General features: G+C 72.0%; 62 protein-coding genes. 22 read left to right on the forward strand and 40 right to left on the reverse strand.

The genetic code is table 11. The features are described from left to right. Nucleotides 1–300: 300 nt before the first annotated feature. Nucleotides 301–756 carry an Lrp/AsnC family transcriptional regulator gene (locus ACFT41_RS02430; protein WP_377586118.1) on the reverse strand — a complete coding sequence of 152 codons (456 nt, stop codon included), beginning with the start codon at nt 754–756 and terminating at the stop codon, nt 301–303. 59 nt (nt 757–815) lie between these two features. Between ACFT41_RS02430 and ddaH the strand changes: the two genes are divergently transcribed. Then, nucleotides 816–1,649, forward strand: a complete 834-nt coding sequence (ddaH, locus tag ACFT41_RS02435; protein WP_377586116.1) for a dimethylargininase — start codon at nt 816–818, stop codon at nt 1,647–1,649. 73 nt (nt 1,650–1,722) lie between these two features. Here ddaH and ACFT41_RS02440 read toward each other — a convergent pair whose 3' ends face one another. Then, the gene (locus ACFT41_RS02440; protein WP_377586114.1) at nt 1,723–2,928 is read right to left on the reverse strand and encodes an ABC transporter substrate-binding protein; all 1,206 of its coding nucleotides are present in this window, start codon (nt 2,926–2,928) and stop codon (nt 1,723–1,725) included. A 78-nt stretch (nt 2,929–3,006) separates the two neighbouring features. Continuing rightward, nucleotides 3,007–3,804: an alpha/beta hydrolase family protein gene (locus tag ACFT41_RS02445; protein WP_377586130.1), complete on the reverse strand. Its 798-nt coding sequence runs from the start codon at nt 3,802–3,804 to the stop codon at nt 3,007–3,009. A gap of 127 nt (nt 3,805–3,931) precedes the next feature. Between ACFT41_RS02445 and ACFT41_RS02450 the strand changes: the two genes are divergently transcribed. Next, nucleotides 3,932–4,534, forward strand: a complete 603-nt coding sequence (locus ACFT41_RS02450) for a bacterial proteasome activator family protein (protein ID WP_377586112.1) — start codon at nt 3,932–3,934, stop codon at nt 4,532–4,534. A 35-nt stretch (nt 4,535–4,569) separates the two neighbouring features. Here ACFT41_RS02450 and ACFT41_RS02455 read toward each other — a convergent pair whose 3' ends face one another. The 3 genes from ACFT41_RS02455 to ACFT41_RS02465 form a co-directional block, all read right to left on the reverse strand. Next, nucleotides 4,570–5,382, reverse strand: coding sequence for an HAD family hydrolase (locus tag ACFT41_RS02455; protein WP_377586110.1), 813 nt, complete (start codon nt 5,380–5,382; stop codon nt 4,570–4,572). After that, the gene (locus ACFT41_RS02460) at nt 5,382–6,203 is read right to left on the reverse strand and encodes an HAD family hydrolase (RefSeq protein ID WP_377586108.1); all 822 of its coding nucleotides are present in this window, start codon (nt 6,201–6,203) and stop codon (nt 5,382–5,384) included. The genes ACFT41_RS02455 and ACFT41_RS02460 overlap by 1 nt, the downstream gene beginning before the upstream one ends. A 240-nt stretch (nt 6,204–6,443) precedes the next feature. Further along, nucleotides 6,444–7,130, reverse strand: coding sequence for a hypothetical protein (locus ACFT41_RS02465; protein ID WP_377586106.1), 687 nt, complete (start codon nt 7,128–7,130; stop codon nt 6,444–6,446). A 189-nt stretch (nt 7,131–7,319) separates the two neighbouring features. Here ACFT41_RS02465 and ACFT41_RS02470 point away from each other — a divergent pair, with 189 nt between their 5' ends. The 3 genes from ACFT41_RS02470 to ACFT41_RS02480 all read left to right on the forward strand — a co-directional run bounded on the left by ACFT41_RS02470 (nt 7,320) and on the right by ACFT41_RS02480 (nt 9,106). Next, nucleotides 7,320–7,751, forward strand: coding sequence for an OsmC family protein (locus tag ACFT41_RS02470; RefSeq protein WP_377586104.1), 432 nt, complete (start codon nt 7,320–7,322; stop codon nt 7,749–7,751). A gap of 122 nt (nt 7,752–7,873) precedes the next feature. Further along, nucleotides 7,874–8,221: a metallopeptidase family protein gene (locus tag ACFT41_RS02475; RefSeq protein WP_377586128.1), complete on the forward strand. Its 348-nt coding sequence runs from the start codon at nt 7,874–7,876 to the stop codon at nt 8,219–8,221. Between the two features lie 162 nt (nt 8,222–8,383). Further along, entirely contained in the window at nt 8,384–9,106 is a 723-nt protein-coding gene (locus ACFT41_RS02480) for an AIM24 family protein (RefSeq protein WP_377586102.1), read from the forward strand. Nucleotides 9,107–9,170: 64 nt separating this feature from the next. Here ACFT41_RS02480 and pheA read toward each other — a convergent pair whose 3' ends face one another. The 5 genes from pheA to ACFT41_RS02505 all read right to left on the reverse strand — a co-directional run bounded on the left by pheA (nt 9,171) and on the right by ACFT41_RS02505 (nt 12,752). After that, on the reverse strand, nt 9,171–10,127 hold the full coding sequence (gene pheA, locus ACFT41_RS02485) for a prephenate dehydratase (protein WP_377586100.1): 957 nt from the start codon (nt 10,125–10,127) through the stop codon (nt 9,171–9,173). Nucleotides 10,128–10,161: 34 nt separating this feature from the next. Beyond that, nucleotides 10,162–10,761 carry a hypothetical protein gene (locus ACFT41_RS02490; RefSeq protein ID WP_377586098.1) on the reverse strand — a complete coding sequence of 200 codons (600 nt, stop codon included), beginning with the start codon at nt 10,759–10,761 and terminating at the stop codon, nt 10,162–10,164. A 114-nt stretch (nt 10,762–10,875) separates the two neighbouring features. Beyond that, nucleotides 10,876–11,259 (reverse strand): ACT domain-containing protein, encoded by a 384-nt coding sequence (locus ACFT41_RS02495; protein ID WP_377586096.1) that lies wholly within the window; start codon nt 11,257–11,259, stop codon nt 10,876–10,878. Nucleotides 11,260–11,373: 114 nt separating this feature from the next. Beyond that, a complete protein-coding gene (locus tag ACFT41_RS02500) occupies nt 11,374–11,832 on the reverse strand; it encodes a hypothetical protein (protein WP_377586094.1) in 459 nt (152 codons plus the stop codon). A 179-nt stretch (nt 11,833–12,011) separates the two neighbouring features. Next, nucleotides 12,012–12,752, reverse strand: coding sequence for a hypothetical protein (locus ACFT41_RS02505; protein ID WP_377586092.1), 741 nt, complete (start codon nt 12,750–12,752; stop codon nt 12,012–12,014). A 164-nt stretch (nt 12,753–12,916) separates the two neighbouring features. Between ACFT41_RS02505 and ACFT41_RS02510 the strand changes: the two genes are divergently transcribed. Next, a complete protein-coding gene (locus ACFT41_RS02510) occupies nt 12,917–14,113 on the forward strand; it encodes an arginine deiminase (RefSeq protein ID WP_377586090.1) in 1,197 nt (398 codons plus the stop codon). A 57-nt stretch (nt 14,114–14,170) separates the two neighbouring features. Here ACFT41_RS02510 and ACFT41_RS02515 read toward each other — a convergent pair whose 3' ends face one another. From ACFT41_RS02515 to ACFT41_RS02570, 12 genes are all read right to left on the reverse strand, one after another. Further along, nucleotides 14,171–15,061 carry a DUF5926 family protein gene (locus ACFT41_RS02515; protein ID WP_377586088.1) on the reverse strand — a complete coding sequence of 297 codons (891 nt, stop codon included), beginning with the start codon at nt 15,059–15,061 and terminating at the stop codon, nt 14,171–14,173. Between the two features lie 171 nt (nt 15,062–15,232). Continuing rightward, nucleotides 15,233–15,649: an ATP-binding protein gene (locus ACFT41_RS02520; RefSeq protein WP_377586126.1), complete on the reverse strand. Its 417-nt coding sequence runs from the start codon at nt 15,647–15,649 to the stop codon at nt 15,233–15,235. A gap of 201 nt (nt 15,650–15,850) precedes the next feature. After that, complete coding sequence (locus ACFT41_RS02525; RefSeq protein ID WP_377586086.1) at nt 15,851–17,305, reverse strand: ATP-binding protein; 1,455 nt, start codon at nt 17,303–17,305, stop codon at nt 15,851–15,853. Between the two features lie 116 nt (nt 17,306–17,421). Next, on the reverse strand, nt 17,422–18,213 hold the full coding sequence (locus ACFT41_RS02530) for a glycerophosphodiester phosphodiesterase (RefSeq protein ID WP_377586084.1): 792 nt from the start codon (nt 18,211–18,213) through the stop codon (nt 17,422–17,424). 18 nt (nt 18,214–18,231) lie between these two features. Continuing rightward, complete coding sequence (locus ACFT41_RS02535; RefSeq protein WP_377586082.1) at nt 18,232–18,567, reverse strand: rhodanese-like domain-containing protein; 336 nt, start codon at nt 18,565–18,567, stop codon at nt 18,232–18,234. 78 nt (nt 18,568–18,645) lie between these two features. Next, nucleotides 18,646–19,584, reverse strand: coding sequence for an LCP family protein (locus ACFT41_RS02540; protein WP_377586124.1), 939 nt, complete (start codon nt 19,582–19,584; stop codon nt 18,646–18,648). Nucleotides 19,585–19,774: 190 nt separating this feature from the next. Next, on the reverse strand, nt 19,775–21,001 hold the full coding sequence (locus ACFT41_RS02545; protein WP_377586080.1) for an LCP family protein: 1,227 nt from the start codon (nt 20,999–21,001) through the stop codon (nt 19,775–19,777). Between the two features lie 243 nt (nt 21,002–21,244). Next, nucleotides 21,245–22,474, reverse strand: coding sequence for an LCP family protein (locus ACFT41_RS02550; RefSeq protein WP_377586078.1), 1,230 nt, complete (start codon nt 22,472–22,474; stop codon nt 21,245–21,247). A gap of 77 nt (nt 22,475–22,551) precedes the next feature. Continuing rightward, nucleotides 22,552–23,529 carry an NAD-dependent epimerase/dehydratase family protein gene (locus ACFT41_RS02555; RefSeq protein WP_377586076.1) on the reverse strand — a complete coding sequence of 326 codons (978 nt, stop codon included), beginning with the start codon at nt 23,527–23,529 and terminating at the stop codon, nt 22,552–22,554. 114 nt (nt 23,530–23,643) lie between these two features. Continuing rightward, nucleotides 23,644–25,317, reverse strand: a complete 1,674-nt coding sequence (locus ACFT41_RS02560) for a cation acetate symporter (protein WP_377586074.1) — start codon at nt 25,315–25,317, stop codon at nt 23,644–23,646. Beyond that, a complete protein-coding gene (locus ACFT41_RS02565; protein WP_377586072.1) occupies nt 25,295–25,693 on the reverse strand; it encodes a DUF485 domain-containing protein in 399 nt (132 codons plus the stop codon). The genes ACFT41_RS02560 and ACFT41_RS02565 overlap by 23 nt, the downstream gene beginning before the upstream one ends. A gap of 174 nt (nt 25,694–25,867) precedes the next feature. Continuing rightward, nucleotides 25,868–26,398, reverse strand: coding sequence for a flavin reductase family protein (locus tag ACFT41_RS02570; protein WP_377586070.1), 531 nt, complete (start codon nt 26,396–26,398; stop codon nt 25,868–25,870). A gap of 75 nt (nt 26,399–26,473) precedes the next feature. Between ACFT41_RS02570 and ACFT41_RS02575 the strand changes: the two genes are divergently transcribed. Then, nucleotides 26,474–26,728 (forward strand): hypothetical protein, encoded by a 255-nt coding sequence (locus ACFT41_RS02575; RefSeq protein ID WP_377586068.1) that lies wholly within the window; start codon nt 26,474–26,476, stop codon nt 26,726–26,728. A 7-nt stretch (nt 26,729–26,735) separates the two neighbouring features. On the opposite strand, the gene ACFT41_RS02580 is transcribed toward ACFT41_RS02575, so the two are convergent. The 10 genes from ACFT41_RS02580 to ACFT41_RS02625 all read right to left on the reverse strand — a co-directional run bounded on the left by ACFT41_RS02580 (nt 26,736) and on the right by ACFT41_RS02625 (nt 37,062). Then, nucleotides 26,736–28,490: an ABC transporter permease gene (locus ACFT41_RS02580; protein ID WP_377586122.1), complete on the reverse strand. Its 1,755-nt coding sequence runs from the start codon at nt 28,488–28,490 to the stop codon at nt 26,736–26,738. A gap of 38 nt (nt 28,491–28,528) precedes the next feature. After that, the gene (locus ACFT41_RS02585) at nt 28,529–29,293 is read right to left on the reverse strand and encodes an ABC transporter ATP-binding protein (RefSeq protein WP_377586066.1); all 765 of its coding nucleotides are present in this window, start codon (nt 29,291–29,293) and stop codon (nt 28,529–28,531) included. 121 nt (nt 29,294–29,414) lie between these two features. Beyond that, nucleotides 29,415–31,073: a cation acetate symporter gene (locus ACFT41_RS02590; RefSeq protein ID WP_377586064.1), complete on the reverse strand. Its 1,659-nt coding sequence runs from the start codon at nt 31,071–31,073 to the stop codon at nt 29,415–29,417. Nucleotide 31,074: 1 nt separating this feature from the next. Then, nucleotides 31,075–31,485 carry a hypothetical protein gene (locus ACFT41_RS02595; RefSeq protein ID WP_377586062.1) on the reverse strand — a complete coding sequence of 137 codons (411 nt, stop codon included), beginning with the start codon at nt 31,483–31,485 and terminating at the stop codon, nt 31,075–31,077. A 101-nt stretch (nt 31,486–31,586) separates the two neighbouring features. Continuing rightward, nucleotides 31,587–31,943, reverse strand: coding sequence for a ribbon-helix-helix domain-containing protein (locus tag ACFT41_RS02600; RefSeq protein ID WP_377586060.1), 357 nt, complete (start codon nt 31,941–31,943; stop codon nt 31,587–31,589). Continuing rightward, nucleotides 31,940–32,221 (reverse strand): hypothetical protein, encoded by a 282-nt coding sequence (locus ACFT41_RS02605; protein WP_377586058.1) that lies wholly within the window; start codon nt 32,219–32,221, stop codon nt 31,940–31,942. Before ACFT41_RS02605 ends, ACFT41_RS02600 begins: the two co-directional genes overlap by 4 nt. Nucleotides 32,222–32,338: 117 nt before the next feature. Beyond that, nucleotides 32,339–33,100, reverse strand: a complete 762-nt coding sequence (locus tag ACFT41_RS02610) for a LytR/AlgR family response regulator transcription factor (protein WP_377586056.1) — start codon at nt 33,098–33,100, stop codon at nt 32,339–32,341. Beyond that, on the reverse strand, nt 33,097–34,320 hold the full coding sequence (locus ACFT41_RS02615) for a sensor histidine kinase (protein WP_377586054.1): 1,224 nt from the start codon (nt 34,318–34,320) through the stop codon (nt 33,097–33,099). The genes ACFT41_RS02610 and ACFT41_RS02615 overlap by 4 nt, the downstream gene beginning before the upstream one ends. 43 nt (nt 34,321–34,363) lie before the next feature. Then, on the reverse strand, nt 34,364–35,935 hold the full coding sequence (locus ACFT41_RS02620; RefSeq protein ID WP_377586052.1) for a sugar transferase: 1,572 nt from the start codon (nt 35,933–35,935) through the stop codon (nt 34,364–34,366). Between the two features lie 266 nt (nt 35,936–36,201). After that, the gene (locus ACFT41_RS02625) at nt 36,202–37,062 is read right to left on the reverse strand and encodes an Fpg/Nei family DNA glycosylase (RefSeq protein ID WP_377586050.1); all 861 of its coding nucleotides are present in this window, start codon (nt 37,060–37,062) and stop codon (nt 36,202–36,204) included. A 24-nt stretch (nt 37,063–37,086) separates the two neighbouring features. Here ACFT41_RS02625 and ACFT41_RS02630 point away from each other — a divergent pair, with 24 nt between their 5' ends. Next, entirely contained in the window at nt 37,087–38,256 is a 1,170-nt protein-coding gene (locus ACFT41_RS02630) for a glycosyltransferase family 4 protein (RefSeq protein ID WP_377586048.1), read from the forward strand. An 11-nt stretch (nt 38,257–38,267) separates the two neighbouring features. Here the strand turns inward: ACFT41_RS02630 and ACFT41_RS02635 are convergent, their stop codons facing one another. Then, nucleotides 38,268–38,585, reverse strand: a complete 318-nt coding sequence (locus tag ACFT41_RS02635; protein ID WP_377586046.1) for a helix-turn-helix domain-containing protein — start codon at nt 38,583–38,585, stop codon at nt 38,268–38,270. Between the two features lie 65 nt (nt 38,586–38,650). Between ACFT41_RS02635 and map the strand changes: the two genes are divergently transcribed. Further along, nucleotides 38,651–39,433, forward strand: a complete 783-nt coding sequence (gene map, locus ACFT41_RS02640; protein WP_377586044.1) for a type I methionyl aminopeptidase — start codon at nt 38,651–38,653, stop codon at nt 39,431–39,433. Between the two features lie 11 nt (nt 39,434–39,444). Beyond that, complete coding sequence (locus ACFT41_RS02645; protein WP_377586042.1) at nt 39,445–39,636, forward strand: hypothetical protein; 192 nt, start codon at nt 39,445–39,447, stop codon at nt 39,634–39,636. A gap of 122 nt (nt 39,637–39,758) precedes the next feature. Here the strand turns inward: ACFT41_RS02645 and ACFT41_RS02650 are convergent, their stop codons facing one another. The 4 genes from ACFT41_RS02650 to ACFT41_RS02665 are packed head-to-tail and all read right to left on the reverse strand — an operon-like array spanning nt 39,759 to nt 41,641. Continuing rightward, the gene (locus ACFT41_RS02650; protein WP_377586040.1) at nt 39,759–40,061 is read right to left on the reverse strand and encodes a hypothetical protein; all 303 of its coding nucleotides are present in this window, start codon (nt 40,059–40,061) and stop codon (nt 39,759–39,761) included. Nucleotides 40,062–40,063: 2 nt separating this feature from the next. After that, nucleotides 40,064–41,266, reverse strand: a complete 1,203-nt coding sequence (locus ACFT41_RS02655) for a helix-turn-helix domain-containing protein (protein ID WP_377586038.1) — start codon at nt 41,264–41,266, stop codon at nt 40,064–40,066. Beyond that, nucleotides 41,253–41,423 (reverse strand): hypothetical protein, encoded by a 171-nt coding sequence (locus ACFT41_RS02660; protein ID WP_377586036.1) that lies wholly within the window; start codon nt 41,421–41,423, stop codon nt 41,253–41,255. The genes ACFT41_RS02655 and ACFT41_RS02660 overlap by 14 nt, the downstream gene beginning before the upstream one ends. Next, a complete protein-coding gene (locus ACFT41_RS02665) occupies nt 41,420–41,641 on the reverse strand; it encodes a hypothetical protein (RefSeq protein ID WP_377586034.1) in 222 nt (73 codons plus the stop codon). The genes ACFT41_RS02660 and ACFT41_RS02665 overlap by 4 nt, the downstream gene beginning before the upstream one ends. Nucleotides 41,642–41,771: 130 nt before the next feature. Here ACFT41_RS02665 and ACFT41_RS02670 point away from each other — a divergent pair, with 130 nt between their 5' ends. From ACFT41_RS02670 to ACFT41_RS02680, 3 genes are all read left to right on the forward strand, one after another. Continuing rightward, on the forward strand, nt 41,772–42,599 hold the full coding sequence (locus tag ACFT41_RS02670) for a helix-turn-helix domain-containing protein (protein WP_377586032.1): 828 nt from the start codon (nt 41,772–41,774) through the stop codon (nt 42,597–42,599). Nucleotides 42,600–42,607: 8 nt separating this feature from the next. Next, entirely contained in the window at nt 42,608–42,802 is a 195-nt protein-coding gene (locus tag ACFT41_RS02675) for a DUF397 domain-containing protein (RefSeq protein WP_377586030.1), read from the forward strand. A 76-nt stretch (nt 42,803–42,878) separates the two neighbouring features. Then, nucleotides 42,879–43,046, forward strand: coding sequence for a DUF397 domain-containing protein (locus ACFT41_RS02680; protein WP_377586120.1), 168 nt, complete (start codon nt 42,879–42,881; stop codon nt 43,044–43,046). Nucleotides 43,047–43,232: 186 nt separating this feature from the next. Here the strand turns inward: ACFT41_RS02680 and ACFT41_RS02685 are convergent, their stop codons facing one another. Both ACFT41_RS02685 and ACFT41_RS02690 read right to left on the reverse strand, forming a co-directional pair. Then, on the reverse strand, nt 43,233–43,640 hold the full coding sequence (locus ACFT41_RS02685) for a hypothetical protein (RefSeq protein WP_377586028.1): 408 nt from the start codon (nt 43,638–43,640) through the stop codon (nt 43,233–43,235). Between the two features lie 189 nt (nt 43,641–43,829). After that, nucleotides 43,830–44,213, reverse strand: a complete 384-nt coding sequence (locus ACFT41_RS02690) for a hypothetical protein (RefSeq protein WP_377586026.1) — start codon at nt 44,211–44,213, stop codon at nt 43,830–43,832. Between the two features lie 154 nt (nt 44,214–44,367). On the opposite strand from ACFT41_RS02690, the gene ACFT41_RS02695 reads away from it, so the two are divergent. The 9 genes from ACFT41_RS02695 to ACFT41_RS02735 all read left to right on the forward strand — a co-directional run bounded on the left by ACFT41_RS02695 (nt 44,368) and on the right by ACFT41_RS02735 (nt 55,029). Then, entirely contained in the window at nt 44,368–44,724 is a 357-nt protein-coding gene (locus ACFT41_RS02695; RefSeq protein ID WP_377586024.1) for a hypothetical protein, read from the forward strand. Between the two features lie 143 nt (nt 44,725–44,867). Beyond that, nucleotides 44,868–45,506 (forward strand): ABC transporter ATP-binding protein, encoded by a 639-nt coding sequence (locus ACFT41_RS02700; RefSeq protein ID WP_377586022.1) that lies wholly within the window; start codon nt 44,868–44,870, stop codon nt 45,504–45,506. Nucleotides 45,507–45,526: 20 nt separating this feature from the next. Next, a complete protein-coding gene (locus ACFT41_RS02705; protein ID WP_377586020.1) occupies nt 45,527–47,719 on the forward strand; it encodes an FtsX-like permease family protein in 2,193 nt (730 codons plus the stop codon). Nucleotides 47,720–47,982: 263 nt separating this feature from the next. After that, entirely contained in the window at nt 47,983–48,567 is a 585-nt protein-coding gene (locus tag ACFT41_RS02710; protein WP_377586018.1) for a DUF6879 family protein, read from the forward strand. 27 nt (nt 48,568–48,594) lie between these two features. After that, on the forward strand, nt 48,595–50,769 hold the full coding sequence (locus ACFT41_RS02715; protein WP_377586016.1) for an ATP-binding protein: 2,175 nt from the start codon (nt 48,595–48,597) through the stop codon (nt 50,767–50,769). A gap of 224 nt (nt 50,770–50,993) precedes the next feature. Next, nucleotides 50,994–51,737 (forward strand): maleylpyruvate isomerase family mycothiol-dependent enzyme, encoded by a 744-nt coding sequence (locus ACFT41_RS02720; protein WP_377586014.1) that lies wholly within the window; start codon nt 50,994–50,996, stop codon nt 51,735–51,737. Nucleotides 51,738–51,856: 119 nt separating this feature from the next. Beyond that, on the forward strand, nt 51,857–52,105 hold the full coding sequence (locus ACFT41_RS02725; protein WP_377586012.1) for a hypothetical protein: 249 nt from the start codon (nt 51,857–51,859) through the stop codon (nt 52,103–52,105). 177 nt (nt 52,106–52,282) lie between these two features. Then, nucleotides 52,283–52,972 (forward strand): hypothetical protein, encoded by a 690-nt coding sequence (locus ACFT41_RS02730; RefSeq protein ID WP_377586010.1) that lies wholly within the window; start codon nt 52,283–52,285, stop codon nt 52,970–52,972. Nucleotides 52,973–53,328: 356 nt separating this feature from the next. Further along, complete coding sequence (locus ACFT41_RS02735; RefSeq protein ID WP_377586008.1) at nt 53,329–55,029, forward strand: cellulose binding domain-containing protein; 1,701 nt, start codon at nt 53,329–53,331, stop codon at nt 55,027–55,029. The last annotated feature ends 325 nt before the right edge of the window (nt 55,030–55,354 follow it).

Raw genomic sequence — 55,354 nt, forward strand, 5'->3', positions numbered from 1 at the left:
CCCGGGTGAGCGCCGAGGTGATCGTGGTGGGGTTCGCCTGGGTGCCGGTCGGGCCGGCGGTGCCCGCCGGGGTGGCCGTGCAGGCGGTCATCGCGTCACCGGCGGTGGGGGGGGGGGGGGTCGCGGGGGGTCGGGGCCCCCCCCCCCCGGCTCGATGGGTCAGGCGCCGCCGGCCAGCAGGGTCACGGCGACCGGCGTGCCGACGGCGGCGGTGACGGTTTCCCGGGTCATGCCCGCTTCGACGCCGCGGGCCCGGCTCCGGTTCCCGCGCCGGCCAGGGTCGGCTCCGGCCGGCGTCCCTCAGGTGGCGGGGCCGACGCCGGGGGACTCGGCGAGGCGGGAGAGCACGATGGTGCTGCGGGTGGAGGTGACGAACGACTCGGCGCGCAGCCGTTCGAGGGCCTCCTCCAGGTGCGAGATGTCCGCCGCGCGTAGGTGCACCAGCGCGTCCGCCTCCCCGGAGACCGTGTACGCCCCGACGACCTCGGGGTGCCGGCGCACGGCCACCCCGATCTGGGCCGGGGTGGTCCGCCCGGCGCAGAACAGCTCGACGAACGCCTCCGTGGTCCAGCCGACGGCGGCCGGGTCCACGACGGCCGTGAATCCCCGGATCACCCCGGCGGCGCGCAGCCGGTCCACCCGGCGCTTGACGGCCGGGGCGGAGAGCGAGACCCGGGTGCCGATGTCGGCGTACGAGGCGCGGGCATCCGCCACCAGCAACGCAATGATTCGCTGGTCCACCGCGTCTATCTGCAACGTTCCGCCCTCAGGAAGCAATGGTTGTGGCTGTTACCAAGGTTCCAGGCTACCTACTCTTGGTTTTCGTGAACCAGCACCGGATCCCCCGAAAGCGGACATATCTCATGTGTTCGCCCGAGCGTTTCGCCGTCGCGTACGCGATCAACCCGTGGATGGACGTCACCACGCCCGTCGACGTGGAGCTGGCGGTCAAGCAGTGGGACCGGCTGCGCGAGACGCTGCTCGGGCTCGGCCACGACGTGCACCTGCTCGCTCCCGAGGTCGGCCTGCCCGACATGGTGTTCGCGGCCAACGGCGCGTTCGTGGTCGACGGGACGGTCTACGGCGCCCGGTTCAAGCACGAGCAGCGGGCCGCCGAGGCCGCCGCGCACCGCGCCTTCTACGAGGAGCGGGGCTGGCACTTCATCGCCCCGAACGAGACCAACGAGGGCGAGGGCGACTTCGCGTACCTGCCGGACGCGTACGGCGGGCTGGTCCTCGCCGGCCACGGCTTCCGCACCGAGCTGCCGGCGCACGCCGAGGCGCAGGAGGCACTGGGCCGGCCGGTGGTGTCGCTGCACCTGGTCGACCCCCGCTTCTACCACCTCGACGTGGCGCTGGCCTCGATCGACGACGGGAACATCGTCTACTACCCGGGTGCCTTCTCGGCGGCCAGCCAGCGGGTCCTCGCCCAGCTCTTCCCCGATGCGGTCGTGGCGGACGACGCCGACGCCCTGGCCTTCGGCCTGAACCTGGTCAGCGACGGCGCGAACGTGGTCCTGAACAGCGAGGCGTCCCGGCTCGCCGGCAAGCTGAAGGCGGCCGGCTACACCCCCGTGCCGGTCGAGCTGACCGAGGTGCGCAAGGGCGGCGGCAGCGTGAAGTGCTGCATCGCGGAGCTGCGCGGCTGACGGGGCGACCTACCCGGGCGCGCGGGCCGGTCTCGCCTGGGGGAGACCGGCCCGCGCGGTGTCGGGCGGGCGTTCAGCCGAGCGTGGCCAGCTCGTTGATCAGGACGTTGGAGAGCACCTGACCGTCGCGCTGCACCTTGCGCAGGTACCACTTCTGCTGCGGTGTTCGCGGCTGGTTGAACTGCCACGCCCCGCGCGGGCTGTCGATCTGGCCGATCTTGCCCAGCGCCAGGTTGACCTGCTGCGAGGTCGGGTCGCCCCCGGCCAGCCGGATCGCCTTGTCCAGCACCTGCGCCGCATCGTACGAGGCCATCGCGTAGGTGGTCGGTGACCCGCCGTGCGTCTTGCGGTACGCCGAGGCGAAGGTGCGGTTGGCGGTGTTGTTCAGGTCGGCGGAGTAGTTGAGCGCGGTCACGATGTTGCGGGACTCCACCTCCTGCACCTCGTCGAGCACGGTGCCCTCGGTGAGGAATCCGGGCGCGTAGATCGGGCCCGTCCACCCCTCGCGGTACAGCTGCTTGATGAACTGCACCGCCGCCGGCCCGGCGAAGTGGCAGAAGATCGCGTTCGGCTGGCGGGCCAGCGCCGTGCGGATGTCGGCGGCGTACGCGGTGGTGCCCGGCGTGCTGTTGGTGTCGGTCCAGATCACCGGGTCGGCGATCCGGGGGTCGTTCGTCCCGGCCGTGCTGAACTGGGCCTGGAGGCCCTGGATCACGTCCCGCGAGCCGAGGTTGTCGGGGGCGATGATGGCGACCCGACTGCCCGTGGGCAGCCGCTGCGCCATGTACGGGCCGATCGCCCGCCCCGGCTCGTCCAGCACGTACGAGGTGCGCCAGATGTAGACGACGCTCTGGAGGCTCTTCGGCGAGGCGTTGGAGCCGATCAGTGGCACCCGGGCCTTCTCCACGGTGTCCCGGATGCCCACCATGACGGCCGAGTTGACCACGCCGGTGAGCGCCAGCACACCCTGCTTGAGCAGGCTGTCGACGGCCGCCTTGCCGGTCTTGGCGGTCTCGCCCTCGTCGGCGGTCACCACCGTCACCGGATGCCCGCCGAGCTGCTGGCCGTTGAGGGTGAGGTAGAGCTGGAAGCCGTTGACGATCTCGTCGCCGATGGCCTTGAAGCCACCGGTCTGCGGTGCGATGAGACCGATTTTGATCGGCTTGCCGGCGGGGGTCGCCGGCCCTTTGTCGCCGTCCGTGGCGCAGGCGGCGGTCAGGCCCGTGGTACCGAGGGCGGCCAACAGTTGGAGTGCCCGCCTGCGGTTCATCTGGGACACCGAGTTCCTTCCGGGAGCTGAGCAGGGCCGATACCGTCCCCTCGGCGTTCTACCGGTTCGGCGACGCTGCGTCAATGTTCAGTGATCAAAGTGCAAGGTTCGCAGCCCACGGGCCACCTCCGGCCACGCGGCGGACTCCGGGTCGATGAGCCCGAAATGCTCGCATTCGGGAAGCTCCACCAGCCGCACCGGACTCCCTGCGGCCCGCGCGGCGGCGACGTAGGACCGGCTCACCCCCACCGGCACCTGCCGGTCCAGCAGGCCGTGCAGGATCACCGTCCGTGTCGAAATGGGCACCAACAGGCGAGGGTCGGCGGCGGCGTACCGCTGCGGGTGCTCCGCCGGCCCGCCGCCGAGCAGCGCGGCCACCGCCCCGCCGTCCAGGTCCAGCCGGTACGCCTCGGTCAGGTCGGCGACCGGGGCCAGCGCCAGCACCCCGGCCACCGTCTCCGGTGCGGTCGCGGCGGCGTACAGGGCGAGATGGCCACCGGCCGAGTGGCCGACGAGCAGCGGCGGCCCGGGGCGCAGCCGGTCGCCCAGCACCGGGCCGGCCAGCCCGGGCAGCGCCGCCACCCCCGCCAGTACGTCCGCGAGGGTGCCCGGCCAGCCGCCGCCCGGCTGCCCCGTGCGCCGGTACTCCAACTGGGCCACCGGGTGGCCGAGCGCGGCCAGCGCCGCCGCCAGCGGCCCGGTGTGGGCGCGGTCGTACTCGGCCCGCCAGAAGCCGCCGTGCACCACGACGACCAGCGGGCGCGGCGGGCCGTCCCCCGCCGGCCGGCGCAGGTCGGCGACCTGGTCCGGGTGCCCGCCGTAGGCGACGGTGGCGTCCGGGGCGGGGGCGGGGCGGTCGAGCACGGAGCGGGGGTCGGCGGGCATACCGGCGACGGTAGCGCGGCAACGGGCCGACCGCGCCCGGTCGGGATCACCCGCGACCCGGTGCCGCCGCCGCTCGCCGGGGCCGGTGGCGGGCCCCGCGGGCGGGGGGGCCCCCCCCTGGGTGAAGATGGAGCGCATGACCGAAGCGCACTCCGCTGGACAAGACGACGAGCCGGGCCACGACGACACCGGGCGATCCGGCACCGTGGTGGTGGTCGGCCCGGACGGCCGCCCGGTCGGCACGGTGCAGACCGACGACGCCACCGGCGAGGACCCGACCCGCCTGGTCGAGCAACCCGCCAAGGTGATGCGGATCGGCAGCATGATCAAGCAGCTGCTGGAGGAGGTCAAGGCCGCCCCGCTCGACGACGCGAGCCGGCACCGGATGCGGGAGATCCACGAACGGTCGATCGTCGAGCTGAAGGAGGGCCTGGCCCCCGAGCTCCGCGACGAGCTGGAGCGGATCTCGCTGCCCTTCGCCGAGGACAAGGCGCCCAGCGAGGGCGAGCTGCGCATCGCCCACGCCCAGCTCGTCGGCTGGCTCGAGGGGCTGTTCCACGGCATCCAGGCCGCCCTGGTGGCCCAGCAGATGGCCGCCCGGGTGCAGCTGGAGCAGATGCGCTCCGGCCGGCAGGCGCTGCCCAGCGGCCCCGCCGGGATGATGCCGGGCATGCCGGGCATCGGCCACCCGCAGGGCGGCGAGGGGCACAGCACCGGGCAATACCTGTGACCGTCGCGCGCCGGGCCGTCGGTCCGGCGCGCGCCTCACCCCACCCCGAAGACCTTCTCCAAGTACGCGGCCACGCCGTCGGCGGAGTTCGCCGCCGTCACCTCGTCGGCGATCGCCAGGACGGCGGGGTGCGCGTTCGCCACCGCCACCCCGCAGCCGGCCCAGGTCAGCATCGGCACGTCGTTGGGCATGTCGCCGAAGGCCAGCACGTCCCGCTCGTCGATCCCGAGCCGGGCGCAATACCAGGCCAGGCCCGCCGCCTTGGTCACCCCGGCCGCCGAGATCTCCACCAGCCCCGTGTACGACGAGTGGGTCGCCTCGGCCAGCCCGCGCAGCGCCCCGGCGACGACCGCCACGAAGACGTCCGGGTCCTGCTCCCCGGCGCGGGCCAGCAGCTTCACCGCCGGCATCGAGTGCAGCTCCTCGGGCGAGGTGACCGCCCGGATCGCCTCGGCGTCGGCGTCCCAGCGCAGCGGATAGCCGGCCTCGTGCCGCATCTCGCGGCTGTCCACGATCTCCACCGCGAAGCTGACCCCGGGCACCTCGGCACGCAGCCGCCGGGCCACCTCGGCGAGCAGCTCCGGCGCGAGCGGGTCGGCCCGGAGCACCTCGTCGGCCACCGGGTCGTACACCACCGCGCCGTTGGCGCAGATCGCCGGCAGCGGCTCGGCGAGCTGCTCGTACACCAGTTGGAGCCAGCGGATCGGGCGGCCGGTGACCAGCACGACCGGCGTGCCCCGCGCGGACATCCGGGCCAGTGCGTCGCGGGTGCGGGGGCTGAGCGTCCGCTCGTCGGTGAGCAGGGTCCCGTCGATGTCCGTGGCGACCAGCCGAGGTGTCTCTCCCATCACCGGGAGAGTAGTCGGTCCAGGTAGACCGCGACGCCGTCGTCGTCGTTGCGCAGCGTCACCTCGTCGGCGGCGGCCCGGACGGTCGGATGGGCGTTGGAGACGGCCACCCGGGCCCACCCGGCCCACTCGAACATCGGCAGGTCGTTGGGCATGTCACCGAAGACCAGCACGTCGGCCGGATCCACCCCGAGCCGCTGCGCCACGACGGTCAGCCCGGACGCCTTGTCGACCCCGGGCGGGCAGATCTCGACGAAGCCGAGCCCGGCCTGGGTGAGCGTGGCGACCTCCGGGCCGATGATCCGGCGGGCGGCCTCCAGCAGCGTGTCGACGTGGTGGTCGGCGGTCCGGGCGAACGCCTTGATCACGTCGCCGGCGAGGCACTCCTCGCGGGAGCGCGGCTCGAACAGGTCCGGGTACGGCCAGCTCGGGTGGTAGTCGCCCCACAGCGGCGCGTCGGTCTCGTCGGAAGCCTCGACCATCACGGTGAGCGGGCCGACCTCGGCCTCCAAGGCGGCGAGCAGCAGGGCCAGCACCTCGCGGGAGAGCCGCTCTTCGCGCAGCACGACCGGCCCGGCCGGGTCGCTCTGGTCGACCACCCAGCCCCCGCCGGCGAGCACCAGGAAGTCGGCGGCGCGGATGTCGTTGCGGGTCAGCTCGGTGAGCCGCGGCCCCCGGCCCGTCGCGCCGACCACCGGGATGCCGGCGGCCCGCACCCGGTCGAGCACCTCATGGGTGTACGCGGAAACGGTCTCGTCGCTGCGGACCAGCGTCCCGTCGAGGTCGGTGGCGATCAGTTTGGGCAGCCCCGGGCGGGTCATGGCTCCTCCTTCGCCCGCCGCCGTCGCGCCGGCCCTGTCGTTCGGTCGTCGGTGCCTCGACCAGCAGTGACGGCGGGCAGCCACCGTACCTCGCGGAACAGGGCGCGACCATGGCTTCCCGACGAACCGGGCGGCAACTCGACACCACACTCAGGTTGCGCGGCCCGGGCCCGGCCCGGTTGGGCCGGTGGGTGAGAAGGGGACCCTTCTCTACCGTAGGCGTTGACAGGGGGCCCTTCCTTACTCCGGGCGGGCGAAGGGGACGGTCGGCTGCACGGTGAGGTCTGCCGGCGCGGGCGGCAGGTCGGTCTCCTCGGCGGGCGGGTGCTCCTCACCCGGCGCGCTTTCGTCCGGTCGCTCGGCGTCGGCCCGGCCGGCGAGGTGCAGCGCCACCGCCAGCAGCACGCAGGCAGCGAAGGCCGCCACCAGCCCCCGGCCGTACTCGACCTGGAAGCCGTCCTCGGAGGAGTAGAGGCCGCGCCGCCCCGAGTCGTCCAGCGAGAACGAGGTGGCGACCAGGACGCCGACCAGGGCCGCCGACAGGGCGAGGCCGGCCACCCGTGCGTCGTGCCGCACGGCGGTGCTGCCCCGCAGGGCCAGGGCCGCAGCCGCGACCAGCGCGAACAGGCCCACCAGGTAGCCCAGCCCGAAGCCGCCGACGTCGGACACCCCGCCCGGCACCCGCAGCGTGTCGCCCTCGGGGCCCCCGGTCGGCACGGTCATCACCAGCCACTCCCCGACCAGCGAGGCGAACGCGGCCACCGCGCCGAGGCCGGCCGCCACCAACGGGATCCGCCGGTCCCGCCCGAGCCGGGACAGCGGGCGACCCACCCGTCCCGGTGGGGTGGGCTCGGGCCCGCCCCATTCCACGACGGTGGCGCCGCCGGACCGGTTGTCCTGCCGGGGGATGGGGAGATCCTCGGACATCGGCCACCTCTCCGCGTTCGCGGGCCTGAACCTCGCGGGCCTGAGCCCTGTGGGCCTGAGCCGAATCATGACACAGCAGGCACCGCGCGGCCGGGAACGCGGCCGCGTGGACGGGAGCGGCTCCGGCGTGGCGGGACCGACCGCGGGCAGCCGCTCGCCCGCCGCCCGGCTTTCGGTTAGCGTCGACTCATGCCTATCCGTACCGCTTCCGCACGCTGGCAGGGCGATCTCACCGAGGGTTCCGGCACGGTCCGCACCGGCAAGGGCGGCCTCCAGGGGAACTACTCCTTCAAGTCGCGATTCGAGGAGGGCGAGGGCACCAACCCCGAGGAACTCATCGGGGCGGCCCACGCCGCCTGCTTCTCGATGGCGTTCTCCAAGCAGCTCGCCGACGCCGGCGCCACCGGCACGTCGGTGGAGACCACCGCGAAGGTGCACTTCGACAAGACCGACGCGGGGATGACCGTGACCCGGATCGACCTGGAGACGGTCGGTCAGGCCCCGGGTCTCGACGGGGCCCAGTTCGCCAAGCTGGCGGAGACCGCCAAGGAGAACTGCCCCATCTCGCGCCTGCTCTCCCCGGGTGCCCAGATCAGCCTCACGGCCCGGCTCGCCTCCTGAGGTCCCCCGCGCCCACGTGACGCGGAACGGTCCCCATCCGCCCTGGATGGGGACTTTTCCGTACGAGCAGAATCTCGGGCACCGTGCGCGGGGCCGGCTCGGGGACAATGGGGGGCGTGGCGGTGGAGATGAGCCGGGAGCGCTTCGAGGAACTGGTGGGGGACGCCCTCGACGAGGTCCCCGAGGAGCTGCTGGGGCTGATGAGCAACGTGGTGATCCTCGTCGAGGACCACCCGCCCCCCGGCGACGAGGACCTGCTCGGCCTCTACGAGGGCCACGCCCTCACCGAGCGGGGCTGGGACTACGCGGGCGTCCTGCCGGACCGCATCTTCATCTACCGCCACCCCATCCTGCGCATCTGCGACACCGACGAGGACGTCGTCGACGAGGTGGCGGTGACCGTGGTGCACGAGATCGCCCACCACTTCGGCATCGACGACGAGCGGCTGCACGACCTCGGCTGGGGCTGACGGCCGGCCTCCCCGTCCCCGTCGTTCGGTCCGTGCCAGTCTCCTCGTCCTCTCCGTCCGGTCCGCGCCGCGCGACGGTGGGCCGGCCCCGCTCGGCCGATGTCTCCGGTTGCGCTGGTCACCTACCCTCCGGGCAGACACCCCGAGTCAGGAGGCACTTCCATGCGCAGCGCGCTGTTCTCCGCCGAGAACCTGGAGAAGGAGTCCGCCCAGCCCGGCATGCGGCTGCAGAACTCCAAGATGTTGAAGATCGAGCTGAACGGCGAGGCGATGGCCCGGGTCGGGTCGATGGTCGCCTACCAGGGCCAGGTGCAGTTCCAGGCGCTCGGCTCCGGCGGCCTGGGCAAGTTTCTCAAGCAGAAGCTCACCGGCGAGGGTGTCCCGCTGATGAAGCTCAGCGGCCGGGGCGACGTCTTCCTCGCCGAGCTGGCCAAGGACGTGCACATCATCGACCTGGAGCCCGGCGACGCGCTGTCGATCAACGGCTCCAGCGTGCTGGCCTTCGACTCCACCCTCCAGTACGACATCCGCATGGTCGGCGGCGCCGGGATGGCGTCCTCGTCCGGCCTGTTCAACTGCGTCTTCAGCGGCCACGGCCGGATCGCGATCACCACGAAGGGCACCCCGGTGGTGCTCAACGTCGACGCGCCGACCTACGTCGACCCGCAGGCCGCCGTCTGCTGGTCGGCCAACCTCCAGACCGGCTACCACCGGGCCGAGCAACTCGGCCTGGGCACGCTGCTGGGGCGCAGCACCGGCGAGGCGTTCACGATGAGCTTCGCCGGGCAGGGCTTCGTGGTGGTGCAGCCCTCCGAGGAGCCGCCGATCGCGGGCAGCGGCGCTCAGGAGCAGCAGGGCGGCCTGCTCGGCGGCCTGCTGAGCTGATCCGCCGCTGCGCGGGCGGCAAGCTGACCCGGGCGGGGCGCCCCGGCACGAGGGCGCCCCGGTCTCAGCTCAGCTCGCCGGCCCGCAGCCGGGCCAGCCACGCCGCCGCGTCGGCGTAGTCGGCGTCCGACAGGCCGGCCGGCGCGGGGATCGGCCGGTCGCCCGCCGGCTGCGCCCACCGGTGCCGGGGGTACGACCCGAGGAAGCGCACCTCCGCGCAGACCCGGCGTAGCCCCTGCAACGCCTCCCCGAGCCGTGGCTCGGCAACGTGGCCGGTGCAGTCGAGGAAGAAGACGTACCGGCCGAGCGCCTCGCCCGTCGGGCGGGACTCGATGCGGGTCAGGTTCACCCCGCGCACGGCCAGTTCCATCAGCACCGACAGCAGCGCGCCCACCCGGTCGTGGGCGATGTAGACGGCCAGCGACGTGAGGTCGTCCCCGGTGGGGGGCGGGGGCGGGCCCGGGCGGGACAGCAGCGCGAACCGGGTCACCGCGTCGGGATGGTCGGCGATCTTGTCGGCGAGCACCGCCAGCCGGTGCCGGGCGGCCCCGATCGGGGCGCAGATCGCCGCGTCGTACTCGCCCGTGGCCGCGCCCGCCGCGGCAGCCCCGTTGGAGAGCACGTCGACCACGACCGCGTCCGGCAGGTGCGCGCGCAGCCAGCCCCGGCACTGGGTGGACGCCTGAGGATGGGCGGCCACCGAGCGGATCGCCTCCGGCGACGTCCCCGGGCGGGCGCCGAGCACGAACTCGACCGACAGGATCACCTCCCGGGTGACGACCAGGGGGTCCCCCTCGGCCAGCTCGTCCAGGGTCACGCCGACCGCGCCGCCGATCGAGTTCTCCAGCGGCACCAGGGCCGCGTCGGCCTCCCCGGCACGGACGCTCTCCAGGGCCTCGCCGACGCTGCGGGCGGGCGTGCGGGTGCTGCGCTCGGCAGCCGGCACGGTGCGCAGCGCCTGCTCGGCGAAGGTGCCCTCGGGGCCGAGGTAGACGAAACGGGTGGGCGGTGTTCCCGGCATGCCGCCAGCCTACGCAACCGGTACGCCGCCCAGCCTACGCAACCGGCACGCTGCCCGGGACGGCGTCGCAGGCGAGTGCCCGGATGCCGGGCGGCCCGGCCACCCGCACCTCGATGGTGCAGACGTCGGTGCCGGCGGTGACCAGCTCCAGGTCGCCCGGCCAGCCTCGGCTGATCACCTGCAACTCCTCGTGCCCGGTCACCCGCAGCACCGTGTACTGCCAGTCCCCGGCGCAGAGCGGGCCGTCGCCCACGCGTACCGCGACCGAGCGGGACAGCACCCCGGACGGGCCGCGCAGCAGCGCGACGACCCGGTCCGCCGACGGGCCGTCGCGGCAGGGGCCGGCGACCAGGTCGGAGCCCGGGGTGGTCGGCGGCCCGGCCACCGGCGGGGTGACCGGTGCCGACGCGCCGGTGGGCGGGGCGGAGGCCGGCGGGGTCGGGCCGGGGGAGCCGGTCGCGCCGGTGCCGGGCCGGCGCAGCTCCGGCGGCGTGCCGCAGCCGGCGAGCGTGACGGCGAGGACGGCGAGGAGCGCGATCGCGCCGGGCGCGCGGGAGGAACCGGCGGCACCGGGCGCGCGGGACGGGCCGGATGCGCGGGGCACCACCGGTCGGTGCGGTGCGGATGGCGGCACGAGCCGATCCTTGCATCGGAGAACGTCGTTGCGGCCGGACGGCCGAGCCCATCGTAGGATCTCGTCGGCGCGGCCGGGAAGACCCGCCGGGCGGCGTCTCGCGCAGGAGGGCCGTCAGTCGAGGACGCGGTGGCCGGCGCGGCGCAGCGCGGCGGTCGCCTCGCCCAGCCGCACGGCCGGGACCAGCACGTGGTCGGTGTCGTACGTGGAGAACGCGACCGGATCGACCCGTGCCTCGGTCAACGGGCCGATCAGCGAGGCGAGGGTGCCGGTCACCGCCTGACCGAGCGGGCCGACGATCCGCAGGCACCGCCAGTCGGTCTCCACCTCGGCCGGGGCACGGGGGGTCGGGCAGATCACGGAGACCCCGTCGGCGGCCCAGCTCACGCTGACCACCTCGGCGTCGCCCAGTTCGCCCCAGAGGGCGGATCCGAGGGCGGAGCCGGCGGCCAGCCGACACACCGCGTACTCCCCCGGCAGCAGAGCGACATCGACCATGAGGGCACCCTACGGCCTGGCGGGTGCCCGCCACAGCTCCCGCGGGTGCGGCGGACGCCACATCCGCCCAGGTCAGGGCCGCGATGCGCCGGATCGGACCGCGGAAAGGCCGGATCAGACCTTGGCAAAGAAGGTGAGCGACCCGGCGACCCGGCCCTCGGTCAGCACCGGCGTCGAGATGGCGTCGACGGTCGGGTCCGGCCCGCCCGCCGTCGCGGCCTGCACCCGCAGCAGCCCCCGGGCGAGACGCCCGGAGTGCAGGGCGAGCAGCGGCGGGATCTTGTCGGTCTCCTGCTCGGTCAGCTCGCCTCGGTGGGCGGTGAAGTCGAGCAGCCGCAGGCAGCCGTCGAGCAGTGGCAGACCGATCACGTCGTCCGGGCAGCCCAGGCAGAGCAGCTCGCAGCCGGCTGCCGACACCGCGACGACCCGGGTGTCGGCGTCGATCAGGAGGCAGGGCTCGTCGGCCCCGGCCACGGTGGCGGACCACTGCCCGAAATTGTCTGACTCCTGCTCCAGCGGTGTGCGGGCGGTGGGCACGAACACTTCTGAGAGCGAGAGTTCGACGTGGGCCACCGCGCCTCCTATGTACACCGACGGTCTGTCCACGCTAACCGGTCGTCGTGGTCACCCGCCGACCGCGCTCCGGCCGCCGGGCCGCCGGCGGATCAGTTGCCCCGACCCGGGCGGTCGGCGACAGCGCGGCCGGTGGTTGCTCCGGGTGCGGGCCGGACCGCGTGGCGTCGCCGGAGACGTTACCGGCGGTTGGCCGGCTTGTCAGCCGCCGTTCGGCCGCCGTCGTACCACCGGTAGTCGCCAGTTGGACGGTACGTGCCGTTCATCCAGGTCCCCGGGTGCTGCGCCACCCGGGCGAGCTTCTCGGCGGTGGCCGGGGTGATCCGGTTGCCCCCGGCCACGAGCAGGCGGTCCAGCTCGCGGTGGGTGGCCATGAGGCAGTCCTTCGGCAGGCCGTACACGCTGATGACGCCGGACCCGACGAAGGTCAGCACCGGCGTCACCGGAATGGTCAGCCCCACCGCCTGGGAGAGCACCTTGCTGGCCCGCTTGGCGTCCCGGCGGGACTCGGCCACGTACGGCGGGCGCTTGCCGTTGATCTGCACCACGTCACCCGCCACGAGCACCCGGGCGCGGCCGTGGTCGGCGATGGTCACCGCGAACAGGCCGCCCGGCCCGATCGCGAGGAACCCGGCCCGGTCGTCCTGGGACGGGTCGAGGAGGAGGTCGGTGGTGTCCGTGCGGGGCCACTCGATGACGTGCCACGCCGGCCCCAGATGGTCGAGCCGGCCCAGGGCGCGGGCCCCGGCCGCTTCTAACCGGCGGGCCCCCCGCTCGGCGCGCCGCCGACGAGCCCACTCCAGGGGGCTCGGACGGATAGGGTCGAGCACCCCGGGGGCATCCGACCCGGGGTGTGGCACCCCGACGGGCGGCAGTGCCCGTGCGGTAGGTGCGGCTCGACGTGCGGGAAAGACAGTCATCGCGACCTCCGGCAAAAGGTCCCTCGAAGTTATGTCCTCACTACCCTACGTTGCCATACCGGGTACCCGGCAAGTCGGAGCGCCGGAGTGAGTGCGGATGAATGCCATATTCATCCACAGACGTTTTACCGGATGCCGCCAAACCCTGCCCTACCCTTGGCCGAGTGACCCACTACGTGGACAGTGAAGTCGGCCGCCTCGGCACCGTGCTGCTGCACCGGCCGGGCCCCGAACTGGCCCGACTCACCCCCCGGAACAACGACTCGTTGCTGTTCGACGCTATCCCATGGGTCGGACGGGCACAGGAGGAGCACGACGCGTTCGCCGCCGAGCTGCGCGCCCGAGGGGTGGAGGTGCTCTACCTCGCCAACCTCCTCGCCGAGACCCTCGCCGTCGCCGAGGCCCGCACCGGGCTGACCGAGCAGGTGCTCAGCTCGCCCCGGCTCGGCGACACCCTGCGCCGACGGGTGGCCGACCACCTCGCCTACCTCGACCCCGCCGCCCTCGCCGACGTGCTCATCGCCGGGCTCGCCCACGAGGAGCTGCGAATCAGCAGGGAACGGCCGGGCGGGCTCGTCTACTCCCTGATGGACCGGCACGACTTCGTCATCGACCCCCTGCCCAACCTGCTGTTCACCCGCGACTCTTCACTGTGGATCGGCGACCGGGTCGGGGTCACCAGCCTGGCCATGCCCGCCCGCCGCAGGGAGACCAGCATCACCGACGCGATCTACCGGCACCACCCGCGCTTCGTCGGCACCGAGTTCGTCTACCACCCGGAGCTGGAGCACCTGGAGGGCGGCGACGTGCTGCTGCTGGCCCCGGGCGTGCTCGCAGTCGGGGTGGGCGAGCGGACCACCCCGGCCGGCGCCGAGCGGCTCGCCCGGCAGGTCTTCGCCGCCGGGCTGGCGCACACCATCCTGGTGGTGCCGATCGCCCAGGAGCGCGCCACCATGCACCTGGACACCGTCTGCACGATGGTCGACGTCGACGCCGTGCTGATGTATGCGAACGTGGCGAGCACCCTCGCCGCGTACACGGTGGTCGCCGGCCCGGACGGCGAGCCGCAGGTGGACGGCCCCGCGCCGTTCCTGCGGGCCGCCGCCGACGCGATGGACCTCGACCAGCTCCGGGTGATCGACACCGGCCTCGACCCGGTCACCGCCGAGCGGGAGCAGTGGGACGACGGCAACAACACCCTGGCCATCGCCCCCCGGCTCTGCGTCGGCTACGAACGCAACACCGGGACCAACGCGCAGCTGGAGCGGGCCGGCATCGAGGTGATCCCGATCGCCGGCTCCGAGCTGGGCTCCGGCCGGGGCGGCCCGAGATGCATGTCCTGCCCCCTGGTCCGGGAGTAGGGAAGGGCCCCCTGTTAACGCAAAACGTTGTACAGGGGGCCCCTGTTAACAAGCGGCTCAGCGCAGGGTGAGCTGCCGGCCGAGCAGGCCGTGCCGGGCGCGCCGGCCCGCCGCGTCCAGCGGCTCCTTCTCGGCGAGGGCCTCGGCGTAGCGCTCGGCGAACTCCCGCACCGGCTCCTCCCAGTCGGCCGCCGGGACGTCCTCGGGCAGGTCCCAGACCGGCACGAGGCGCCCATGCGCGCGGAACATGCCGGCGAACTTCGTGCCCCCGGCGAGCGGCAACGTGCCGGCGGCGCTCAGCCGGGCCAGCGCGTCCAGCGCGGCGTCCTCGTCGTCCGGGAGCACCCAGCGCACGTGCGCCTTCTCCGGCACCTGGCACCAGTACGCGGCCCGCGCCGCCGCCAGCCGCACGGTCGGGTAGATGGCCGCGTTGGCCCGCTCCAGCGACGCCTGGACGGTCGGGTCGTCGGCTGCCCCGGGGTCGAGCCAGAACTCGAAGCCCTCGTGCATGCTGACCTCCAGTGGCCCGTCGACCAGGATGTCCTGGAGGCGGGGGCCGGGGCCGGGCAGCGGCGGCACCGTGACCGTCCTGCCCGGCTCGGTACGCAGCGCGCAGAGCAGCGCCTCGGCCAGGTCCCGGGAGACGTCGCCGGACTGCTGGTGGCGCTGGAGCCCGACGAAGACCCGACCGTCCGCCTTGGCCATCGCCGGTGCCGCCATCGGCAGCACGGTGGCCAGGGTGACCGGGCGGTCGCCGTGCTCCTCGACCAGCTCGGGGACGAGCCGCAGCGGCGCGGACGCGGCCGGGACCAGTTCACGCAGGGCGATCCACTCCGGCTCGTCGGCCAGACCCTCGAACGGGCGGGGCACGAAGACGTCCCGCACCTTCTCCCGCTTCCCGGTGACGGCGACGTCGGCGGCCCGCTGGATCCTTCTACGCTTGCTCACGGCGACACAGCCTAGAGCCCACGACCCGAGGGGGTGGGGAGGACCCGCCCCGCACGGAGGGTCCCGCCGGCCACGACGGGCCCTCCGGATCCGGCGCGCATCGGCCCAGGGGTGGGGAGCGCGGCGCGGCTCAGCCGGCGGCACCGGTCCGGGTCGGGAGCGCGGCGCGGCTCAGCCGGCGGAGACGAGATCGGTGCGGGGCGTGGCGGCGGGCTCGAACTCGGCCCACACGCTCTGCCCGAGGCCGTCCCGGTCGACGCCCCACCGGCTGGCCAGGCCCGAGACGATGTGCAGGCCACGGCCGTCGACCGCATCGGGGCCGGCGACCCGGACCAACGGCCCGACGGCCGCCCCGCCGTCGGTGACCCGGAGCTTGACGAGCTGCCCGTCGGGGGTCTGGCGCAGCCGCCAGGCCACCCGGACCACCCCGCCGGGGAGCGCGTCGGCGTGCCGGACGGCGTTGCCGACCAGCTCGGCCAGGACGGCCACCAGGTCGGCCAGGAGCACCGACGGTACGAGGTCGGCCAGCTCGTCGGCGAGCCGGTGCCGGGCCAGACGCGCACCGGTCGGGTGGTGCGGCACCACCACGCACCACGACTGCTCGACCGGCTCTCTCGCCACCGCCGCTTCCTCTCGCCCGCTGCACTCCGGCCCTCGGACACCTCGCCCCCCGGTTGCACTCCGGCCCTCGGACACCTCGCCCCCGGTGCCGCTCGCCCCCGGACACGTGCCCCCGGAACCGCTCGCCGCCGGGCGGAACCGCCGGAGACCCGGCCCCGTCGGGCAGGCTCATCCGCGGGGGAGCCGGACCTCTGCGACCGTACCGCCACCTGCCCTCGGTCGGAGGGACACCCAGCCATTCTGCTGTTCAACGATCCGGCGGACGAGATAGAGGCCGAGCCCCGCGCCCGGATATCCCCGGCGGTCGCCGGACTCGCCCTGCCAGAACCGGTCGAACGCCCGCTCGACGTGTTCCGGCCGGATGCCGATGCCCCGGTCGCTGACCCGGAACCACACGGTCTGCTCGTTGCCGCCGGCGGTGATCTCGATCGGGGCATCGGACGGGGAGTACTTGTCGGCGTTGGTCCCAAGCTCGGTCAGCACCGTCGTCAGCGACTGCCGGCTGCCGAGCGCCCTGGGCAGGCCGTCGGGCACGTCGAGGACGACCCGGCGGCGCAGGTCGGTGGGCAGGTCCGCGACGGCGGCCCGGAGTGCGTCGCCGAGGCTGAACGGGACGGGCGGCTCGCCGGGCCGGCCCTCGGTCGCCGTGGTGAGCAGCCGGTCGACCAGCCGCGCCAGCTCGTTGGCCCGCTGCCCGATGACCCGGGCGGCCTGCCGCCGGTCGGCGTCGGCCAGGGAGTCCCAGTGCTCGGTGAGGGTGTCCGCGTACCCCTTGATGACGGTGACCGGCGTGCGCAGCTCGTGGCTGGTCACCGCGACGAAGAGGTCCCGGTCCTGGTCGCGGAGCTGCTGGTCGGTGATGTCCCGGAAGGTGACCACCCGCAGCGCCCCCGGGCCCGGCAGCTCCCCCGAGGTGATCTTGATCCATCGGCCGTCCGGCAGCCGGTGGTCGAGGACCTGCCCGGACGGGGGGAGGGGGAACGGCAGCGTACTGTTCAGCGACTCCGCGACCGACCGGCCGGTCACCTGGGCGGCGGCCGGGTTCCAGAGCCGGACGTGCCCGTCCCGGTCGACCACCGCGAGCCCGTCGGCCAGCGCCGCGACCACCGGGCCGTCGCCGTGCACCGGCAGCCCGCTCTGGTCGCCGTACATGTGGGCGATGCAGGAGGCGATGTACGCCACCACCTCGTGCTGCCCGTCCGCCGTCGAGTCGTCGTCGTCCGAATAGAACGCGTGCAGGCTGCCGACGGTCAGCCCGCCGATCTCGGCCCGGGCGGCCACCATCCGGCGCAGCCCCCGGTCGACCAGCTCGGCGCCGATCGGGCCGGGGATGCGGTCCGCCCGGATGTCGCGGACCCTCGGGCCGGAGAGCAGGCAGACGGTGGCCGGGTCGGTGGGTGACACCGGTCGGCCGACGGCCCACTCGGCGCCCCCGGTCGCGGCGATCACCCGGCCGCCGGTGGGCGCGAACTCCACGAAGGCGGTGCTGGCCGCCCCGATCGCGGGCTGGACCACCTGGAGCAGCCGGGCGAGGACGGGTAGACCGGCTTCGCCAGAGTTGATCATTTCGATAACCCTGCCATGGCCGGTTATCAGGGCGGCGAGGTCGGTGCGCTCCGGCATGCCCCGAGTGTGCCGCGCCGACCCGCCCCCCGACACCCCCGCGCGGGCGGCCCCGGCATCCGCGCCGCCCGGCGAACCTGGCCTGACCAGCCATCGGGCGACGCCGCCCCGCCGGTTCACCGGCCCAGCCGGGCCAGCGCGTGCGCCGGCCGGTCGGTGATGATCCCGTCCACCCCGGCGTCGAGCACCAGGTCCAGCTCGGCGGGCTCGTTGACGGTCCAGACGTACACCAGGTGGCCGGCGTCCCGCAGCGCGGGCACCAGGCGCGGCCGGGCCCGGACCAGTTCGACCCCCGGCCCGGCGATGCGGGTGCCGAACGGCAGCCGGCCGAGCCGCAGCCAGCGCGGCAGCACCTCCAGCAGGAGCACCGTGGGCAGCCCGGGGGCGAGGTCGTGGACGCGGCGCACGGCCAGCAGCGAGAAGGACATCACCGTGACCCGGACCGGGGCGTCCGGGCGCGGCTCGGCCAGGCCGTAGCGGCGCAGGAGGGCCACCAGGCGGCGCTCCACGTGCCCGCCGTACCGCGAGGGGTGCTTCGTCTCGATCAGCAGCCGCACCGGGCGGCCGGCGGCCAGCACAGCGTCGAGCAGCCGCTCCAGGGTGAGCAGCCGGGTGTGCGACTCGTCGGGCGGCGTGTCGCCGCCGGGCGGCACGCAGCCCGGGTGCCAGGAGCCGAAGTCCAGCGCCTCCAGCTCCGCCAGCGTGCGGACGCTGACCAGACCGGTGCCGTTGCTGGTGCGGTCCAGCCGCCGGTCGTGGACGCAGACCAGGTGCCCGTCGCGGGTCAGCCGGACGTCGCACTCCAGCCCGTCGGCACCCTCGTCGAGGGCCCGCAGGTACGCGGCGAGCGTGTGCTCCGGCAGGTCCGCCGAGGAGCCGCGGTGCGCGAAGACCAGGGGGTCACCCATGTCCGTCGCCCGTCGCTCTCAGATGACCTGGCCCGGCCCGCCGTCTCCGGCTACCACGGGTCGGCCGACGGCCGCCCACTGGCGCATTCCGCCGTCGGCGTTGCGCACCTGGTCCCAGCCGTTGTTCACCAGGTACGCCACCACCTGCGCCGAGCGCCCGCCGGAGCGGCAGATGACCGCCACGTCCCGGTCTGTGGGCACCTCGGCCATCCGGGCGGGCAACTCCATCATCGGCAGGTGGTGGGCGCCGGGGGCGTGCCCGGCGGCCCACTCGTCATCCTCGCGGACGTCGAGCAGGTAGGTGTCGTCGGCGATCTCGGTCACGGGCACGGTGGGAACCTGGGGTCCGAACACGGTCACCAAGCCTAGAGCCTCGTCCGCCCGGCCGGTCGGGGGCGTGCTGATCCGGGCGGGTCGAATCAAACCTGCAGGTCAGAGGCGGGTCACCCAGCGCGGGTTGGCCTGGGCCCAGCCGGGCATCCGGGCGCCCCGGACCGCGTCGAAGAGAGCGTTACCGCCGGCATCGAGCACGACGTACGAGATGCCGTCGATGGTCTGCGGGTGGGAGGGCACCTGGACACCCGTCAGCGCGTCCGGGGGGAGGTCCCGGAGGGTGAGCAGCAGGTCCTCCAGGGGCACCCCGTTGGTGTCGACGGTCAGCGACGCGCCGACCGCCCGGATGAGCCGGTCGAGCCGCACCGGATCGCGGCGCAGGTTCGTCTCGCCGGCCCGGTCCAGCATCGCCCGCAGGAGCTGCTGCTGGTGGCGCTGCCGGTCGTAGTCGCCGCCGGGCAGGTCGTAGCGCTGGCGGACGTAGTCCAGCGCGCGGGCGCCGCCCATCTGCTGGCAGCCGGGGCTGAACAGGGCCCCGGTGTGGATCGAGCGGACCTCGGTGTCGACACACATGCGTACCCCGCCGAGCAGGTCGATCACCTGGCGCAGCCCGGCGAAGTCGATCAGGGCGGCCCCGTCGAAGCGCAGGCCGGTGAGCCGGGTGAGGGTGGCCGAGAGGAGCTGGACGCCGGAGTCACCGCCGCCGCCGTGCTCGAAAGCCGCGTTGAGCTTGTCGCTGCCGCCGCCGTAGCCGTTCGGCCCGGGCGGGACGGCGACCAGCAGATCGCGGGGGAACGAGACCAGATAGGCGCGTTTCGTGTCGGCCGGCACGTGCACCACCAGGATGGTGTCCGAACGCTGGTCGCCGTCGGTCGCGCCGGGCCGCCGGTCCGAGCCGACGAGGAGGTAGTTGAGCGCGCCGTCGAGGTCCGTCCGGTCGCGCCGGGCGTCCGCGTCGAGCAGCTCTTCCCGGGCCACCGTGCGCTCGTACCGGTGGCCGAGGGCCCTGAGCCCGACCACCGCGCCGACGGCCAGCAGCGCCAGGGCGAGGCCGACCCCGAGCAGGATCCGGCTCCATCGGGGTACGCGTCGACGGGCCGGCCCCTGCCGCCCCCGCCCGATTCCCCCTGACCTGGACGTGACGCCCCCCGTCGCCGTACGTGAATCGTTCTCACGTCAGGCTATGGGGGCGTCGGGTCCGGCGGGCGGGTTTCCCCTGATCAGGCTGCTATTTGCGGGTCGACAGCACGCTCGGATTGGCGTAAACGAACTCGGCCAGCTTGTCGTTCTTGATCGCCTGGAACATCTCCATGGTCTGCGGGCTCAGCGACTCCTTCGTCCCGCTGGCGTTCGCGTGGAACGTGCCGCCGTTGGTCCGCAGCGTGGTCAGGTCGTTCCCGGTGACCCCACGCATCGTGTAGATGAAGTCGATGATCGGCACCCCGCCGGTGTCCAGGACGAACGCCTTGCCGGCCGCCTTGATCAGCCCGTTGAGCTTCACCGGGTTGGTCAGCGTGCCGTTCTCGGTGGCCTTCTTCGCCATCGCCTTGATCAGCTGCTGCTGGTTCTGCTGCCGGTCGTAGTCGCTGTTCGGCAGGCCGTAGCGCTGCCGGGCGTAGTCGAGGGCGGCCCAGCCCTTCATCTCCCGGCAGCCCTTCTTGTGCACCACCGGGGTCATCGGCTTGCCGGTCTTCTTCGCGTCGGCGTTCCACATGGGCTTGCCGTCGACGTACGACATGTGGTGCGACTTGACCTCGTGGCTCACGCAGATCCGCACGGTGCCGAGGGCGTCGATGACGCCCTTGAAGCCGCCGAAGTTGATGATGGCCGCGCCGTCGAAGCTGATCCCCGTCATCCGCTTGATCGTCTGCGCCATCAGCTGCGCGCCGCCCTCCCAGCCGCCGCCGTTGCGGGCGCCCGCCTGGAACGCTGCGTTGATCTTGTCGGTGCCGCCCGGGTAGCCGCTCTCCTTGAACGCCGGGATCGGCGCCTCGGTGTCCCGGGGAATGGAGATCAGGTACGCCTGGTCGTGCGAGGCGGGGATGTGCAGCACGATGATCGTGTCGGCCCGGACGTCGTCGGCGGCCCAGCGCTCGCGGGCGTCCACGCCGAGCAGCAGCATGTCGATCGGGCCGTCCAGGCTCGCGCCGCCCTCGGCGTTGGACTTGCCGGCGTCGCCGAGCAGGTTGCGCTGCGCGATGTTGCCGGTGGCCTGGTTGATGAATGCCTTGCTGCCGGCGATGGCGATCCCGCTGGTCATCATCAGGATCGCGCCGAAGACGACGGTGAGGCGGGCCCACAGGGGGTCCTTGCGGCGCTTCTTCCGCTTGCGGGCGGGGACGTCGGTGGGCGGTCGGCCGCCGCTGCGGGGTTGCGACGGGATGGCCGACGGAACCCGTGCGACCGCGCCGACGGACTCCTGCGACGGAGGGCGACGGCTGGTATGAACCGGCATGCGTGCTCCAGCTCGCGTGATCGGGGGGCGGGACCACTGTACGTACCGCTTCCCGACATGGCGAGTTCGTCGACCGGCTATTCGCAGTTATCTTGGTAGTTGCCTGCGGAATTCACCCGAACGGTCAGTAGAAAATGCCCGGTCGGCGGTAGGTGCCCCGGTGGAATGGGTCCGACCGCCGACCGGCGCTGACATGTGTCGAAGTAACGACCACGTGAATCCGTCTCCGTTACCGGAAACTCGTCACCCGGAGCTGCCCTCCGGCGGGTTGGCCTTCACCCACTCGGCCATCTTGTCCGCTGTCATGGCCTGATACATGGCCAGCGCCTTCTCCCGGTCCGAGACCACCACCGACTCACCGTTGATGGTGTCGCTGCCCGAGTTCGGGCTGGTGACGAAGATCAGGTTCTCCCCGCGCAGGCTGCGGAACTGCACCGCCATGTCGACCAGCGAGAAGCCCTGGTCCACGGTGACCGCGTCCGTCACCGACTGGAGGAACGCGTTGAGCTTCTTCGGGTTGGTCAGCGTGCCCGTGCTGGCCGCCTTGTCCATCAGGGCCTTGAGGAACTCCTGCTGGTGGCGCATGCGCGCGAAGTCGCCGTCGGGGAACTGCTTGCGCTGCCGGATCCAGTCCAGCGCCTCCGCGCCGTTCATGTGCATGGTTCCCTTGGTGAACTTGCGGAACGGCTTGTGGATCGAGGTGATCGACCGCTCCACCTTCAGGTCGACCCCGCCGAGCGCGTCGGTGACCTGCTTGAACCCGGCGAAGTCGATCGCCATCACGTTGTCGATGCGGACGTCGGTGAAGCACTCCACCGTCTTCACCGCCAGCGGCAGGCCGCCGAACGCGAACGCGGCGTTGATCTTCGCCCGCTGGCCCGAGGCGCAGTCGGCCTGCGCGTTCTCCGGGATCGGCACGTACAGGTCGCGGGGGATCGAAACCAGGTACGCGGACTTGTGGTCGGCCGGGATGTGCATGACGATGATCGTGTCGGCCCGCCACTGGCTCTGCTGGTCCACCGGGGCGTCCGGGTCCCGCGAGTCGCTGCCGACCAGCAGGATGTTCAGCGCCCCGTCCACCGCCTTCGGCGGCCGGCCGCCGGTCAGCTCCGAGAACGGGTCGGTGCGGGCCAGGTCCTGGTTGAGGTTGCGGGTGTAGAACCACGCCCCGGCCCCGCCGAGCAGCGCGAGGACGAGCACCGCCACGCCGGCCACCAGGCCGATCCGGCCCCACCTCGGGCGCGGCCCACGCCCGCCGGACCGCTGGGGAGCGCCCGGACCGCCGGGGCCACCCGGGCCGTCCGAACCGCCGAAGCCGCCGCCCGGGGGCCGGTCGTCGTGGGTGGGATACCACTGGGCCCCGGGCACGCGGGCACGCCCCGAGCCGCCCTGGCCGGGGCCGGGCACCGGGGCACGCCCCGCGCTGCGACGCAGGTGTGGGATCGGTTCGCCGGCGGAAGCGGTCGCTGACATGTACCCGAGGGTACGTAGCCCCGTCGAGTGTCGCCCTCAACCGCAGCCCGGCCGGCGGGCCGCGCCGCGCCGACCCGCTACCCTAGCCGCTCGCGGAAGTGCTCGATCGTGCGTCGGAGGCCGTCTTCGGGCGCCACCGCCGGCTCGTATCCGAGCAGTTCACGGGCGAGGGTGAGGTCGGGGCGGCGCATCTCCGGGTCGTCGGCCGCCCGGGTGACGTACGTCACCTCGGACTCACTCTCGGAGAGTGACACGATCAACTCGGCCAGTTGCCGCATGGTCAGCTCGTGCTCGGTGCCGCAGTTGACCGGGCCGGTCTCGGTCGAGTCGAGCAGCAGCAGGATGCCGCGCACCAGGTCCTCGACGTAACAGATGGACCGGGTCTGGTCGCCGGTGCCGTGCACGGTGATCGGCTCGCCGCGCAGCGCCTGCGAGATGAACGTCGGGATGGCCCGGCCGTCGTCCGGCCGCATCCGCGGGCCGTACGTGTTGAAGATCCGCACGATCGCGGCGTCCAGCCCCCGGTACCGGTGGTAGGCCATCGTGGCCGCCTCGGAGAACCGCTTCGCCTCGTCGTAGACGCTGCGCACGCCGATCGGGTTGACGTTGCCCCAGTACGTCTCGCGCTGCGGGTGCTCCTTCGGGTCCCCGTACGCCTCGGAGGTGGAGGCCATCAGGAACCGGGCGCCGTCGGCGACCGCGCGGTCCAGCAGGTGCAGGGTGCCCACCGACCCGACCCGGAGGATCTCCACCGGCAGCGTGGCGAAGTCGGTGGGACTGGCCGGGGAGGCCATGTGCAGGATCGCGTCGAACCGCTCGGCCAGCGCGGGGTGGTGGGTCGGCAGCCCGTCGGAGATGTCCGCCTCGACCAGCGTGAAGTTCGGCTTGTCGTGCAGGTGGGCCACGTTGTCCTTGGAGCCGGTGACGAAGTTGTCCAGCGCCACCACCGTGCAGCCGCGGGCGACGAGTGTGTCGACCAGGTGCGACGGCACGAAGCCGGCGCCGCCGGTGACGAGGACGCGGTGACCGGGACCGAAGCGCGGGGCAACCTTCATGCCGACCAGCCTATACAGGCACGAGATGTAAGGAAGGGCCCCCTGTTAACGCGAAACGTTGTACAGGGGGCCCCTTTTAACAGCTCGGCCGGTGCGGGGCCGAGCGGGATCGGGTCAGTGCGCGCCGGCGCCGGTGAGGGAGCGCACCTCCAGCTCGGCGTACTTGTCCTCGTCGCTCTCCTTGGAGATCAGCGTGCCGATCCACCCGCACAGGAACCCGAACGGGATCGAGAGGATGCCCGGGTTGGACAGCGGGAACCAGTGCCAGTCGTGGTCCGGGAACATCGACGTCGGCGCCCCGGAGACCACCGGCGAGAAGAACACCAGCAGCACGGCGGCGAGCAGGCCGCCGTAGATCGCCCAGACCGCGCCGGAGGTGTTGAACCGCTTCCAGAACAGGCTGTAGAGGATCGCCGGCAGGTTGCCCGAGGCGGCCACCGCGAACGCGAGCGCCACCAGGAAGGCCACGTTCAGGCTCTGCGCGTAGATCGACAGGGCGATCGAGACCGCGCCGATGACCAGCGCCGAGACCCGGGCCACCCGGACCTCCTGGCGCTCCGACGCCTGCCCGTTCTTGATGACGTTGGCGTAGAAGTCGTGCGCCAGGCTGGACGAGGAGGCCAGGGTGAGCCCGGCGACCACGGCCAGGATGGTGGCGAAGGCGACCGCCGCGATGATCGCCAGCAGGGCCGCGCCGCCGAGGTCGCCGCCGAGGAAGGTGATGCCCAGCTTCTCGGCGAGCTGCGGCGCGGCGGTGTTGCCGGCCTTGTCCTGTGCGGTGATCGCCGGGCCGCCCACGAGGGCCGCCGCGCCGAAGCCGAGGGCCAGGGTGAGCAGGTAGAACGAGCCGATGATGCCGATCGCCCACAGCACGCTCTTGCGGGCCGCCTTGGCGGTCGGCACGGTGTAGAAGCGGATCAGGATGTGCGGCAGGCCCGCCGTGCCGAGCACCAGCGCGATGCCGAGCGAGAGCAGGTCGACCTTGTTGTAGAACGTCTGCGTCGCGTTCCCGGCCACCTCGACGCCGTAGCGCAGGCCCGGTTCGAGGAAGGCGCTGCCCTTGCCGGAGGAGGCGGCGGCGTCGCCGAGCAGCGACGACAGGTTGAACTTGTACTTCGCCAGGACCAGCAGGGTCATCACCAGCGCGCCGGTCATCAGCAGGAACGCCTTGACGATCTGGACGTACGTGGTGCCCTTCATGCCGCCCACGGTGACGTAGACGATCATCAGGGCGCCGACCATGATGATCGTGGCGACCTTAGCGGTGTCGGCGTCCATGCCGAGGAACGTGGTGCCCGGCTTGATGCCCAGCAGCAGCGCCACCAGCGCGCCCGCGCCGACCATCTGGGCCAGCAGGTAGAAGATCGACACGGTGATGGTGGAGACCGCCGCCGCCGTGCGGACCGGCCGCTGACGCATCCGGAACGCCAGCACGTCCGCCATCGTGTACCGGCCCGAGTTGCGCAGCAGTTCGGCGACGAGCAGCAGCGCCACCAGCCAGGCGACCAGGAAGCCGATCGAGTAGAGGAAGCCGTCGTAGCCGTACAGGGCGATGATGCCGGCGATGCCGAGGAACGACGCCGCCGACATGTAGTCGCCGCCGATCGCCATGCCGTTCTGGAAGCCGGAGAAGGACCGGCCACCCGCGTAGAAGTCGGTGGCGGTCTTGGTCTGCCGGCTGGCCCAGATGGTGATGGCCAGGGTCACCGCCACGAACACCAGGAACAGGGTGATGGTGAGGTTGCGGGCGGTGCCGCTGCCCGCCTCAGCCGCGAGGACCGGATACATGGGTCACCTCCCCCATCTCGGCGCGGATCCGGTCGGCGACCGGATCGATCCTGCGGTCGGCGAACCGGGCGTAGAGCCAGGCGATCAGGAACGTCGAGACGAACTGGAGGAGGCCGAAGATCAGGGCGACGTTGATGTTGCTGCCGAACAGCTTCGTGCCCATGAAGTCTCGCGCGTACGCGGAGAGGATCACGTAGAGCGCGTACCAGAGAAAGAACGCGACGGTCATCGGGAAGATGAAGCCGCGCAGGGCGCGACGCAACCCGGCGAACTCGTCCGACCGTTGTACGGCGAGGTACCGGTCCGCCGTGGACGCGGCCGAAGCCGGCGTCTCCGGCTCGGCCGGCGCATCCGGCGGGGGTGTGTCCGTGGACATCTGTGGATCACCACCTTCACAGGCGTAGGGGTTTCGCGCACGGTAGGAACCGCGCCCCCTGCCCGGGAAGACGTGGATCGACGACGGTCTTCACCTGCGCCGAGTGGTCGCCTGCCTGCGCCGAGTGACCCAGGTCACTCCGGTGACCGGTGGCGGCTCGTCGGCCCCCGCGCGTCAGCTCAGCTCGTGGTACCGGCCCCGGTGGTGCAGCAGCGGGACGCTCTCCCCCGTCAGGCTGATGCACTCGATGGTGGCCTCGACGAGCAGCGCCCAGCCGTACTCGCGGGCGGTGTCGAGCCGGCACCCGGCCCAGCCGGCGGCGTCGGCGGGAACCCGGCCGTACTCGGTTTCGGTCCAGGCGCCGGTGGCGAAGAGGCCGCCCGGCGACGGGAACAGGCCGGCGAACCGGTCGGCGAGCTGCCGGTGTGGCGGCCCCAGCGGCGCGACGGCGAACCGCCCCGCCGCCTCGACCGCCGCCCACAGGTCCGACTCCGCGTCGATCAGGCCCAGCAGCCGGTCCGGCTCCCCCTCCGCGACCAGCGTGGAGGACACGGTCAGGCCGGCGGGGCCCGGCGCGGTCCACAGCGTGACCGGCGAGGCGAGCCGGCCCCGCAGCCGCCGCGCCGGGGACCGCTGTCCTGCTGGTACGGCGAACGGGTCGACGTGGTGGATCTCGGCACCCGGCTCTTGATTCACGTGAAACATTGTGACCCGCCCCGCCGGCCGCCATCAGCTCAGGACGGGCGGCGAAGCGTGCGGAGGGCTCCTATCGTGCCGGGTATGAGTCCCGTGACGCCGCAGCAGCTCGCACAGGCCCGCGTCGTGGCCGCCGACGCCGTGCTCCGCAACGAGGTGGACTTCCGGGGCTACCCGCACCGGCACCTCGCCATCGCCGCCCGCCCGCGACTCACCAGCAGCGGCGTCGCCCAGCTCCTGGAGGCCGTCGAATATCTCACCCACTACGGGTGGGAACTGGTCAACGTCAGCTCCTCCGGCAACAGCGGCCTGTTCTACGCGTTCCTGCGCCGCCGCTGAACCGTGTTCAGCGGCGCGGGGTCACGGCCGTCAGCAGCTCGGGGGCCCGCCGGTCCAGCACGTCACCGGCCAGGTACGCGCCGAGCAGCGCTGCGCCCAGCCCGTACGCCAGCCCCAGGGGCGGGGCCAGCCAGAGCCAGGCGTCGCCGAGCAGCGCCGCGGCGACCACCATCGGCACGCTCGCCGCCGCCGTACCGAGCATCGACAGCAGGGTGAGGAAGCTCTTCGCGACCCCGGCCCCGCTGTTCATCGCGAACGGGTTGCTCGTCTCGGGCAGCGAGTACGCCCCCAGCACCGAGACGAAGGCGCTGATCGCCAGCCCCGCCCCGTACGAGGCGAGGAGGCTGCCCGCCATCACGCCCAGCCACGCCGGCCGGCCCAGCAGCATCCCCAGCGCCACCGCGACGACGGCGAGCATCGGCAGGACGTACACCGAGAAGGCGGCCATCCGGGCCCGCAGCTCCAGCCGGCCGGGGACCCCGGCGACCACGTTCGCCGCGTACGCGCTGCCGTCGAAGCCGAACTGGTTGGCCAGGGTCACCGAGGCGAGCAGGCCGACGAAGACCATCGAGATGCTGACCAGCAGCGGGCTGGAGTCGGGGGCGGCGAACTCCAGGCCCTCCCCGGTGGAGAAGCCCGCCCCGCCGAGGTTGACCATCACCGGCACGAAGATGCCGACCACGGCGATCGTGATCAGGTTGGCCCGCCGCCGGGCGTCCCGCCACCAGTAGCGGCACTCCCGGGCCACCAGCGCGCCGAACCGGTCCCGCCGGGCCCAGCCGACCGCCCAGGGAAAGAGCTGCCCGACCGCGCCGGAAGCGGCCCCCGCCGCACCGCCCCCCGCCGCGCCATCGCCGGCCTTCGCCGCGCCATCGCCAGCCTTCGCCGCGCCGCCGCGCGCCCTGATCCGGCCGCCGCCGGCCGCGCCGACCATGGCCGACTCCAGAGACCGGGACCACCACCACAGCAGCGCGCCGATCGTCAGCGCGGTGATCAGCAGCTTCATCGGCACGGCCCAGGCCCGCCCCTCGGCCACGTCGATGCCGACCGTCCACGGCGCGCCGAGCGGGGTCCAGCCGACGACCCGGGCCACTCCGGCGAGCCGGTCCCAGTCGGCCTGCTGCACGGCGGCCAGCACCACGATCTGCAACGGGCCGAGCATGGCGGCGAGCACCGCAAGCAGCACGGCCGCCAGGTCGCGTACCCGACGGGACCGCAACATGGTCGCGAACGCGCTGGTCATCGCCCGGCTGGCCGCGACGCAGAGCAGCAGCCCGGCGACCACCCCGACGGCCGCGACGAGCGCCGCCGCCGCGCCGCCGAGCAGGCCCGAGGTGAGCACCAGCCCGCCGGCCGCGATCAGCGCCGCCACCGCCGGGACGCTGACCAGGGCGGCGGCGAACAGCCCGGTGACCAGGGTGCGCCGGGACAGCGGCAGCAGGGCGAACCGAGCCGGGTCGAGCGTCTCGTCCACCCCGAAGAAGACCAGCGGCAGCAGCAGCCAGCCGAGCACCAGCAGGCCGCCACCGAACGCGGCGGCCATCAGCGCGTACGTCGGCTCGTCGGCCAGCCCGGGGGCGGCGAGCAGGAAGAAGCCGGTGCCGGCGAACCAGAGCCCGGCGATCACGCCGCCCACGAACATGGCGATCCGCCAGCCCTGGCCCCGGAAGTTGTTGCCCATCACCCGCAGCTTCAGCCGGACGAAGTGCCGGGCCGAGACGGGCCGGACCCGCTCGGCGGGCTGTCCGGCGGGGCCGGACACCGGGGCGGTCCCGCCCGGTCCCCGCTGGTCCGGGCCGGTCACCGGGACAGCCACGCCAGCTCCTCGCCGGTGGCGGTGCGCCCGCCGACCACCTCGACGAACACGTCCTCCAGCGAGCGGTCCCCGCGCACCTCGTCGAGCGTGCCGACCCGCTTGATCGTCCCCTCGGCGAGGATCGCGACGTGCGAGCAGAGCCGCTCGACGACCTCCATGACGTGGCTGGAGAAGATGACCGTCCCGCCGCCGACGACGTACCGGTGCAGGATGTCCCGGATCAGGGCCGCCGACACCGGGTCGACCGCCTCGAACGGCTCGTCGAGCACCAGCAGCCGGGGCCCGTGCAGCAGCGCGCAGGCCAGGCCGATCTTCTTCTTCATGCCGGCCGAGTAGTCCACCACCAGGGTCCGGCCGGCGTCGCCGAGGGCGAGCACGTCGAGCAGCTCCGCCGCCCGCTGGTCGACCACCGCCGGGTCCATGCCGCGCAACAGACCGTGGTACGCCAGCAGCTCCGCCCCGCTGAGCCGGTCGAACAGCCGTACGCCGTCGGGCATCACGCCGAGGAGCTGCTTGGCCCGGACCGGGTCGGCCCACACGTCGTGCCCGAGCACCCGGGCGCCCCCCGCGTCGGGGCGCAGCAGCCCGACCGCCATGGACAGGGTGGTGGTCTTGCCGGCCCCGTTCGGGCCGAGCAGCCCGTAGAACGAACCGGCCGGCACGTCGAGGTCGACGCCGGCCACCGCCACCTTGCCGTCGAACCGCTTGGCGAGGCCACGCAGCACGAGGGCGGGGTGCTCATCAGTCATGTACCGACCGTATCCGCCCGCGGCCAGCGACCGCTCCTACCCAGGGACGACCTCCGCCTCCTCCGCGCACAGGCAGACCGGCCTCCGGTGGTGAGAGGGGAGCCCCTCTCTACCGTATGCGTCAAGAAGGGGCCCTTCCTTCAGAGCGGAGCGCCTCGGGGGAGTGCAGGCGCAGCATGGTGCCGGCCACGTCGGCCGGTAGCCGCCGCCGGGACGCCACCGACACCGCGATCATCACCGTGAACGCGAGCGGGACCGTCCACGCCGCCGGCTGCGCGATGAGCGTGGCCGGCCAGCCGGCCAGCGGCGGGCCGAGCACCGTGACCAGCACCGCCCCGATCGCCGCCCCGCCACCGGCCAGCACCCCGGCGGCGGCGCCCACGTCGGTCAGCCCCCGCCACCAGATGCCGAGCACCAGCAGCGGGCAGAAGCTGGACGCGGCGACGGCGAAGGCCAGCCCGACCACCTGGGAGACGTCCATCCCCGAGACGTTCAGCGCGAGCACCGCCGGCACCTCGCCCGCGATGACCGTGGCCAGCCGGAAGCCGCGCACCGAACCGCGCCCCAGCACGTCCGTGGAGATCACCCCGGCGACGCTGGTGAGCAGCCCGGACGAGGTCGACAGGAACGCGGCGAACGCCCCGGCGGCGACCAGCGCGGCGAGCAGCCGGCCGGTGGTGGAGTCGCCCAGCGCCGCGCCGGGCAGCAGCACCACCACCGCGTCGGTCTGCCCGCTAATCAGCAGCTGCGGGGTGTAGATGCGGCCCAGCACCCCGTAGAGGGTGGGCAGCAGGTAGAACGCGCCGACCAGGGCCAGCACCACCAGCGTGGTGCGCCGGGCCGCCGCGCCGTCGGGGTTGGTGTAGAACCGCACGAGCACGTGCGGCAGCCCCATGGTGCCCAGGAAGGTGGCCAGGATCAGCGAGTACGTGCCGAACAGCCCCCGGTCGTCGTCCCCGGCGGCGCTGGGCAGCAGCCAGTCGGCCGCGTCGGTGGCCGTGCCGGAGACCTGCGGCACCGGGTCGCCGGCCGCGAAGTCGAGGCGGTCGCCGGGGCGTACCTCCCGGATGTCGCCGTCGGGGAGGGTGAGGGTCGCGCGGTGCTCGACCACGACGGTGGTCGCGGTCCGGAACGCCGGCCCGTCGGGCGGGGTCACCGCCGGGCGGGCGTCGGCCTGCCACTGCAACACCAGGAAGATCGCGGGTACGGCGAGCGCGGTCAGCTTCAGCCAGTACTGGAACGCCTGGACGAAGGTGATGGCGCGCATCCCGCCCAGCGCCACGTTCGCGGTGACCACCACCGCCACCACGATCGCCCCGACCGGGTACGCCGCCCCGGTGAGCGTGGCCAGGGTCAGCCCCGCCCCCTGCAACTGCGGCACCAGGTACAACCAGCCGATGAAGATCACGAACGCGGTGGCGAGGGTACGCAGCCGGCGCGAGCCGAGCCGCAGCTCACAGAAGTCCGGCAGGGTGAACGCCCCGGAGCGGCGCAGCGGCGCGGCCACGAACAGCAGCAGGGCCAGGTAGCCGGCGGCGAAGCCGACCGGGTACCAGAGCACGTCCACGCCGTACTTGAGGATCAGCCCGGCCACGCCCAGGAAGCTCGCCGCCGACAGGTACTCCCCGCCGATCGCGGCGGCGTTCCAGGTCGGGCTGACCGAGCGGGAGGCGACCAGGAAGTCGGAGGTGGTCCGGGCCAGCCGCAGCCCGTAGAAGCCGATCCCGACGGTGACCAGGGTGACCGCGACGATCGCGGGGACGACGTACCCGTTGCCCATCTCAGCGCTCCGGCCGCTGGACCAGGTCGGTGAAGTCCTGCTCGTTGCGCTCGGCGAGCCACACGTACGCCCACCCGACGGCGATGAGGAACGGGAAGGAGACCAGCCCCAGCAGCAGCCAGGGCAGGTTCACCCCGAACACGGTTACCCGGCCCACCGAGGGCGCGATGGCGAACAGCCAGGGCAGGCCGCCCAGGCCGATCAGCACCACCAGGCTCAGCCGCAGCGCCAGCGCGAGCTGGGCCCGCACCAGGCCCCGGACCAGCGCCTCGCCGACGAGGGTCTGCTGGGCCAGTTCGGCGCGGGCCCGGTCGGCGTCGGGCTCCCGGCGGGACACCTCGGCCAGCACGATCCGGGTCCGGCCGGGCGCGGTCGCCCGGGGCGCTGGCACGGGGTCGTCGGGTGCGGCCACCCCGGCAGTCTCGCCCGATCGGTGGGAATGTCAAGGCCGGTAGGCAGGACCAGGACGGGCGAGGCATCCGCGCACCACCCGCAGGGTTGCTTCGGCGGCGGTCATGCCGCGTCGGCGTGGCCTTCGGTGGTGCGGGTGGTGACGATGCGGCGGAGGACGTCGAGGGCGTGTTCGGCCTCGTCGCGGCTGACCGGTGCGGTGTGGGCGGTCACGTAACTGGTCAGGGCGTCGCGGATGATGTCGGATCGGCGGGTCTCGGCGTGCTCGGCGAGGTGGTCGAGCTGTTCCACGAGCGCGACGGGCAGGCGGGTGCTGACCAGCATCATGGGTGTCGCAGGTGCGACGCCGGACGCTGGCGCTGCGGTCATGGACCTGATGACCGGTGTCAGGCTGTCGGTGCTCTGGAACCACGCGACGACCTCGTCCTTGGTCATCTGGTCGAAGTCCGGCTCGGTCACAGGACTCGCCTCCTCCACTCGTCGAGGTCTGCGCCCTGAAGGGCACGGGCCCCGAGGATCTTGTATGTCTGGGTGCCGCCGATGCGGTCGCACAGCGCGGCGATGACGCGGCCACTGTCGGCCAGACCCATGACGATGAGCAGCAGGTCCCCGACGGCGCGTTCGTAGCGCAGGCCCGGAGGGGCGTACAGCGCCTGGGTCGTCTCGTCCAGGCCGACGCCGTTGCGGCGAGCGTTGTCCAGGCCCTCGTCGGTCCACACGTACTCGCGCTGCGACACCCCGAAACCGTAACACGTCGTAATACGTTGCGTTGTGAACAACCTGTGGAGAACTCTCCACACCTGTGGATAACCCTGTGGGTAACCGGTGGACGAGCGCTGTGGACAACCGGCCGGTCAGCGGTTCCAGTCCTGCTTGGCGGCGCGGACCAGCTTGTCCTTCAGCTCCCGGGTGTGCCGGCGGCTCACCGGCAGCTCCGTCGAGTCGATCACCACCACGTACCCGGAGTTGACCAGCCGCAGTTCGGCGATGAGCTTGAGCTGCACCAGGTACGACCGGTGGATGCGGACGAACCCGGCGTCGGCCCAGCGCTCGGCGAGGGTGGCCAGCGAGACCCGCACCAGGTGCGAGCCGTCGGCGGTGTGCAGCCGGGCGTAGTCGCCCTGCGCCTCCACCCAACGCACCGCCGAGCGGGGCAGCATCCGCGTCGTGCCGGCCAGCTCGATCGGGATCGTCGGGTCCTCCTCCGCGCGGGCCAGCGCCGCCGGGTGCGCGGCGACCACCCGGGAGCCGATCACCCGGCGCAGCGACTCGGCCAGCCGCTCCGAGCGCACCGGCTTGCGCACGTAGTCCGTCGCGCCCAGGTCGAAGGCGTCCACCGCCCCGTCGTCGTACGCGGTGACGAAGACGATCGCCGGGGGCCGGGCGAACCGGCGCAGCACCCGGGCCAGCTCCATCCCGTCCAGGCCGGGCATCCGGATGTCCAGGAACACCACGTCCACGTCGGCGTCGCGGAGCACCCGCAGCGCCTCGGTGGCGTCGCCCGCCGTGTGTAGCCGGGCCACCCGGGGGTCGGCCCGCAGGTGGTACGCCAGCTCGTCCAGCGCCGGCGGCTCGTCGTCGACCGCGAGCACCCGCAGGAAGCCGGGGGAGGTCACGAGGCGACCCGCACGCCGGGGTGGAACTTCGGCACCCGCATGCTCACCTTCGTACCGGAGCCGAGGCCCGTCTCGACGACCAGGCCGAACCGGTCCCCGAAGGCCGAGCGGAGCCGCTCGTCGACGTTCGACAGGCCGACGTGCTGGCCCGGGTCGTCGGCGGGGTCGCTGCCGGCCCCGGCCAGCTCGGCGATGCCGGCGGTCAGTGTCGTCGGGTCCATGCCCACTCCGTCGTCCTCCACCGTGATGTGGCATTCGGCGCCCGCGTCGCGGGCCTCGATGCTCACCATGCCGGTGCCGGGCTTGCGGGACAACCCGTGCCGGACGGCGTTCTCCACCAGCGGCTGGAGGCACAGGAACGGCAGGGTCACCGGCAGCACCTCCGGGGCGATCTGCAACCGCACCTGGAGCCGGTCGCCGAACCGGGCCCGCTCGATGGTGAGGTACCGGTCGATCGAGCGCAGCTCCTCCGCGAGGGTGGTGAACTCGCCGTGCGCCCGGAAGGAGTAGCGGGTGAACTCGGCGAACTCCAGGATCAGCTCCCGGGCCCGCTCCGGGTCGGTTCGCACGAACGAGCCGATGGCGGTCAGCGCGTTGTAGATGAAGTGGGGGCTGATCTGGGCGCGCAGCGCGCGTACCTCGGCGCGGGCCAGCCGCTCCCGGGAGGCGTCCAGCTCGGCCAGGGCGAGCTGGTTGCCGGCCCAGTGCGCGGTCTCCAGGGTGGCCTGCACCAGCCCCGGGGCGGGCGGGCCGTCGGCGACGGCGATGAGCGCCCCGACCACCCGGCCGTCGGCGCGCAGCGGCGCGACCACCGCGCCCCGCACCGGGCAGTCGACCCGGTCGCAGTGCAGCTCCGCCTCCCCCAGCACCGTCGACCGCCCGCCGAGCACCGCCCGCCGGGCCGCCGCGACGAGCTGGTCGGCGTGGTGCGTCCCGCGCCCGTCGAGGGCGAGCAGCGCGTCCCGGTCCGTCAGGGCCAGCCCAGCCGCGCCGACGAGGGCCCGCAGATGGCGTACGGCCTTCGCCGCGCCCGCGGCGCTCAGGCCGCCCCGCAGCGGCTCGGCGGCCAGCCCCGCCGTGTGCAGCACCTCGTACGTGGCCCGCTGGGTGGCGGTGGCGATGCCCCGGCGGGCGCGCAGCCGGACCACCGCGTACAGGGCCGCGCCCAGCGCGGTGACCAGGGAGACGACGCCGAGCACGGCGGAGAGGTTGCCAGCCACCCCGCGATCCTGACCGCTGCCGCCGCCCCGCGCCAGCCCCGCGCTAGTACGCGCCCTTGCGGGCCAGCACCACGCCCACCGTGCGCCACAGGATGCTCAGGTCGTACGCCAGCGACCAGTTGTCGACGTAGTAGAGGTCGAGGCGGACCGCCTCGTCCCAGGACAGGTCGGAGCGGCCGGAGACCTGCCACAGCCCCGTCATGCCGGGCCGCACCAGCAGCCGGCGGCGCACGTCGCCGAGGAAGTCACCGTCGTCGGCGGGCAGCGGACGCGGCCCCACCAGCGACATCTCGCCCCACAGCACGTTGATCAACTGGGGCAGCTCGTCGAGCGAGGAGGCCCGCAGGAAGCGGCCCACCGGGAAGACCCGGGGGTCGTGCTTCATCTTGAACAGCATGCCGTCGGTCTCGTTCTGGTCGACCAGGCCCGCGAGGCGGTCCTCCGCGTCGACGTACATGGTGCGGAACTTCCACACCCGGAACGTGCGGCCCTCGTGGCCGACCCGGGGCTGGCGGAAGAAGACCGGGCCGGGGTCGGAGAGCCGGATCGCCGCCCCGATCGCCAGGAACACCGGGATGAGCAGGAACAGGCCGAGGCCGGCGGCGACCCGGTCCATCAGGTTCTTGACCAGCAGCGCCGGGCCCGACAGGGTCGGCTCCTCGACGTGCAGCAGCGGCAGCCCCTCGATGGGGCGGATGTGCACCCGGGGGCCGGCGATGTCGGTGAGCTGCGGGGCCACCACCAGGTCGACGCCGGAGCCCTCCAGCTGCCAGGCCAGCCGGCGCAGCTCGCCCGGCTCGGCGCTGGCGGAGCCGCAGACCGCGATCGTGTCGCCGCCGACCTCCCGCACCAGGGCGAGGACGTCGCGTCCCGCGTACACCGGGACGGGGGTCTGGATGCCCCGGGCCGCCGCGTAGCCGTCGGTGATGTGGATGGCCACCGGGACCAGCCCGGCGCTCGGGTTGCGGGTGACCGCGGTGTAGACCTCCAGGCACTCCGGCAGCGTGCCGACGAGCACCATCCGGTGCCCGGCGTGACCGGCCCGGCGGCGGACGGCGTGCAGCGTGGACCGGGCCAGGATGCGGCCGAACAGGATCAGCACCAACGCCCCGAGCAGGGCGAAACCGACCGTGTAGCGGGACAGGTCGGTCTTGGTGGCGAACGCGATGAACGAGACGGTGGCCGCCACCGCCACCCCGGCCCGGATCACCCGCTTGTATTCGTCCGGCCCGAGCCCCATGTACCGCCGGTCGTAGGCCCGGTTGCCCCACAGGCTGACCAGCCAGCCGAAGGGCAGCAGCAGGAACGCGACCGTGTAGAACCAGGTCGGGTCCGCCTGGGCGTTGTAGAAACCGGCCCGGGCCTGGCCGAACGCCTCCTGCGCGATCCAGTCGGCCAGCACCACGGCGGTGAAGTCGATCAGCAGCAGGGCGGCCGTGTAGGGGCGGTGCCAACGGGAGACGCGCCGACGGGCCCTCGCCCACGCCGACCGGGGGACACCGTTGTGCGAAGGCGGTGTCGGCGGCTGGATCTCGAAGCTGTCGACGTGCCGCACGAGTTGGCTCCGGCCTGTGTTGGTTACCGGGCGCTGGAGGCTAGTCGTCACCTCACCCATGTCCTCCCGCAAGACGCGCGCCGCTCACTCGCAGTGAGGGCCCGGGTCGCCCACCGTTCAGTTTCCCACGCGGGGCCCACACCGGACGTCGACCCGAGGGACTTCGCGCCCAGTGCGCCGCGTGGGATCCGGCCGGCTCCACCTCAGGTGCGAAAAGCCGGGGACCGGGCCACTATACCGATGGACGACGGACCGGGTAGAGGCGCGGACCGGGATGATCGGCGCTCCGGAGGCGATTCCACTCCGTAACCCCCGAGTGTCGTCACTCACCGTACGATTCGCGACAACCTTCGGTCAGCGAGCGGCTTGCCGCCGGTCTGACAGGTCGGGCAATATTGCAGGCTCGAATCGGCGAAACTGACCTCCCGGACCGTATCGCCGCAGATGGGACAGGGCAGGCCGGTCCGGGCGTGCACGGCCAGCCCCGAACGCTTCTCGGCCTTCAGTTCCGCCGCCCGGTGTCCCAGTGAGCGGGACACCGCGTCGCCCAGCACCCGTCGGACCGCCTCGTGCAGGGCGGCGACCTGATCGTCGGTGAGCCGGTCGGTGAGCGCGAACGGCGACAGCCGCGCCGCGTGCAGGATCTCGTCGGAGTACGCGTTGCCGACGCCGGCCAGCACCGCCTGGTCCGTCAGCACCCCCTTGACCTGGCCCCGCCGGCTGCGGAGGCGCTCGGTGAACGTGGGCAGGTCGGCGGCGAGCGCGTCCGGGCCGAGCTTCGCCACCCCGGGCACCGTCGTCGGGTCGGCGACCAGGTAGGCGGCCAGCTTCTTCTGGGTGCCCGCCTCGGTCAGGTCGAAGCCGGAGCCGTCGTCGAGCCGTACCCGCACCGCGATCGGCCCCTTGCCGGGGCGCAGCGGCGCGGCCGACGGGAACGACTCCCGGTAGTGCAGCCAGCCCGCGCGGGCCAGGTGCACCACGAGGTGCAGGTCGCCGTCGAAGACGACGTCGAGGAACTTGCCGTGCCGCCGCGCGTCGGTCACGGTGCGCCCCGACACGGCGGCGGGCGCCGGGTCGTACGTCTTCAGGGCGCTGATCGCGGCGACCTCGACCCGGTCGACGCGCCGGGACACGGCGCGCTCCCGCAGGTAGCCGGCGAGCGCTTCCACCTCGGGAAGTTCGGGCATGCTGCAACGGTAGCCTTCGTACCCGTGAGAATCGTGGTGGCGCACAACCGGTACCGGGAAGCCCAGCCGTCCGGCGAGAACACCATCGTCGACGCGGAGATCGACCAGCTCCGCGCGGCCGGGGTGGAGGTGCTGCCGTTCCTGCGCAGCTCCGACGAGATCCCGAGCCTGCCGAAGACGGCCAAGGCGCTGCTGCCGATCTCCCCGATCTACGCCCCCCGGGCCCAGCAGGAGCTGAGCCGGCTGATCACCGAGCACCGGCCCGACGTGCTGCACCTGCACAACCCGTACCCCCTGCTCTCGCCCTGGGTGGTGCGGACCGCGCACAAGCACAATGTGCCGGTGGTGCAGACGGTGCACAACTACCGGCAGGTCTGCTCCTCCGGGCTCTACTTCCGCGACGGGGCGATCTGCCAGGACTGCCGGGGCAGGGCGCTGGGCGTGCCGGCGATCGTGCACCGCTGCTACCGGGGGTCGCGGGCGCAGAGCGCCCTGATGGCCACCACCCTGGCCGTGCACCGGGGCACCTGGCACTCGGTGGACCGGTTCATCGCCCTCACCAGCGCCGTCGCCGACCACCTGCGCGACTACGGGGTGCCGGCGGAGCGGATCGTGGTGAAGCCGAACGGCATCCCCGACCCGGGCACGCCCGCGCCGCTGGGCGACGGCTTCCTCTACATGGCGCGGCTGTCGCCGGAGAAGGGGCTGGGGCTGCTGCTGGACGCCTGGCGGCGGCACCCGGACGGCTCCCTCGGCCCGCTGCGCATCGCCGGGGACGGTGAGCTGCGCCCGCTGGCCGAGGCCGCCGCCGCCGAGCGCGCCGACGTGACCTATCTCGGGCCGCTGGACCGCGCCGGGGTGCGGGCGGCGATCGAGGCCAGCGCGGTGATCATCGCCGCGTCCACCTGGCACGACGTGCTGCCCACGGTGATCCTGGAGGCGCTGGCCAGCGGGCGGCCGGTGCTCGGCACCGCTCTCGGCGGCATCCCGTACCTGGTGGGCATGGACGACCCCGCCGGCCCGGTCGGCTGGGTGGTGGCCCCGGAGCCGGCCGCGCTGGCCGCCGCGCTGCCGGTCGCCCGCGACGGCGCGGCGGCGCTGGCCGCCCCGGCGCGGCTGCGCTACGAGCGCACGTTCCACCCCGACGTGGTCACCAAGCGGCTCATCGACGTGTACGCCTCGCTGGCTCGCTGAATTCTCTGGGTCTACGAGGCCAGCCGCTCGCGTGCGTGGTGGCGGGGGCCGGTCGGCTCGACGGCGCGCACGGGCCTGTCGATCTCGGCCTTGTTGATCTCGGCCCACACGGCGTCGAGGGAGAGGCCGAGGACGTCGGCGATCGCCGCGATGGTCGGGAAGGCGGGGGTGGCCACGCGGCCTGACTCGATCTTGCGCAGGGTCTCCGGTGAGACGCGCGCGTCGAGCGCGGTCTGGAGCATCGAGCGGTCCCCCCTGGCGTGGCGCAACAGCGCGCCGAGGCGCTGCCCGCGCTCGACCTCTTCGGGGGTGAGCGGCAACCTGACCATGGACCGATTCTAGTACCGGGATAATATGGCCGGGATAGTTATTGGTGACCCGAGGGAGGCGTCGCATGATCGAGATCCTGAGCCCCACCCAACTGCCCCGGGCGCGGGAGGCGGGCGCCCTCGTCGCCGACATCCTCCAGACGCTCAAGGGCCGCTGCGAGGTGGGCACCAACCTCCTTGACGTCGACCGGTGGGCCCAGGCCATGATCGTCGAGGCGGGGGCAGTGTCCTGCTACGTCGACTACGAGCCGTCCTTCGGGCGCGGGCCGTTCGGCCACTACATCTGCACGTCCGTCAACGACGCCGTGCTGCACGGGCTGCCCCACGACTACGCGCTCGCCGACGGCGACCTGCTCTCCCTCGACCTCGCCGTCTCCGTGGGCGGCGTCGTCGCCGACTCCGCCATCAGCTTCGTCGTGGGCGACGCCAAGTCTCCGCAGAGCGTCGAGCTGATCGGCGCGACCGAACGCGCGCTCGCCGCCGGCATCGCCGCCGCCGGGCCCGGGGCGCGCATCGGCGACATCTCCCACGCCATCGGCACGACGCTCAGCGCGGCGGGATACCAGGTCAACACCCAGTTCGGCGGGCACGGCGTCGGGTCGACGATGCACCAGGACCCGCACGTGTCCAACACGGGGCGGCCCGGCCGGGGCTACAAGCTGCGCCCCGGGCTGCTGCTGGCCCTGGAGCCGTGGGTCATGGCGGACACCGCCGAGCTGGTCACCGACGAAGACGGGTGGACGCTGCGCAGCGCGACGGGCTGCCGGACGGCACACAGCGAGCACACGATCGCCATCACCGATGAGGGAGCCGAGATCCTCACCCTGCCGAGGCAGCCGCAGTCGTGACGCCGCAGCCGGTGAGCGCCGTGTTGCTGTCGGGGCCTGGGCCGGGGACGCTCGGCAGGTACGCGTCCCTGGTGACCAAGGGGGTGATCCGCCTCAAGGCGACCACCACGAGTGACCTCGACCGGCTGCCCCGCTATGACGTGCCGCCAGGGGTGTCGCCCCTCGGCCTGCTGCTGGCCGGCCGCGAGGACGACGAGCGGTGATCTACCGCGACTCGCCTGCCTTGATCACGCTGCTCTCCGGCTGTTCCCGCCATTCAGTGGTTAGATCTTGGAAGATTCCGGCCCCTGGAGGGGCCATTTGATTCCAAGATCCGTGCCTGCGCCTACCATCGGCGGTCGTCCGCTGCCCTGAGTTCGGTGTCGGTCGCGGGGGCGATGCCTGTGGGGCGGGGAGCCTGCTCACCGCCGTAGTAGGCCCGGATCTGCTCCGCCGCCTGGTCTTCCGCCGCGTGGCGGGCGGAGGCGGCGTCGATGACGTTGCGGGCGGCGGTCGCCACGCGGCAGTCCGGAATCCGGCACACCCGGCAGTGGCCGTCCGGCCCGGCCCGGTGGTCGCGGAGGACCGCCCTGGCGGTGAGGATCAGCCGGTTGCGGATCTGCGCCAGCGACAGGAACGGCCCGGTCATGCTCAGGTCACCCCGAGGGCGACGGCAAGCTGGACGATCGTGGCCGGGGCGTGCGGGTCGCGGGCCACCTGGGCGAGCACCTCCCGGGCGGCCGGCCGGTGGCGTACCTCGGCGGGTGCCAGCCGGTCGGCGTCGAGCAGCACGCGGCCCGCGCGGGCCGGGTCGTCGGCCTGGACGTAGGCGCGGGCCGCGTCGACCAGGTGCGCCGCCCGGTGTTCCAGCGGCAGCCACCGCCAGCCGTCCCGCCTGGTCGTCTTCTCGTGCCAGGCGACTGCCTCGCCCGCGTCGCCCAGGTCGAGGGCCGCAGCGGCGCGGGCCAGGTCCACGGCCGTCGGCCCGAACGCGGTCCGGTGATGGTCGTGGCCGTCGCCCACCCGGGCGGCCATGCCGGCGGCCTCGTCGAGCAGCTCGATCGTGGCGCGGTCGTCGCCCCGGCGGGCCGCCGACAGGGCGGCCTGCACCAGCAAGGTCCCGCACAACGACAACACGCCGGGGGCACCGTCCGCCGGGTCGGCCGGCGCGATCCGGTACGCAGCAGCCAGCGCCGCCGACTGCGCCGCCCGCGCCCGCCCCGCCGCGCGGAACACCTGGCCGAGCTGCACCGCAGCGGCGGCCACCAGCACGGGATCACCGGTCGCGGCGGCCATCGCCCGGTCTGCGGCCAGCCAGCCCAGCTCGACCTCGCCGAGCTTCACCAGCAGCGACGCGGTGAGCCGGTACACGTCCACCAGCGGCGGCCGGCCCCACCCGGGATCCTCGGCGGCGGCCCGCTGCACGCCGGCCAGCAGGCCCGGCACGGCGGCGATCACCTGCGGATACCGGGCATGTTGGAACGTCACCCACGCATGCTCGACATCCCGGGCCAACCGGTCCGCCGGCACGGCACCGTGGCGGGCCGACGGCCGACCCAAAGCGATCTCGTACGTCGACAGGGCCTCCCGGACCCGCTCCACCCCCTCGACCCGCTCGGCCGTCGCAGCGGGCTGAGCGTCCCGGCCGAGCAGCACGGCGGTGTCGATCCGCAGGACGGCGGCGATGTCCCGCAACGTCGACACCTTGTCGAGTGACCGGACACCCCGCTCGACCTTGTCGACCCACGACTTCGACCTGCCGAGCCGATCGGCGAACACCTGCTGCGACAACCTCCGCCGCCCCCGCCAGTACGCCACCCGCCGCCCGACCGGCAGCAGCTCAGGGCTGTTCACGCTGCCACCGCCGGTCCGGCTTCGCCCGGGTGCTCTCCTCGGCCGGTATCCGCTCCGCCTCGGCCTGGGCGAGGATCCGCTGCCGGGCGGCCTCCTGCTCGGCCGCCTGGATCTGCTCGCCCCGGCCCGCACGCTCGGGCTTCCGCCGCCCCGTCACGACCAGCGTCCCGCGCGGTGCTCCCCGGCGAGGGTCAGCAACGGCCGTTCCGGCAGGTAGGGCACCCGTGCCACACCGATGGCCCGGTATGTCGCTGGCCGCTTCGGATGGGTCTTCGGTGGGCCGAGGCGGTCGAGCGGGTTCGTGCGGCGGTGCTTGAACGGCCAGAGCCGGCGCAGCAGACCGGGGTGAGTCGGGTTCTTCGCATGCCGAGCCATGAGCCCTCCCGAAAGACCTTCTGGTTCCTCAATTTAGGAGTTCAGAAAAGCAGGCTAGCGAGCCGATCCTGATTTGGGAACTCACGGCGTGTCGCCGGATCGGCGGTCGGAGGGGCGGGATACTCGCCGGATGGTCACCCCGACGATCCAGCGGCGTCGCCTCGGCAACGCCCTCAAGCGCGCCCGCGAGGCGGCAGGCAAGACCCAGGAAGAGGCCGCCGAGGTCATCGACTCGGCGTCGAGCAAGGTCAGTCGGCTGGAGCTGGGCCAGTCCGGCATTCGGCTGACCGACTTGAAGCTGCTGCTCGACTTCTACGGCGTGACTGGCGAGGAAGCCGAGCCGCTGCGGGAACTCGCTCGCGCCGGACGCCAGCGGGGGCGGTGGAGCGGCTACCGGAACGTCGTACCGGACTGGTTCCGGCAGTATCTCGACCTGGAGGCCGACGCGGCGGAGATCCGCTGGTACCAGTCCGAGGTCATCCCCGGCATCCTCCAGATCGAGCCCTACATTCGGGCGATCATCGAAGGGGACGATGTAGAGCAGCAGACCGCAGTGCGCCTCGAACGACAAAAGGTGATCGATCGCCCGGACGGGCCGGAGCTGAACTTCATCCTCAGCGAGTCGGCGCTGCGGCGCAACCTCGGCGACCGGGCGGCAATGCGGGAGCAGTTGGCCCATATCGCCGCTGTCGCCAGCCGCCCGAACGTGACAATCCAGGTCTTTCCACTGGATGCCGAGACGTATGTGACATCCTCCTACAACTTCATCATCCTCCGGTTCGGGGAGGAGGTCGCCTCGGACGTCGTCTACCTGGAGACGTTCACGGACGCGGATTACCTCGACAGCCCCGAGGCGCTCCGGTCCTACAATCGGCTCTGGGGTCGTCTCCAGGCTGCGGCCCTGGGGCCGGCGGAGTCCCGGAAGCTCATTCTGCGGATCGCCGACGAGATGAAGTAGAGGCTGACATGTCGAACCCGGACCTCACCGGCGCGGTGTGGCGCAAGTCCACCCGCAGTGACTCCAACGGCGGCGCGTGTGTCGAGGTGGCGGACCTCCGCGACGGGGTGGCCGTCCGAGACAGCAAGGACAAGTTCGGCCCGACGCTGGCCTTCGACGCCCACGGCTGGCGCACGTTCATTGACTCCCTCAAGACCAACTAGCGTCGCCTCTCAAGCCGACGAGACCGCAAGCGCCCCGGCTCCCTTCTTCGGAGCCGGGGCCCGTCGCTTTCCTGGCCTGCACTCTCCGTGTGCGCGCCGATCTGGCGGCGACTGCGTCGAGGTCGCCGACAACCTGCCCGACGTGGTGGCCGTGCGGGACAGCAAGGACCGGGCCGGCGCGACGCTCATCTTCGCGCCCGCCGCCTGGCGGGGCTTCGTCGAGCTGGCGAAGCGCGCCGGCTGACCCGGCCGCCCCGGCCCAGGTCGGCGCGTCATGTCGGCGACATGGGGGTATCCCGGCCGCCGGATACCCCCATGCCGCCGACATCGAGTCGATCATGGACGCGCCCGCAACTGCAAGATCGCTGCGGGGGCGGGCAGGTGGACCGCGAATCGGTGGCGTGCGGCGGGTGTGAACAGCGTCGGGCTGCTACTCGTTCCAGTTGACACTCCAGTAGGCGGTGACCTTTCGAAGGTCACCGCCGTATCTGCTCGCGCCATCCCGCTTCCAGCCGCAGCCGATCAGGCGTATCGACACGGCCCGCTGCTGGGGGTAGCCGAAGACGATCGCATGCTCGACAGTCTGACCGAGCAGGCACGTCTCATCCTGGGGCGGATCGGTCGGCAGGCCGTTCAGGTACGCCGAAAGCTCATCGACGCGCGAGGTGGCTTTCCTGTTGGCGTCCAGCCGTAGCGGGATCGTGCCGTCGTGCCGGTAGGTGCAGAGGAGCACCTCGGTAGCCCCTGTCGGCACCAGATCAGCCGTGCCGCCGGACGGCGAAGAGCGCTCGTCCCAGGCGTCCGGACAGCGGGCGGGGCCAGCCTCGGTGTTGTCCATCGATGCCGCCCGGGTCTGCGCGCGTGCAGGCTCCTCCTGGCCACCACGCAGCAGAGTGGAGGCCGCGCCGAGGCGACCCACGGCCAGGACCGCCGCGGCTATCGCGAGACGCCGTCGCCTCAGCGGAGGACCTGCATTGTCGACCGTCCGCGCCACCGACAACTACCCTTCACCGGTGATCGTGAGGTTTCACGGCCCACCGAACGAGATGCCCCCGTGGATGTCGCGGGCCTGCACCACGGGCCCGCTGACGTTGCCCGAGATGGAGTTCGTCACGCTGTCCGGGCCCACTGCGACGGCAGCGTTGGCCTGCTCCCATCGGGTCTGAAACTCTGCACCGAACGCCGGGTCGCGTCGCGCCTCGTAGTCCAGCAGTTGGGCAAGGGCACGCGCGGTGTCCTGCGACGGCTGGCGGAGCGCGCCCTCGATGACCTCCCGGGCCTCGGGTTCGCGCCGGAATCGGTCGCGCAGGAAGTCGACCAGCGCGGACACTGCCAGCCGGCCGCCCTGGGCGAGCTCGGTGGTCGTCCACGCGACGAGCGTTGTCGCCGCGGTGACCATGACCGGGTCCACCGTCGGTCCACCTCCAAGAGCCGGCTCCGGCCGACACGTGGACCAGCCGGGATCGATGCGGCCCAGCATCGATCACCCAGAGTGCTCGGGGCAGTGCGCAGAGAGTGGAGTCGATATAATGCAGCGATCTTGTCCCCCATCGATGGGAGAGAGCATGAACCAGAAGGTCATGGCCGTGTTTGGTGGCGCCGCGCTCGCGGTCGGCGTCATCTCGACGGTCGCCGCGCCTGCGGCAGCCAAGGTGTGTACCGACGAGATGTCCGCCTGCACGCTCTTCTACGACAACTACGGCGGTGTCACCATCCAGGACACGGCCTGCGACTCCACGGGCGTCTACGGTGAGTACCGTCGTACCCAGCAGAGCGGCACGACGCAGACGGTGAACAACTACCAGGGCTGCAACACGTCGGTGAACACCGGCTCCGACACCGGCAACTACGTCTACAGGCACAGGGCTGCGGCCAACTACACCGGTCCGGACTCCTACTCCGGCTGGGAGTGGAAGCCGTAACAGGACGGGACGCGCCCCGCGCGGGCCGACGCTTCGTCGGCCCGCGCTCTCTTCCCTCCGATGCCCAGTTGAGTGATGGGATTCGAATGACGACAGGCGCACCTGCCGAGATGGCTCTGACGGCACGAGGACTCCGCTACGAGGTGGCGGGACGCACCCTGCTCGCTGACGCGGACCTCACGGTGGCCCCCGGGCAGTCGGTGGCGATAACCGGGCCTAGCGGCAGCGGCAAGACAAGCCTGGTGCTGTGTCTGGCCGGGCTCCTGCCCGTGACGCAGGGACGTATCCACATTTCGGGCACTGAGTTGACCGGGTTGGGTGCAGGGGATCGCGCGGCGCTGCGACTGTCACGCATCGGAGTGGTGTACCAGTTCGGGGAACTGTTGCCAGAACTCGCGCCGGTCGAGAACGTCGCCCTGCCCGCGCTTCTGGCCGGGGTCAACACGGCGGAGGCATACGAGCGGGCGGGAAAACTGCTTGCGGACTTGGGCGTGGCAGATCTCGCGGAAGCCCAGACCGCGACACTGTCCGGCGGAGAACGCCAACGGGTGGCGGTCGCCCGAGCGCTGGTGACGCGACCTGCGGTGGTGCTCGCCGACGAGCCCACGGGCGCGCTTGACGAGACAGCAACGGACCTTGTCGCTGATCTTCTCTATGCGCTGCCGAGCAAGTACGGCTGCGCCTTGGTGGTGGTCACGCACAATCTTCAGGTGGCCGGCCGCGCTGATGCCGCCGTCGTTCTACAGGGTGGGGCGCTGGTGCCAGTGACGGTCGCAGCATGAGGCACCCGGGACCCACGGCGATGCTCGCTGTCCTGGGCCATCGCAGCAGCCGTGACGGTGGGGTGACGGCCCTGACCCACCGGGTCGCCCTGGCGGCGGCGACGGTAGTCGCGCTGCTGAGCGGATGGCTGTTCATCGCCGCCGATGCGGTGTTTACCGCTCGCGACGCTCGTATCGTCTCCCGGGAACCAGTGTTCCTCGACCGCGCCGATACCAGGCCCCCGATGGCGAAGTGGGCCGAACGAGGGGACTTCTTCCGCGACAGCCAGTTCATCGTCATCAACATCGTTCCGCAACGCCCCGACGCACCCCCGCCACCAGGACTGCCGCGTTGGCCGGCCTCCGGGGAAGCCTTCCTTTCGCCAGCGCTGCTGGCCGCCGACACCGACGGGGAGCTTCAACAGCGCTACGGTCGCCTCGTCGGCGAGATTGGCGCCGACGGGCTCGCTGAGCCCGCCGAGTGGCTGGTGTACCTGCAACCTGCCGATGCCGCGTGGCTGGATCGCTCCAGCGCCGAGACCCGCATCAGCGGCTTCGGTAATCCGCAGGTCACCGCGCTGACCTACCGCACCGCCGGCCTATCCGGCCGCACCGCCCAGGACATGTACCTGCTCATGCTGCTCGTCATCGGCGTACCGACCCTGGTGCTGATAGCCGTCGCCGTCCGCTCCGGCGCCGAACAGCGCGACCGACGCTTGGCGATGCTCGACGCACTCGGCGCACCGACACGAGCCAAAGCCTGGGTGCTCGCCGGAGAAGCCGCCCTGCCGGTCGCCGCTGGCATCCTCCTCGGCGCTATCACCGCAGCGTTGACCACCGTCGTCGACGTCACGGTACCGTTCGTGGACTACCGCGTGCCCGCAGACGACCTGGCAGCCGGCCGCTCCGGGCTAGCGCTGCTGACCGTCAGCACCGCGATACTGATGCTGGGGCTGACCATCGTCGCGCAGCTTCGACGCCGCGCGGTGCAGGGCACGAGGCCCCGCGCGGTGACGGCCCGGCTCCGAACATGGCCGCGAGTGCTGTTCGCGGTGGCTGTACTACTCCTCGCCCTGGCCACATGGTCTGCTGCCGAGGCCGGCGGCGTGTATCCCAACGCGCTGCAGATGCGGGTGTTCCAGGCAGCCATGTTGGTGGCCATCTTCACCCTGCCCGCCGCCGTCGCCAGCCTTGCCGTGCCTGTTGGGCGCTTCGCCGCCCGCACTGGACGCCGCCGAGGCTGGCCCGCCGCAACCATCGGCGGACGCTGGCTCATTGACCGCTCCGCGGCGATCGCCCGCATGTGTGCCGCCATCGTCGTCGGCTTGGCCGTACTGACCTTTCTGCAGGTCTACCTCAATCAGGCCCTCGACGCAGGCACCTGGTCAACGCAGCGACAGCTACTAGGCGACCGTATCGTCACCGTGCGCGCCAACAATCCCGCCATCGAAGCCGACAAGTTCACCGCCACCCTCGGCACCGACCGCACAGTTCGCGTTGCCACCGACAAGAACAACAACCAGGCCCTCGTGGGTACCTGCGAGGCCTTGGCCCATCTCGGCACCTTGACCACCTGCGCGGCGGCACCAACCCCTGCACCTGACGCCTACCGCACCTTCAACACGACAGGCAACGCCATTCGTTCCGGCGCGGCATCCACCATCATCTGGACCGACCCCCTCGTCGGCCCCACCGTGCCACCGGACTACCAAATCGTGGGCTTCCTGGTCTTCAACGACGACGGCCACCCGGGCGTGCAAGCCATCGCCCGCACCGCGTATGCCATGCTCGCCTTCCCAGATGTACACACCTCCGGGCAGTACAGCATCTCCGGCGCTGTCGACCAGGCGCACCTCTACTCCTGGGTCTGGGCCTTCGGACTGCTCGGCGTACTCGTGCTGGCGCTGACCACCACCATCGGCGCCGTAGACACCTTCCTACTGCAGACCCGCTCCCTCGGACCACTCGGCGCCATGTACACCCGCAGACGGCTCTACGCCATCATCGCCCAATGGAACATCACCGTTCCCCTGGTGTTCGCCGGTCTCGCTGGAGGCGCCGCAGCTGCGGCCCTTGGACACGCCTTCAGCCTCACTCGCGGCTTCGGCCGCCTGTCCTGGCCATTGCTGACGGGATCCGTACTCGCCGTCGTGGTCATCGCCGTTTCGCTCGGCCTGCTGTGCGGAGAAACCGCAACACGAGCAGTACGGCGCTGGCGACCAACCGCTGATTGACCACCAACATGTGTTGTCGCCGCAGTGACCATGACTGGGTCCACCGTCGGTCCACCTCCAAGGGCCAGCTCTGGCCGACACAGAGATTGACCGATATCGATGCGTCCCGCCGATCCGGTCCCGCACCCTGCGACCCTTTCGGCGGCTTGCGTGCCCCCGAGTCGCCAGGATCGGGTACACGATAACGACTTGTTCGGCCACTACGCTACGCACTATCGTCCTCACCGACGGCACTGGCTGGCCGTCTGTCGTAGGAGGTCGCGGTGAAGCTGACCAGCGGTGAGCGAGGGTTGACCCGATCGTTCACGTCCCTGGACGACGACGAGTTCAACCAGTTGTTCCGCGACGTCCGTTACACCGCCTACCGGCTGGAAACCCTTCAGCGGTACGACGTGTCGTACGAGCAGGACGAGTTCGCCCGGTTCCTGGCGGGCGAGACTCGCGGGGAGTTCCCCGGGATCGCTGCCTGGTGTGACACCGTGCGAGCAGCGGTGTCGGCCGCCAAGCGCATGCACCGGGTCCACGTCATCACCGAGCCAGTCTCGGAGTACGTCCGGTTCGAATGCGGATGGGCCTACGAACACACGGTCGAGGCGGGCGAGGACGTCCGCCTCATCGTGGTTCCCGGCGATGACTGGCCGGCAGCGTTGCCGCACTACGACTACTGGTTGTTCGACTCCTCGCAGCTCGTGGCGATGTACTACGACGAGCAGGGGAGGTTCGTCTCCGGCGAGTTGATCAGCGAGCCGGGTAAGATCGTGCAGGCCAATCTCTGGCGTGACGCTGCCGTCGCGGCATCGATCCCCTATCGGATGTACGCAGCCCAGCTCCAGATCAGCTCCCCATAGATCGCAACTCGCAGGGGAAGAGGCAGCGTGTCCGCCGCGCACAACGAGTCGTCAGGCGATGCTGAGGCTGTCGTTCAGGCGGGGACGGTGTGCGGCGGCATCAACCTGTTCGGGCGTGCGGAGCCACCTCTTCTTCCGCCACCTCGCCAATTGCCCCTCGACGCGACCAGCTTCGTCAACCGCCAGCAGACCATCACCCGACTGGATGCCGCACTGCCCGTCGAGAACGACGCGCCGGCTGCGGGAGGCCAGTCGATGACCGTGGCGGCCATCGCGGGCGCCCCCGGCGTGGGCAAGACAGCGCTGGCCGTGCACTGGGCGCACCGGGTCCGGCAGCGGTTCGCCGACGGCGATCTCTTCGTCGACATGCGCGGCTACGGTCCAGGACCGGCCCTGGACGTCGGACAGGCACTGGACGCGTTCCTGCGCTCCCTCCATGTGCCGGCCGAACAGATCCCGACGGACACCGACGGACGGGCTGCCCTCTACCGGTCCGTCCTGACCGGCAAACGGGTGTTGATCGTGGTGGACAATGTGTCCACGGTCGGCCAGGTCCGGCCGCTGCTGCCGGCAACCCCGAGCTGCATGGCGATCATCACCAGCCGCAGCCGGCTCTCCGGCCTCGTCGCGCGGGAAGGAGCGTCACGGATGACCCTGGACGTCCTGTCTCCCGACGAAGCGGTTGCGCTGCTGAGCGACAGCATCGGGGGCGATCGCGTCAGCGCCGAGCCGCAGGCCGCCGCCGAACTCGCCCGCCGCTGCGCCTACCTCCCGCTGGCCTTGCGGATCATCGGGGAACGCATCGCTGACACCCCCTACGCCACCCTCGCGGAGTTCGTGGCTGACCTGGCACTCGTCGACCGTCAACTTGACGCCCTCACCGTCGACGATGACGAGCTGTCCGACGTCCGGGCCGTGTTTTCCTGGTCCTACCAGGCGCTGCCTGAGGAAACGGCGCGGTTCTTCCGCCTCCTCGGGTTGCACGCCGGCTCCGACATATCTGCTGCCGCGGCAGCAGCCATCACCGGCCTGAACATCCCCCGGGCCCGCAACCTCCTCGACCAGCTCACCGCAGCGCACCTCGTGCAGAATCCTGCCCGCGAGCGGTACCTGTTCCACGACCTGCTGCGTGCCTACGCCCTCGAACGCGCGCACGCCGAAGAGACCCCCGAACACCAACGCCGAGCGCGACGCCGCGTCTACACCTGGTACCTGTGGATGGCGGAGGAAGGCCGGAAGGTGATCCTTCCCTACTCGCACGCCATCCCTCTCCCTCCAGCCGGACCCGACGTGCCATTCACGCCTCCCAGCGCCGTGGCCGAGGCAATGGCATGGTTCGAGCGGGAACGCCTCAACCTCCTCGACAACGTTCGACAAGCAGAGCAACTGGGTGACCACGACATCGCCTGGCAGCTACCCGTGGTCAGTGACGGCTTCTTCGAACTCAAGTCGTACTGGTCCGACTGGCGCGACGTCCACCTCACCGGCCTACGTGCCGCACGGTCCGCCGGGTCACGCCTCGGCGAGGCCGCCAACCTTCGCTGCCTCGGCGACGCCTACTGGCGAATGGAGCAGCGCAATGCCGCGCTGGACTGCTATCGCCAAGGCGTCGACGCCAGCCGCGACGTCGACGACCACTGGGTGGAAGGATTCTGCCTCCGGGGCCTGGGCCTCATCCACGAGGAACTCGGACAGATAGAAGAGGCCCTCAGCCTGTACAGCCAGGCACGGGAGGTCTTCCGGCAGAACAGCATCACCCGAGGCGAAGGCATGTCGCTGCTCAGCCTCGGCAACTGCCACCGCGCACGCGGAAACCTCGACACCGCCATCGCCCACTACCAGGAAGCCGTCGCCATCCTGGACGGCATCAACGACCAGTGGAGCGTCGCCTGGGCCTCCTACCCCCTCGGCCTGGCCTACCAGCAGACCGGCCAACTCGACGAGGCCCTCGAACAGCATCAGCGGGGCCTCGAACTCTTCCGCAGATTCGATGATCGACGCTGCGAAGGACTCACCCTCGCCGCCCTCGGTGACACCTTCCAGGCCACCGACCAACGCGACGAGGCGCAGCGGTGCTGGCAGCAAGCACTCCAGATTCTCGACCCACTCGGCGACCCCCACGCAGACGCTGTCCGCCGCCTTGTCGCACAGTTCGGCAGCTCCGACGAAACGGAGCCGACGAGATCCAACCCGTCATGCTGATGAGCACCCGAGCGCGGGTCCCCAACTGCAAGTCGCTGTGAGGTTGAGGCGATTGAGAGCGTTAGTCGGCCTCGTACCGCCGGCTAGGAGAACCGACTGACAGCGCACGATCCCGCCGCCACGCGGCCAGGCAGCGTCATCGACCACCACGGGATCGATTCACCTTCATGCGATGGGCAACGTCGGAGGTGCACTGCGGCCGGTGTCCGGCTTACGGTCGGGACGTGTTGGTGTACGACATGGTGGTACGGGAGCGGCGGGCGTTGGCCGACATACTCGGCCGACTCACCGCCGACGAGCTACGGCGGCCAAGTCTGTGCGCCGGGTGGACCATGCACGACATCGCCGCGCACCTGACGACGTATCTGACCTTCGGTCAGGTCAAGCTCTACCTGGGCATCGTCGCCACCGCCGCCGACATCGACCGGATCAACGTGGTGCTTACCCGTCGGGCCGCCCGCCGGCCCACCGCCGAACTCATCGAAACGTTGCGGCGGCACGCGGACGCCCGTACCACCATCCCCCGGTCCGGGTTCGACCCGGTCCTCACCGACGCGATCCTGCACGACCTGGACATCCGGCGTCCGCTGGGCATCGCCCGCGAGGTGGCCGAGGAACCGCGTTGGGTCGCCTTCAACCACCTGGCCCGCAACCCGGCGCTGGGCTACGCGAAAGGGCCACGGCTCGGTCGACTCGAACTGATCGCGACGGACACCGGCTGGCGCTACGGCGCCGGCGTCCCGGTCCGGGGCAGCGCCGAGGCGCTGCTGCTGGCGATGAGCGGACGCGACGACGGCTGGGACGAACTCGACGGCGACGGGGTGCCGATCCTGCGCGAACGGGTACGCGACCGCCCGCAGTTCCATCCGGTACGGCGGCTGGCGATGGCGGCCAACGTACTGATCAATCCGCCGCCGGCGGACCGCAGGTCACGGACGGCGACCGCGCCGCCGGTCCCGCCGCGCTGAACCGGGCAAGGTCACGCCGGGCGGAACCCGAGCGAGGTCACGCCGGGCGGAACCCGAGCGAGGTCACGCCGGGCGGAACCCGAGCGAGGTCACGCCGGGCGGAACCCGAGCGAGGTCACGTGGGGCTGAACGCGGGCGAGCGGTTCGGCTGGGTCGCCAGCGATGCGGGATTGACCGGGCAAGCCGAGCGGTACTACCTGGGCGGAGTTTCCGCTGCCCACGCCGCGCAGGACAACCCGCTCGCGGCGAATCTGCTCTCATCCCTGGCCTACCAGAAGGCCAACGTCGCCGACCCACGGGAGGCGGTGCTGCTGGCGTCCAGCGCTTACCACGGCGCGAAAGCCACCGCGACCGCTGCTGCCGCCTGATCGTCCGCTTGGTGGACGTCCTTTCGGATATGGCTTCTGCTGGATGCAACACCGTAGCCTGGACCCTTCGCGCCACAGTGGACGGTCATTGGGCCGCCCGCACCGCGGACGTCTCCATCAACGACCCGCGCGCGAGTACGACGTGGTGAGAACGTGACGACCTAAGGAGTTCAAGGCATGGCAGCAGATGCCTTCGACGAACCGGCTGCGGAAGCAGCCGTACGCGGGCAGCAAGTCCTTGACCTCCTGCACAAGGCAATCGACATGCAGAGCCCGTTGGTGCGCAAGAACCTCGTCCGGGCCCGTCAGCGGAACCCGGAGGCGACACCGGCAGAGGTGATCCGCAATCTGGAGCGGATGTATGTCAGCGCCTTGACCGGGACGGGTGCTGCGGTTGGCGGAGCCGCAGCGGCGCCCGGCGTCGGCACGGGCGTTGCCCTGGCGCTGTCGGCCGGCGAGGCCTTCTCGTCTCTTGAGTTGAGCGCCCTCTTCGCGCTCTCGATCGCCGAAGTCCACGGGGTCCCCATCGACGAGATCGAGCGTCGCCGGACGATCGTCCTGGGAATCATGCTCGGTGGGTCCGGCTCCGCCACCATCACGAAGGTCGCCGAGCGTACGGGGCAACACTGGGCACGTCAGATTGTCGCGATGGTGCCTGGCGAGACGTTGCGCCAGATCAACAGGGTCTTGGGAAGACACTTCATCACGAAGTACGGGACCAAGCAGGGAATCATCGTTCTCGGTCGAGTGGCGCCGTTCGGCATCGGCGCGGTCATTGGTGGTGGCGCTAACGCTGCCCTCGCCGCCCTGGCTGTGCGGGCCGCTCGTCGCGCATTCGGCCCAGCTCCGACCTCCTGGCCAAGCTGACCTGCGGCACGCCGCCGGACACCGTCTCAGTCCTGGGCCTCCGCCCTGTGCTGGGGTGTGGCGCGGTCCGTGATCGTTCTGCTGCTGATCAGCCGTTGCGGGATGGTGCCGGTCGCCGCCTGAGCCGGTGCCGGTTCGCCTGGTCACCGGCCCGCTGGGTGCTTGACCCGTGTTACGGACGGAACCTAAACTTTCGATCTGTTAGCGCTAACAGTGGCGTCAGTCGATGAGAGCCGACGGGTCATTGACGCCGGGGTCAAGGGCAGTCCCCAGGGCGACGCTGGAGGGCGGTGCCGACCGGTCCGGACAGGACCGGGGAAGGCGCGTGTCACCACCACCAGCCAGGAGGACGCAACATGACGCACGATCAGAACGGGCCGGTCAGTGGCGAGCGGCGAATGCTGAGCCGGAGAGCCGTCCTGACGACGATGGGGGCCGTGCCGGTCGCGGCGGCGGCCGGGACACTGCTGGGCGCCACGGGAGCCTCGGCCGCCCCGGCGACCATCAATCTGTCGGCGCAGCGGCAGACGATCAAGGGCTACGGCGCGATGGCCCACGCAGCCTGGATCGGCGACCTGACCTCCGCCCAGCGGGAGACGGCGTTCGGCACCGGCGAGGGTCGGCTGGGCTTCTCCATCCTGCGGATTCCCGTCGGCGAGAGCTCGGCTGACTTCGGCCGTGACCTCGCCACGGCGAAGCGCGCTGTCGAGCTGGGGGTGACCGTCTTCGCGTCGCCGTGGAACCCGCCCGCCAGCATGATCGAGACCTTCACCCGCGGCAGCCAGACCAACGCGAAGCGGCTCAGGGCCAGCTCGTACGCCGCCTACGCCCAGCACCTCAACGACTTCACCACGTACATGCGCAACAACGGGGTGCCCCTCTACAGCATCTCCGTGCAGAACGAGCCCGACTACGCGCACGACTGGACGTGGTGGACCACCGCCGAGATGGTCAAGTTCCTGCGGGAGAACGCCGGCTCCATCAGCACCAGGGTCATGGCGCCCGAGTCGTTCCAGTACGTCAAGTCCATGTCGGACCCGATCCTCAACGACGCCACCGCGCTGGCCAACGTGGACATCATCGGGGCGCACCTCTACGGGACGTCGTACTCGAACTTCCCGTACCCCCTCTTCAAGCAGAGGGGTGCGGGCAAAGAACTGTGGATGACCGAGGTCTACTACCCCAACAGCAACACCAACTCGGGTGACGCCTGGCCCGAGGCGCTCGACGTGGGCGAGCACATCCACCGCGCCATGGTCGACGCCGAGTTCCAGGCGTACGTCTGGTGGTATCTGCGGCGCAGCTACGGCCCCATGCGCGAGGACGGCCAGATCAGCAAGCGCGGTGCCATGATGACGCACTTCGCGCGGTTCGTCCGGCCCGGCTACGTGCGGATCGACGCGACGGCGAACCCGGCGTCGAACGTCTACGTCTCGGCGTACCGGGGTGGCGACACCGTCGTCATCGTCGCCGTCAACAAGAACACCTCGTCGGTGAGCCAGCAGTTCACCCTGTCGGGCGCCACCGCGTCCGGCAGCGTCTCGAACTGGCTGACCGACGGGAGCCGGACCGTCGCGCCGCAGAATGCGCTCACCATGTCGAACGGCTCCCTCACCGTCACGCTCCCCGCCCGCAGCATCATGACCTTCGTGACCAGCGTGAACGGCACCCCGCCGCCCACCACCCCGCCGCCCACCGTCACCCCCACCCCGACGCCCACCCCCACGTCCGGCGGTGGCACGGGTCCCCGGGTCGCCTACACGACGAACTCCTGGAGCTCCGGCCTCACGGCCAGCATCGACATCACCAACACCGGCACCTCGGCGATCAACGGGTGGACGTTGGCCTTCACCCTGCCCTCGGGCCAGGCCATCACCTCGGGCTGGAACGCCACCTACTCGCCCGCCAGCGGCCAGGTGAGCGCCCGCAACGTCGACTACAACGGCACGATCGCCCCCGGCGCCACCGTCAACATCGGCTTCCAGGCCAGCCACAGCGGCAACACCGCCGAGCCGACCGCCTTCACCCTCAACGGCGTCGCCTGCACGGTGGTCTGACCGCCCCGACGCAGGGCCACCCTAGAGATTGAACAAACCGGGTGCGGCCCCTCCGGCGACGGAGGAGCCGCACCCTTCTCAGCTCAGGGGCGTGCCGGGGCATGCCCAGGCCGATGCCTACCAGTTGCCGAGCACGAGGCGGCCGGCGACGCTGTTGAGGCTGAACGGTCCGCTGTTGTACCAGACGCTGGGGTGGCACTCCCGACAAGATCGCCGAATCGCTACGGGCCGAGTTGACTCAGGAAGACCTGCGAATCCTGAGGGTCAGCCGATCGTGGTGTTCACTGACGTCGGCTGAGACGTCTTACCAGCACCAGGGACCGGG

The organism is Micromonospora sp. NPDC057141 (assembly GCF_042670805.1).
In the GTDB taxonomy this organism is placed as follows: domain Bacteria; phylum Actinomycetota; class Actinomycetes; order Mycobacteriales; family Micromonosporaceae; genus Micromonospora.

What these genes read in the sequence shown, in the direction of transcription:
- ACFT41_RS02445 (WP_377586130.1), bottom strand. Translation starts at nt 3,804, where the DNA reads ATGCCCGCCGACCCCCGCTCCGTGCTCGACCGCCCCGCCCCCGCCCCG.
- ACFT41_RS02450 (WP_377586112.1), top strand. Translation starts at nt 3,932, where the DNA reads ATGGAGCGCATGACCGAAGCGCACTCCGCTGGACAAGACGACGAGCCG.
- ACFT41_RS02455 (WP_377586110.1), bottom strand. Translation starts at nt 5,382, where the DNA reads ATGGGAGAGACACCTCGGCTGGTCGCCACGGACATCGACGGGACCCTG.
- ACFT41_RS02460 (WP_377586108.1), bottom strand. Translation starts at nt 6,203, where the DNA reads ATGACCCGCCCGGGGCTGCCCAAACTGATCGCCACCGACCTCGACGGG.
- ACFT41_RS02465 (WP_377586106.1), bottom strand. Translation starts at nt 7,130, where the DNA reads ATGTCCGAGGATCTCCCCATCCCCCGGCAGGACAACCGGTCCGGCGGC.
- ACFT41_RS02470 (WP_377586104.1), top strand. Translation starts at nt 7,320, where the DNA reads ATGCCTATCCGTACCGCTTCCGCACGCTGGCAGGGCGATCTCACCGAG.
- ACFT41_RS02480 (WP_377586102.1), top strand. Translation starts at nt 8,384, where the DNA reads ATGCGCAGCGCGCTGTTCTCCGCCGAGAACCTGGAGAAGGAGTCCGCC.
- pheA (WP_377586100.1), bottom strand. Translation starts at nt 10,127, where the DNA reads ATGCCGGGAACACCGCCCACCCGTTTCGTCTACCTCGGCCCCGAGGGC.
- ACFT41_RS02495 (WP_377586096.1), bottom strand. Translation starts at nt 11,259, where the DNA reads ATGGTCGATGTCGCTCTGCTGCCGGGGGAGTACGCGGTGTGTCGGCTG.
- ACFT41_RS02505 (WP_377586092.1), bottom strand. Translation starts at nt 12,752, where the DNA reads ATGACTGTCTTTCCCGCACGTCGAGCCGCACCTACCGCACGGGCACTG.
- ACFT41_RS02525 (WP_377586086.1), bottom strand. Translation starts at nt 17,305, where the DNA reads ATGCCGGAGCGCACCGACCTCGCCGCCCTGATAACCGGCCATGGCAGG.
- ACFT41_RS02530 (WP_377586084.1), bottom strand. Translation starts at nt 18,213, where the DNA reads ATGGGTGACCCCCTGGTCTTCGCGCACCGCGGCTCCTCGGCGGACCTG.
- ACFT41_RS02545 (WP_377586080.1), bottom strand. Translation starts at nt 21,001, where the DNA reads ATGCCGGTTCATACCAGCCGTCGCCCTCCGTCGCAGGAGTCCGTCGGC.
- ACFT41_RS02550 (WP_377586078.1), bottom strand. Translation starts at nt 22,474, where the DNA reads ATGTCAGCGACCGCTTCCGCCGGCGAACCGATCCCACACCTGCGTCGC.
- ACFT41_RS02555 (WP_377586076.1), bottom strand. Translation starts at nt 23,529, where the DNA reads ATGAAGGTTGCCCCGCGCTTCGGTCCCGGTCACCGCGTCCTCGTCACC.
- ACFT41_RS02560 (WP_377586074.1), bottom strand. Translation starts at nt 25,317, where the DNA reads ATGTATCCGGTCCTCGCGGCTGAGGCGGGCAGCGGCACCGCCCGCAAC.
- ACFT41_RS02565 (WP_377586072.1), bottom strand. Translation starts at nt 25,693, where the DNA reads ATGTCCACGGACACACCCCCGCCGGATGCGCCGGCCGAGCCGGAGACG.
- ACFT41_RS02570 (WP_377586070.1), bottom strand. Translation starts at nt 26,398, where the DNA reads ATGTTTCACGTGAATCAAGAGCCGGGTGCCGAGATCCACCACGTCGAC.
- ACFT41_RS02575 (WP_377586068.1), top strand. Translation starts at nt 26,474, where the DNA reads ATGAGTCCCGTGACGCCGCAGCAGCTCGCACAGGCCCGCGTCGTGGCC.
- ACFT41_RS02585 (WP_377586066.1), bottom strand. Translation starts at nt 29,293, where the DNA reads ATGACTGATGAGCACCCCGCCCTCGTGCTGCGTGGCCTCGCCAAGCGG.
- ACFT41_RS02590 (WP_377586064.1), bottom strand. Translation starts at nt 31,073, where the DNA reads ATGGGCAACGGGTACGTCGTCCCCGCGATCGTCGCGGTCACCCTGGTC.
- ACFT41_RS02620 (WP_377586052.1), bottom strand. Translation starts at nt 35,935, where the DNA reads ATGGGTGAGGTGACGACTAGCCTCCAGCGCCCGGTAACCAACACAGGC.
- ACFT41_RS02625 (WP_377586050.1), bottom strand. Translation starts at nt 37,062, where the DNA reads ATGCCCGAACTTCCCGAGGTGGAAGCGCTCGCCGGCTACCTGCGGGAG.
- ACFT41_RS02635 (WP_377586046.1), bottom strand. Translation starts at nt 38,585, where the DNA reads ATGGTCAGGTTGCCGCTCACCCCCGAAGAGGTCGAGCGCGGGCAGCGC.
- map (WP_377586044.1), top strand. Translation starts at nt 38,651, where the DNA reads ATGATCGAGATCCTGAGCCCCACCCAACTGCCCCGGGCGCGGGAGGCG.
- ACFT41_RS02650 (WP_377586040.1), bottom strand. Translation starts at nt 40,061, where the DNA reads ATGACCGGGCCGTTCCTGTCGCTGGCGCAGATCCGCAACCGGCTGATC.
- ACFT41_RS02665 (WP_377586034.1), bottom strand. Translation starts at nt 41,641, where the DNA reads ATGGCTCGGCATGCGAAGAACCCGACTCACCCCGGTCTGCTGCGCCGG.
- ACFT41_RS02670 (WP_377586032.1), top strand. Translation starts at nt 41,772, where the DNA reads ATGGTCACCCCGACGATCCAGCGGCGTCGCCTCGGCAACGCCCTCAAG.
- ACFT41_RS02675 (WP_377586030.1), top strand. Translation starts at nt 42,608, where the DNA reads ATGTCGAACCCGGACCTCACCGGCGCGGTGTGGCGCAAGTCCACCCGC.
- ACFT41_RS02685 (WP_377586028.1), bottom strand. Translation starts at nt 43,640, where the DNA reads ATGGACAACACCGAGGCTGGCCCCGCCCGCTGTCCGGACGCCTGGGAC.
- ACFT41_RS02695 (WP_377586024.1), top strand. Translation starts at nt 44,368, where the DNA reads ATGAACCAGAAGGTCATGGCCGTGTTTGGTGGCGCCGCGCTCGCGGTC.
- ACFT41_RS02705 (WP_377586020.1), top strand. Translation starts at nt 45,527, where the DNA reads ATGCTCGCTGTCCTGGGCCATCGCAGCAGCCGTGACGGTGGGGTGACG.
- ACFT41_RS02730 (WP_377586010.1), top strand. Translation starts at nt 52,283, where the DNA reads ATGGCAGCAGATGCCTTCGACGAACCGGCTGCGGAAGCAGCCGTACGC.
- ACFT41_RS02735 (WP_377586008.1), top strand. Translation starts at nt 53,329, where the DNA reads ATGACGCACGATCAGAACGGGCCGGTCAGTGGCGAGCGGCGAATGCTG.